This is a genomic window from Paenibacillus xylanexedens, assembly GCF_017874615.1.
Lineage (GTDB): Bacteria > Bacillota > Bacilli > Paenibacillales > Paenibacillaceae > Paenibacillus > Paenibacillus xylanexedens.
Genome location: NZ_JAGIKV010000034.1, coordinates 1 through 57671, shown reverse-complemented (window position 1 = coordinate 57671; position 57671 = coordinate 1). Strand labels below are relative to the sequence as shown.

At 47.5% G+C, this 57671-nt stretch carries 41 protein-coding genes (1 of these 41 running past the window's edge); 7 read left to right on the top strand and 34 right to left on the bottom strand.

Annotated features, from left to right (window positions below):
• The 15 genes from pcrA to uvrB form a co-directional block, all read right to left on the bottom strand.
• Positions 1 to 2318, bottom strand: the 5' portion of a protein-coding gene (pcrA, locus tag J2Z28_RS28710; protein WP_211085436.1) for a DNA helicase PcrA. 37 nt of this gene lie to the left of the window's left edge; 2318 of the gene's 2355 nt are visible here — the first part of the coding sequence; its start codon is at positions 2316 to 2318; its stop codon lies off the left edge, out of view.
• A 436-nt stretch (positions 2319 to 2754) separates the two neighbouring features.
• A complete protein-coding gene (gene pcrB / locus J2Z28_RS28705; RefSeq protein WP_211085435.1) occupies positions 2755 to 3450 on the bottom strand; it encodes a heptaprenylglyceryl phosphate synthase in 696 nt (231 codons plus the stop codon).
• A gap of 115 nt (positions 3451 to 3565) precedes the next feature.
• Positions 3566 to 4441 (bottom strand): phosphatidylinositol-specific phospholipase C/glycerophosphodiester phosphodiesterase family protein, encoded by an 876-nt coding sequence (locus tag J2Z28_RS28700; protein WP_211085434.1) that lies wholly within the window; start codon positions 4439 to 4441, stop codon positions 3566 to 3568.
• A gap of 475 nt (positions 4442 to 4916) precedes the next feature.
• A complete protein-coding gene (rfbD, locus tag J2Z28_RS28695; RefSeq protein ID WP_211085433.1) occupies positions 4917 to 5780 on the bottom strand; it encodes a dTDP-4-dehydrorhamnose reductase in 864 nt (287 codons plus the stop codon).
• The gene (gene rfbB / locus J2Z28_RS28690; RefSeq protein WP_211085432.1) at positions 5780 to 6802 is read right to left on the bottom strand and encodes a dTDP-glucose 4,6-dehydratase; all 1023 of its coding nucleotides are present in this window, start codon (positions 6800 to 6802) and stop codon (positions 5780 to 5782) included. The genes rfbD and rfbB overlap by 1 nt, the downstream gene beginning before the upstream one ends.
• Before the next feature lie 23 nt (positions 6803 to 6825).
• Positions 6826 to 7383, bottom strand: a complete 558-nt coding sequence (gene rfbC / locus J2Z28_RS28685; protein WP_211085431.1) for a dTDP-4-dehydrorhamnose 3,5-epimerase — start codon at positions 7381 to 7383, stop codon at positions 6826 to 6828.
• 22 nt (positions 7384 to 7405) lie between these two features.
• Positions 7406 to 8149 (bottom strand): sugar phosphate nucleotidyltransferase, encoded by a 744-nt coding sequence (locus tag J2Z28_RS28680; RefSeq protein WP_211085430.1) that lies wholly within the window; start codon positions 8147 to 8149, stop codon positions 7406 to 7408.
• Positions 8150 to 8305: 156 nt separating this feature from the next.
• Entirely contained in the window at positions 8306 to 9184 is an 879-nt protein-coding gene (galU, locus tag J2Z28_RS28675; RefSeq protein ID WP_211085429.1) for a UTP--glucose-1-phosphate uridylyltransferase GalU, read from the bottom strand.
• A gap of 254 nt (positions 9185 to 9438) precedes the next feature.
• The gene (locus J2Z28_RS28670; RefSeq protein ID WP_211085428.1) at positions 9439 to 13092 is read right to left on the bottom strand and encodes a DEAD/DEAH box helicase; all 3654 of its coding nucleotides are present in this window, start codon (positions 13090 to 13092) and stop codon (positions 9439 to 9441) included.
• Between the two features lie 105 nt (positions 13093 to 13197).
• Positions 13198 to 15711, bottom strand: a complete 2514-nt coding sequence (locus J2Z28_RS28665; RefSeq protein WP_211085427.1) for a U32 family peptidase — start codon at positions 15709 to 15711, stop codon at positions 13198 to 13200.
• 388 nt (positions 15712 to 16099) lie between these two features.
• Positions 16100 to 17995 (bottom strand): stalk domain-containing protein, encoded by a 1896-nt coding sequence (locus J2Z28_RS28660; protein WP_244988585.1) that lies wholly within the window; start codon positions 17993 to 17995, stop codon positions 16100 to 16102.
• Positions 17996 to 18038: 43 nt separating this feature from the next.
• Positions 18039 to 19208 carry a S1C family serine protease gene (locus J2Z28_RS28655; protein WP_244988584.1) on the bottom strand — a complete coding sequence of 390 codons (1170 nt, stop codon included), beginning with the start codon at positions 19206 to 19208 and terminating at the stop codon, positions 18039 to 18041.
• A gap of 462 nt (positions 19209 to 19670) precedes the next feature.
• Entirely contained in the window at positions 19671 to 19883 is a 213-nt protein-coding gene (locus tag J2Z28_RS28650) for a hypothetical protein (RefSeq protein WP_017692026.1), read from the bottom strand.
• Positions 19884 to 20221: 338 nt separating this feature from the next.
• Positions 20222 to 23080 carry an excinuclease ABC subunit UvrA gene (gene uvrA / locus J2Z28_RS28645; protein WP_211085425.1) on the bottom strand — a complete coding sequence of 953 codons (2859 nt, stop codon included), beginning with the start codon at positions 23078 to 23080 and terminating at the stop codon, positions 20222 to 20224.
• Between the two features lie 931 nt (positions 23081 to 24011).
• On the bottom strand, positions 24012 to 26003 hold the full coding sequence (gene uvrB / locus J2Z28_RS28640) for an excinuclease ABC subunit UvrB (RefSeq protein WP_211085424.1): 1992 nt from the start codon (positions 26001 to 26003) through the stop codon (positions 24012 to 24014).
• A 169-nt stretch (positions 26004 to 26172) separates the two neighbouring features.
• Here uvrB and J2Z28_RS28635 point away from each other — a divergent pair, with 169 nt between their 5' ends.
• On the top strand, positions 26173 to 26970 hold the full coding sequence (locus J2Z28_RS28635; protein ID WP_211085423.1) for a flagellar motor protein: 798 nt from the start codon (positions 26173 to 26175) through the stop codon (positions 26968 to 26970).
• Positions 26954 to 27796 carry a flagellar motor protein MotB gene (locus J2Z28_RS28630; RefSeq protein ID WP_211085422.1) on the top strand — a complete coding sequence of 281 codons (843 nt, stop codon included), beginning with the start codon at positions 26954 to 26956 and terminating at the stop codon, positions 27794 to 27796. Before J2Z28_RS28635 ends, J2Z28_RS28630 begins: the two co-directional genes overlap by 17 nt.
• A gap of 102 nt (positions 27797 to 27898) precedes the next feature.
• Here the strand turns inward: J2Z28_RS28630 and J2Z28_RS28625 are convergent, their stop codons facing one another.
• Genes J2Z28_RS28625 through J2Z28_RS28615 form a run of 3 tightly spaced genes read right to left on the bottom strand, consistent with a single transcriptional unit; the run spans position 27899 to position 31214 of the window.
• Positions 27899 to 29077, bottom strand: a complete 1179-nt coding sequence (locus J2Z28_RS28625) for an ABC transporter permease (protein ID WP_211085421.1) — start codon at positions 29075 to 29077, stop codon at positions 27899 to 27901.
• Positions 29070 to 30266: an ABC transporter permease gene (locus tag J2Z28_RS28620; RefSeq protein WP_211085420.1), complete on the bottom strand. Its 1197-nt coding sequence runs from the start codon at positions 30264 to 30266 to the stop codon at positions 29070 to 29072. The genes J2Z28_RS28625 and J2Z28_RS28620 overlap by 8 nt, the downstream gene beginning before the upstream one ends.
• Before the next feature lie 12 nt (positions 30267 to 30278).
• Complete coding sequence (locus J2Z28_RS28615) at positions 30279 to 31214, bottom strand: ABC transporter ATP-binding protein (protein ID WP_244988583.1); 936 nt, start codon at positions 31212 to 31214, stop codon at positions 30279 to 30281.
• 210 nt (positions 31215 to 31424) lie between these two features.
• Between J2Z28_RS28615 and J2Z28_RS28610 the strand changes: the two genes are divergently transcribed.
• Both J2Z28_RS28610 and J2Z28_RS28605 read left to right on the top strand, forming a co-directional pair.
• Positions 31425 to 32636 carry a sensor histidine kinase gene (locus tag J2Z28_RS28610; RefSeq protein WP_211085419.1) on the top strand — a complete coding sequence of 404 codons (1212 nt, stop codon included), beginning with the start codon at positions 31425 to 31427 and terminating at the stop codon, positions 32634 to 32636.
• Positions 32637 to 32656: 20 nt separating this feature from the next.
• Entirely contained in the window at positions 32657 to 33346 is a 690-nt protein-coding gene (locus J2Z28_RS28605; protein WP_211085418.1) for a response regulator transcription factor, read from the top strand.
• Positions 33347 to 33435: 89 nt separating this feature from the next.
• On the opposite strand, the gene J2Z28_RS28600 is transcribed toward J2Z28_RS28605, so the two are convergent.
• The 5 genes from J2Z28_RS28600 to ftsE form a co-directional block, all read right to left on the bottom strand.
• Entirely contained in the window at positions 33436 to 34764 is a 1329-nt protein-coding gene (locus J2Z28_RS28600; protein ID WP_211085417.1) for a PDZ domain-containing protein, read from the bottom strand.
• A 64-nt stretch (positions 34765 to 34828) separates the two neighbouring features.
• Positions 34829 to 36301 (bottom strand): S41 family peptidase, encoded by a 1473-nt coding sequence (locus tag J2Z28_RS28595; protein WP_211085416.1) that lies wholly within the window; start codon positions 36299 to 36301, stop codon positions 34829 to 34831.
• 134 nt (positions 36302 to 36435) lie between these two features.
• On the bottom strand, positions 36436 to 37719 hold the full coding sequence (locus tag J2Z28_RS28590) for a murein hydrolase activator EnvC family protein (protein ID WP_211085415.1): 1284 nt from the start codon (positions 37717 to 37719) through the stop codon (positions 36436 to 36438).
• Positions 37720 to 37906: 187 nt separating this feature from the next.
• Positions 37907 to 38824, bottom strand: a complete 918-nt coding sequence (gene ftsX / locus J2Z28_RS28585; protein WP_211085414.1) for a permease-like cell division protein FtsX — start codon at positions 38822 to 38824, stop codon at positions 37907 to 37909.
• Positions 38814 to 39500: a cell division ATP-binding protein FtsE gene (ftsE, locus tag J2Z28_RS28580; RefSeq protein WP_026081444.1), complete on the bottom strand. Its 687-nt coding sequence runs from the start codon at positions 39498 to 39500 to the stop codon at positions 38814 to 38816. Before ftsE ends, ftsX begins: the two co-directional genes overlap by 11 nt.
• 253 nt (positions 39501 to 39753) lie before the next feature.
• Here ftsE and J2Z28_RS28575 point away from each other — a divergent pair, with 253 nt between their 5' ends.
• Positions 39754 to 41187 (top strand): VanW family protein, encoded by a 1434-nt coding sequence (locus tag J2Z28_RS28575; RefSeq protein WP_211085413.1) that lies wholly within the window; start codon positions 39754 to 39756, stop codon positions 41185 to 41187.
• Between the two features lie 208 nt (positions 41188 to 41395).
• On the opposite strand, the gene J2Z28_RS28570 is transcribed toward J2Z28_RS28575, so the two are convergent.
• From J2Z28_RS28570 to J2Z28_RS28555, 4 genes are all read right to left on the bottom strand, one after another.
• Positions 41396 to 42949 (bottom strand): MDR family MFS transporter, encoded by a 1554-nt coding sequence (locus tag J2Z28_RS28570; protein ID WP_280530865.1) that lies wholly within the window; start codon positions 42947 to 42949, stop codon positions 41396 to 41398.
• 72 nt (positions 42950 to 43021) lie between these two features.
• Complete coding sequence (locus J2Z28_RS28565) at positions 43022 to 43705, bottom strand: hypothetical protein (protein WP_127551499.1); 684 nt, start codon at positions 43703 to 43705, stop codon at positions 43022 to 43024.
• A 34-nt stretch (positions 43706 to 43739) separates the two neighbouring features.
• Positions 43740 to 44468, bottom strand: coding sequence for a polymer-forming cytoskeletal protein (locus tag J2Z28_RS28560; RefSeq protein WP_211085411.1), 729 nt, complete (start codon positions 44466 to 44468; stop codon positions 43740 to 43742).
• Positions 44469 to 44482: 14 nt separating this feature from the next.
• Complete coding sequence (locus J2Z28_RS28555) at positions 44483 to 45106, bottom strand: YhbD family protein (RefSeq protein WP_211085410.1); 624 nt, start codon at positions 45104 to 45106, stop codon at positions 44483 to 44485.
• 274 nt (positions 45107 to 45380) lie between these two features.
• Here J2Z28_RS28555 and J2Z28_RS28550 point away from each other — a divergent pair, with 274 nt between their 5' ends.
• Positions 45381 to 46169 carry an alpha/beta hydrolase gene (locus J2Z28_RS28550; RefSeq protein ID WP_211085409.1) on the top strand — a complete coding sequence of 263 codons (789 nt, stop codon included), beginning with the start codon at positions 45381 to 45383 and terminating at the stop codon, positions 46167 to 46169.
• A gap of 222 nt (positions 46170 to 46391) precedes the next feature.
• Here J2Z28_RS28550 and argH read toward each other — a convergent pair whose 3' ends face one another.
• From argH to argC, 7 genes are all read right to left on the bottom strand, one after another.
• On the bottom strand, positions 46392 to 47795 hold the full coding sequence (gene argH / locus J2Z28_RS28545; protein ID WP_211085440.1) for an argininosuccinate lyase: 1404 nt from the start codon (positions 47793 to 47795) through the stop codon (positions 46392 to 46394).
• A 106-nt stretch (positions 47796 to 47901) separates the two neighbouring features.
• Complete coding sequence (locus J2Z28_RS28540; RefSeq protein ID WP_017692004.1) at positions 47902 to 49137, bottom strand: argininosuccinate synthase; 1236 nt, start codon at positions 49135 to 49137, stop codon at positions 47902 to 47904.
• Between the two features lie 93 nt (positions 49138 to 49230).
• Entirely contained in the window at positions 49231 to 50196 is a 966-nt protein-coding gene (gene argF / locus J2Z28_RS28535) for an ornithine carbamoyltransferase (RefSeq protein WP_211085408.1), read from the bottom strand.
• Between the two features lie 197 nt (positions 50197 to 50393).
• The gene (locus J2Z28_RS28530) at positions 50394 to 51647 is read right to left on the bottom strand and encodes an aspartate aminotransferase family protein (RefSeq protein WP_244988581.1); all 1254 of its coding nucleotides are present in this window, start codon (positions 51645 to 51647) and stop codon (positions 50394 to 50396) included.
• Positions 51648 to 52005: 358 nt separating this feature from the next.
• Positions 52006 to 52845 carry an acetylglutamate kinase gene (gene argB, locus J2Z28_RS28525; RefSeq protein WP_017692001.1) on the bottom strand — a complete coding sequence of 280 codons (840 nt, stop codon included), beginning with the start codon at positions 52843 to 52845 and terminating at the stop codon, positions 52006 to 52008.
• A gap of 336 nt (positions 52846 to 53181) precedes the next feature.
• Complete coding sequence (argJ, locus tag J2Z28_RS28520) at positions 53182 to 54420, bottom strand: bifunctional glutamate N-acetyltransferase/amino-acid acetyltransferase ArgJ (protein ID WP_211085407.1); 1239 nt, start codon at positions 54418 to 54420, stop codon at positions 53182 to 53184.
• Between the two features lie 129 nt (positions 54421 to 54549).
• Positions 54550 to 55599, bottom strand: a complete 1050-nt coding sequence (argC, locus tag J2Z28_RS28515; RefSeq protein ID WP_211085406.1) for an N-acetyl-gamma-glutamyl-phosphate reductase — start codon at positions 55597 to 55599, stop codon at positions 54550 to 54552.
• Between the two features lie 330 nt (positions 55600 to 55929).
• Between argC and cls the strand changes: the two genes are divergently transcribed.
• Entirely contained in the window at positions 55930 to 57378 is a 1449-nt protein-coding gene (gene cls / locus J2Z28_RS28510; protein ID WP_211085405.1) for a cardiolipin synthase, read from the top strand.
• Positions 57379 to 57671: the final 293 nt, after the last annotated feature.

Here is a 57671-nt window from a genome sequence, read left to right as displayed (position 1 = left end):
AAACGTTTCACGCCAACCGGAGCTGGGAATGCAATCTGCAATTCGGTATCATTACCTGTACCTTTGACCGCAACAATCGTGCCTGTCCCCCATTTGCCATGCTGTACTTTATCGCCTGCCTTGAATCCTGCTTCACCATTAGAAACGGCTGGCTTGGAAGCAGAGGATGGCGTAGAGTATGTTGGGCGGGTGACACTTGTGGTCACACGCGAAGTTGGCGTGGATGAGGTAGCAGATGAACCGCTCTTGCTTTGGTGATCAAAGAGCTTGGCGCCACCACCGAAGTTACTTCCTCCACTAGAGCCTAGTCCACGTCCACCATATGAGCCGCCTCCGCTATTGCCGCGGCGGTAGCGATCACGAGCCATCGAGGTGTCTTCCTTCAACTCATCCGGAATTTCATCCAGGAAGCGGGAAGGCGGGTTTGCTGTGGTACGTCCAAACAAGGTACGCATCTGGGCACAGGACAGGAACAGTTGCTCTTCCGCACGAGTAATCCCTACATAAGCAAGTCGGCGTTCTTCCTCCAGCTCTTCATTATCCATAAAGGCCCGGCTATGAGGGAAGACTCCTTCCTCCATACCCACGATAAAGACAACCGGGAACTCCAGACCTTTGGCACTGTGCATGGTCATCAGGGTAACAACGTCGCTCTGATCCTCTTCATCATCGTTCATGCTGTCGATGTCAGCAATCAATGCAAGATCGGTGAGGAACGAAACGAGCGTTTTGTCTTCATTATTTTTCTCAAATTCCATCGTTACTGACAGGAACTCTTCAATGTTCTCCAGCCGTGCACGGGATTCGAGTGTATTTTCATTTTGCATCTCGAGACGGTATTGGCTCATCTCAAGAATCTTCTCGGTCAGTTCAGTTACAGACAGATACTCTACCATCTGATGCAAAGCAGCGATCATGTCATAGAACTCCACCAGCGCATTTCGCGTACGGCCAGCAAAACCAAGATCATCTACGACCTGAAGTACACGGAAAATAGAAATTCCACGCTCTCCTGCCGCAGCCGCGAGCTTCGCTACCGTTGTATCACCAATGCTACGTTTCGGTACATTAATGATCCGGGTAAGACTGATATCATCATCGGGGTTGGATAACAGGCGCAAATACGCCAGAATGTCCTTGATCTCTTTACGATCATAGAACTTGATGCCGCCGACAATCTGATACGGAATATCAGACTTGATCAGAATTTCCTCTATAACCCGGGACTGGGCGTTGGTACGGTACAAAATAGCATGGTTCTGATAGGATTTGCCGTTCTTCACATTTTTACTAATCTCGGAGGTAACAAAATACCCCTCATCATGTTCGGAATCCGCACGGTACACCTTGATCTTCGAACCACCCTCTTTGTCCGTCCACAGTTTCTTCGGTTTACGCCCTGTATTCAGGCCAATCACTTCATTCGCTGCATTCAGAATATTGGACGTAGAACGATAGTTCTGCTCCAGCAAAATCGTACTTGCTTCAGGGTAATCTTTCTCAAAGTTCAGGATATTGCTGATATCCGCTCCGCGCCAGCGATAGATCGACTGGTCACTATCTCCCACAACGCAGATGTGGTGGTGACTGTCAGCGAGCATGCGGCACAGCATGTACTGCGCACGGTTCGTATCCTGATATTCATCGACGTGAATGTACTGGAATTTCTTTTGGTAAAAGTCGAGGACTTCCGGCACTTCCTTGAACAGCTGAATGGTCTGCATAATGAGATCGTCGAAATCAAGTGAGTTGTTGGCTCTTAACCGTTTCTGGTACATCTTATATACCTTCGCCACAATACCTTCAAAATAATCTCCCGACTGTTTCTCATATTGCTCCGGACTGATCAGTTCATTCTTGGCCGTGCTCATCATGGATTGAACTGCTTTGGGCTCGAATTTCTTGGTATCGATATTCTGATCTTTCATACAGCTGCGAATTACAGATAATTGGTCCGATGAGTCCAAAATACTGAAGTTGGAGGTAAAACCAATACGTTCAATGTCACGGCGCAAAATACGCACGCACATGGAGTGGAATGTGGATACCCAAATGTCACGGCCCTGGGAGCCACCTACGAGTTGAGATACCCGGTCTTGCATCTCACGAGCGGCTTTGTTCGTAAAGGTAATCGCTAAAATGCCCCACGGAGGTGCCTTCCGTGTTGCAATAAGGTAGGCAATCCGGTGTGTCAGCACCCGGGTCTTGCCAGAGCCCGCTCCGGCCATAATCAGCAGCGGGCCATCCGTCGCCTCGACGGCTTGCCGTTGAGGGGTGTTAAGCCGTGCAACGGCATCATGTATATTTACAGGTTGCATGCATGCATGCTCCTTTCGTTGGTTGGTCGGTATAAGTGATCTATCCATTACACTTGGACTTCGATTGCAGCAGCATCTTCCGATCGTCGTTATCCCCAGATTTTTTGATTCCCTTTATTAAAGGGAAATTTCGGTGATAAATACGAACACTTCGTTTCTTCAGATTGCTTCTGCACTCTCCGTTTCTGTGTAAACATAGTCCCTCTATACGAATTTCTTAGTAAAAAAAGAACAAAATCAGGTAATAGAAGTATGCTTAGGATTTAGCTTTCTTACAGAAAGCTTTTAACGAGCATTTCGTTTCTCCAGCTCACTTCTCTCCTCTTCGTTCTAGTGTAAACGACATTACGCTCATATAACTTCTTTAATTAGTAAGGTCAAAGTTCTATTTTAACAGATCATAAGGGGAAAATGGGGGAATGGTAAACTAAACCGATTAAATGGTTCCTTTTACAGCCAACACCGTCTCAAGTGCCTTAGTTAAATCGCTGTACACAATGTTACCTACCACGACAGTATCTGCCACCTGGGCAGCTTGCGAGGCTTTCTCCGAATCATCAATTCCGCCGCCGTAGATAAGGTGTGCCCGATCCAATTGTCTGTGTGTCTCACCAACAAGCTCCATATCTCCGAACGTTCCGCTGTACTCCATGTACACAATTGGAAGATTGAGCAGACGCTCCGCAGCCTGGGCATATGCCACCGCAGCTCCTGTCGTCAGATCCGTATCTGCGCCAGTCAACCGAGCTACCGTAGAGTTTGCATTAAGCACAATATAACCCTCGGCAATAAGCAGATCCCAAGGAATAAGATAACCATAACGCTCTATGGCTTGCTGGTGGTGCCCAATCATCCATTTGCTGTCCGTTGCATTCAGGACCATGGGGATCAAATATCCATCAAAGCCGGGAACAACAGCCTCCAGATCGGATACTTCAAGCACACATGGCACCTCATAACGACGTACACGGGACATCAGGTCTACCGTGTTATCATAAGTAATTCCAGAAGAGCCACCGACGATAATTGCATCGGTCCCCGACATGCAGACCAGATCAAGTTCTTCGTCCGTAATCTTCCGGTCCGGGTCAAGCTTAAATACATGTCTCCACTGCTTAATCATGTCTATCAACGAACATTCCTCCAGAGGTTCTTCTGCATCCTAGAAAGCTTGTAAACTAAGTCTAAGTCAGCAGACAGTGAGTGTCAATGTTCGTATAAAAAGGGGAACAGAAAAATACGGATTTTTACGGTTTCCAGGCAAAACGTGTATTCATCTCATCCAACTCCTGCTCCGTCAGCACATCCGAGTATACCCCGTACACGCCCCATTTCTCATAGTTAGCCACCTGTTCAGTGTCGTTGATAGTATGCACGTAGGTGACTGAGCCCGCACTATTCAGCTTGGCGACGAAATTCTGGTTTACTTTATATTCCGGCATAGTCACGGCATCAATATCATTCTTTTGCACAAAATCAACAACCTGAGCTTCTGTATCCTGTGTGGCATATAACGTATAGATAATGGAAGGGAATGCATAGACTTCTTTCACCGTTTCGAGCATCGGTTCGTTATAGATCTGTACAACCACCCGGTCCAGCACGGAGGGATCATGTTCTTCCGCTGCATCCACAAGGGATCTTAACACCTGCTGAATATCCTCATCCTTCTGTTCCTTGGTGTCAGTTACGATATACATATCCGGGTACTGGGCCAGTACATCTATAATGCCGTCGGCATCCATAGGCTGGTACATACCCAAAATAGGCGTATTCATGAATTCATCATGTGTCAACGCCCCGGCTTGTTTATCCTCCGGAAGCTCTTCGTCTTGTCCTAGCATTTTGCTCATATTAGCGGTCCATTCATGTCTGGCTACGGCTTTGCGATCCGAGGTCAACATAAAGTCGATCTCAAATACACGTGTGCCTTTCTCGTAATTGGCAATCATCGCTTCATAGGCGTTGGTATATGGTTGATCACGAATACTGCCCATCGCATGGGCGATTAATCTATAAGCGGTAAATCCGTCCCGTTGTTCCTTACTCTCGCTCTCATAGGCGAAAAAGAGTGTGCCCACGGTGACGATCAGTAGTATTAACACGGCGGCAATGCGTTTCATATCACATTCACATCCTCAGTACCTTTTTGTTAGCTAACTACCCGAATTGAGGAGGTGCAAAACAAAACAGCCGCCCGAGGCGGCTGTTAAATGGTGGGTGAAGGATTTGAATGAATTGTAAATTTTAGTAAAACTCTTCAGAACTGAGTTATCCTGCTTCCATATATCATCTTTGATTACAGAATGCAAATATGAATGCAAATATATCGTACATAGGCCCCGCTTGTAGCACAAGTTCAAAAAATTACACCCAATTAGTTCATTCAATAACACAATCTAGTCCATACTCATACTCATTTACTTTTGAATAGTTCTGTATGAAGAGCCATCATGCCTGATATTTATCCGGACTTCTACCTTACTTTATATGAGAAGACTTTTTATCTGCTCATCAATGTATATTACTCCGTTAACGAAAACTCCCGCTCACAAATAATCGAGCGAGAGTCAGATATTGTGTTACTAAGTTTAATCCTTATTTTGATGAAAAGCCAATAAAATCACGCAGTCCCTCCCGCCACGGACGGAGGCCAGACAAACCGTTGGTTCGAATGGATAGATGGTCCAACACTGAATTACGTGGCCTAGGCGCTGGTCTAGGAAACTGCTCTGTCGTACAAGGCTCCAATTGCGCTTGAATGGATAATCCTTTTAACTCTCGAGCTTCCTCAAAGATAGCCTGAGTGAATTCATACCATGTACAAGTCCCGCTATTGGAAGCATGATATATCCCATACTTTTCTGTACGCATAAGTTTTAGCAGGAATTCGCCCAAATCTACGGTATAAGTAGGTGACCCTTTTTGGTCATTGACCACCTGCAGTTTCGATTTTTCCTGCCCCAACTTCAGCATCGTTTTGACAAAATTATTCCCGTAAAGACCATAAACCCAAGAAGTACGCACAATAAACCATTTTGATGACAGTGACTGTACCAGTAATTCTCCTGCTCGTTTGGATTTGCCATACACGCTTTGCGGATTCGTATTATCATATTCCTGATAAGGGTTTTCCGAGTTGCCATCAAATACATAGTCGGTACTAATATAAATAAGCTTGGCTCCAGTTCTTTCTGCCACTACAGTAACATTGCGCGTTCCCACGGCATTCACTTTATACGCACCATCAATATCTGTCTGTGCTGCATCAACAGCCGTATATGCTGCACAATGTATGACCACTTCAGGATGAAATGAGGAAACGACTTCATTACACTGTTCCTGATTGGTAATATCCATTTGATCCCGATCACAAGCAAGAACAGAATGTCCCTCATTCTCCAAAAGAAGAACGACATCACGTCCCAACTGTCCATTTGATCCCGTAACCAATACCTTCATTACTTATCGTCTCCCAATCGAGATCCGTATTGCTTGGCGTAGTACTGTTGATACACTCCGGACTGAATGCGAGTCCACCATTCTTCGTTATTCAGATACCATTGAATGGTCTCCTTGATCCCGGTTTCAAATGTATACTTCGGTTGCCAGTTGAGTTCAGACATTGTTTTGGTCGGATCAATGCCGTATCTACGGTCATGACCAGGTCGGTCTTGCACGTATTTGATTAAGGATTCTGGTTTACCAAGCTGCTCCAAAATGGTATTAACAATGTGTACGTTGGTTCGTTCGTTATTGCCACCGATGTTGTATACCTCACCATTAATCCCCTGATGAATCACCAGGTCGATGGCGCTACAATGGTCTTCTACATAGAGCCAGTCTCTAATGTTTAATCCATCTCCGTATACAGGCAAAGCCTCATCTGCTAGAGCACGTGAAATCATCAGCGGGATTAGTTTTTCAGGAAACTGGTACGGACCATAATTGTTGGAACAACGCGTAATATTCATAGGCAGACCAAATGTTTCATGGTACGCTCTCACAAGTAGATCTCCACCAGCCTTGGATGCCGAATAAGGGCTGTTGGGTTGTAATGGAGTTTTTTCAGTGAATAGACCAGTTGGACCAAGTGAACCGTACACCTCATCCGTCGAAACCTGAACAAACTTGGAAATATTGTGTTTTTTAGCGGCTTCAAGCAGCGCTTGAGTACCATTCACATTCGTTCGCACGAAAACGTCTGGCTCCAGTATACTACGATCCACATGAGATTCTGCTGCGAAGTTGACTATCACATCTATGCCTTGACCGATTAGACGATCCATCTCGGCAGCATCTGTTATATCAGCTTTGACAAAGGTATGACGCTGATTACGTTCAAGGGATTTCAAGTTTTCCAAATTGCCCGCATACGTGAGTGCATCCACATTAATAATTTCATAATCAGGATGCTGATCCAGCATGTACATCACAAAATTACTTCCAATAAAACCGGCCCCGCCGGTAACGAGTAGTTTCATAATTTTGAAACCTCCTGTATCCTTCACGATCCAAAATCGAAGTTAATGTCTGCATCCTTAAGCAGTGGGTGCTTCTCGTCTTTCTCTGATAAAACCGGTTTGGATGTAGGCCAATCTATGCCAAGTACCGGATCACTCCATAATATGCCGCGATCATGCTCAGGGGAATAATATTCGTCCACTTTGTATATGACTTGGGTATTCGGAACCAATGTGCAAAAACCATGAGCAAAACCTTTAGGTACAAGCAACTGGCAGTGATTATATTCGCTAAGGATAAAACCCTGCCACTGACCAAACGTTGGAGAGCTATGACGGATATCGACAATGACGTCGTAAATTGCACCCGAGATGACACGAATCAGCTTGGTTTGTGCTTTGGGATTCAGCTGGTAGTGCAAACCACGCAATACTCCCTGCTGTGCGGACAAAGATTGATTATCCTGAACAAAGTCGTAGTGAATTCCGTTTTGTTTCATGATGTGTTCGTTGTAACTTTCCATAAAAAAACCCCGATGATCCCCATGCACCACTGGTTCAATTAAACAAGCGCCTGTCAGTTTCGAAGGAGTGATCTTCAATTGTTTTACCCTCCCTTCTCTTCTACAACTTTAACTTTCCAAATTCTTCACCAAAAACAATATCCTGCGCCAGTTCATTAGCCCGCGCTAATGAGGCATGAGTACCCGCATCGGTCCACCAACCCTGAAGTATATCGTAAGTTAAATTTCCACTTTCAATATATGCATTGTTGACATCCGTAATTTCTAACTCTCCCCGATCGGAGGGCTTTAATGTTCGGATTATATCAAAAACTTCATTATCAAACATATATATGCCTGTAACTGCATAATTGCTTTTAGGTATCTGAGGCTTTTCTTCAATAGATACAATACGATGACCATCAATCTCAGGCACCCCGAAACGGTGAGGATCAGAAACCTCTTGGATCAATATTTTAGCTCCGGATCTCTGCTCCCGGAATCTAGCTACATATTCAGTAATATTGTCTTCGAACACGTTATCTCCTAGTATGACAACGATCTGGTCATCACCTGCGAATTGTTCAGCCAATCCCAATGCTTGAGCGATTCCGCCGGCTTCATCCTGAACTCGATAGGTGAATGAGACGCCCATATCACTTCCGCTACCAAGCAGATTAACAACATCGCCCATGTGTTCTTTGCCGGTAATGACCATAATATCGGTAAGGCCAGCTTGTTTTAATTTATATGAGGCATGAAAAATCATCGGATACTTGCCCACAGGAAGCAAATGTTTATTAGTTACCTTAGTTAAAGGAAACAGGCGAGACCCGGTCCCACCCGCCAGGATAATAGCTTTCATATTATGAGACCCCCAAAAATATAGATAATAAATAATTTTATTAATTACTTAAGCAAAACAGTTATAACTAAATTTAGAACATTTCAAAAGGATGATTATGTTTCTAATTATTGGGTGCCCTGTTCTTAATGCGGTTTGACGTCAATTAGGTATCTGTTAGTTCAACGCCATTATCTTCTTCAGATATGCCAACAAATCCTCACGCAGATCCGGGCGCTGCAATGCGTAGTGAATCGATGTCTCAATGAAGCCTAACTTCTCGCCAACATCATGACGCAGTCCGTCAAAATGATATGCGAGAATCTGCCGCTGTTCATTCAATCGGGATAAGGCATCCGTGAGTTGGATTTCTCCCCCGACACCAGCAGATTGTTGACCCAGAATCTCGAAAATATCCGGTGTAAGAATGTAACGTCCCATAATAGCAAGGTTCGAAGGGGAATCTTCGGTCTTTGGTTTCTCAATTAAGCGGTGGGCCCGAAAGACACGATCATCGGTAGGGGTAAGCAACTCCCCGTCCACTATCCCATAGCGGGATACCTCGCTCCAATCAACAGGCTGTACACCAACGATTGGAGATTGCAGTTCATCGTAGACTTCGATCATCTGCTTCAGGCAGGGATGATCCGCTTCCACAATGTCATCCCCTAACAGGACGGCAAAAGGTTCGTTGCCGATAAACTTGCGGGCACACCAGATGGCGTGACCAAGTCCCTTCGGTTCCTTTTGACGGATATAATGGATATCCGCCATCTCGGAGGGTTTGCGTACTTCGTTTAGCAAGTCCCACTTCTGTTTGTGCGCTAGATTCTGCTCCAGCTCAAAAGAGTAGTCGAAGTGGTCTTCAATGGCCCGCTTCCCTTTACCTGTCACAATAATGATATCTTCAATGCCTGAAGCTACGGCTTCTTCAATAATGTACTGGATTGTTGGCTTGTCCACAATGGGCAGCATTTCCTTAGGCATCGCCTTGGTGGCAGGCAGAAACCGGGTACCCAGCCCTGCGGCTGGAATAATCGCTTTGCGAATACGCACACGAACCCACTCCTTTTGCTAAACAAGTTGAACTAAAGCATATTAACACTTACTACTCCGATGACAGAACAACCTTCCGATCGCTGTTATCCCCAGATTTTTCAATTCACTTTTACAAAGGTGAAAATATGGTGATAGCGTATGCTTCCGATGCAGCTTTTTTCTGCCCTCTACGTTTCTCGTGTAAATGATTAGTTCAACTTGTATAGATTCATATATTTAACGATTCTTATTGCTACGATGCTTGGACTTCATTATACCATCAACAATTCGCGGATATCCTGTTCGGATAAGGTCGTCGATCCCCCGTCTCCCGGTTCGATTACTTCGGCAATTAAGTCCTTCTTCCGCTGCTGGAGTTCCAAAATCTTCTCTTCGATTGTACCTTCGGTAACCAGACGGATGACTTGCACCACTTGTTTCTGTCCCATACGATGGGCTCGGCCAATGGCTTGTTCTTCCACCGCAGGATTCCACCACAGATCATATAATATAACGGTATCTGCACCCGTTAAGTTTAGCCCTGTCCCTCCAGCTTTCAGGGAGATTAAGAACAGTTCAGCTTCGCCCTCATTAAATCTGTGGCACATCTCAACCCGGCTCTGTGCAGGGGTCTGACCATCGAGATAGAAAAGATTCCTTCCCTGTGCCGCAAGGGTCTGACGAATCAGGTTCAACATGCTTGCAAATTGGGAGAAGATGAGAATTCGTTTCCCTGCAGCCAAACAATCCTCGACCGTTTCAAGCAACTGTTCCATTTTCCCGGAATCGCCTTGATATCCTTCGACAAAGAGGGCCGGATGACAACACAACTGACGCAAGCGGGTGATGCCTGCCAGAATTTTGATACGGTTCTTCTGGAATCCGTTATCCTCCATGTCCTTCGATGCTTCATCCTGAAGCTGGGAGAGGTATGCGGCGTACAGTTTCTTCTGTTCAACCGTAAGCTCTGACCGCTGTACCGTTTCAATTCGATCCGGCAATTCTTCCAGAACATCCTTCTTCAGGCGGCGGAGAATAAACGGACGCACCATCCGCGATATCCGTTCCGGAGGAAGGTCGCGGAATCTTCTGTAACTTGGAAATAACCCAGGGAATACCGCTTCAAAAATGGACCACAGTTCATCCAGCGAATTCTCTACAGGTGTTCCTGTGAGTGCAAAACGGCGCGGGGCTTGAATTTGTTTCACTGCCTGCGCGGTCTGGGAAGAAGCATTTTTGATTGCCTGAGCTTCATCCAGAATGAGCGTATGAAAGGTTCGGCCCAGGTAGGTATCCAAATCCCGTCTCAACAGAGGATACGACGTCACAATCACATCTGCCTCATCCATTCCAGAAAGCATATTGGCTCGCTCTTCTTTCTGACCGGCTGCGATCAGGACTTTCAGATGCGGGGCAAACCGTGCAAACTCATTAGCCCAGTTATAGGTTAGCGAGGCAGGCGCCACGACAAGTACCGGGGGATGAATGACCCTCGTTCGGATTGTCAGTCCATCCTGCTGCATCGTGGACCATAGGCCATCCGTATTCTCTGAATCCATCTTATCCAATGGGAGCCCAGTTTCGGAATCAATGTTGGAAGTCGCCAACGTTTCACCGCCCCGTAATGATCCGCTCTCCCGGTATTTATCAACGCCCGTATTGTCCATATTGTAGTCGGGCTTCTCCTGAAGAACCGCTGTGATATAGGCGATACTTTGCAACGTTTTGCCAAGTCCCATATCATCCGCCAGAATGCCGCCAAAACGATAATAAGCGAGGGTACGCAGCCACTGGTATCCGCTGTTCTGATAATCCCGCAGGATGGGGGTCAGTGATCCCGGCAATGTAAAATCCATCCGTTCGGGATCTCTGAGATCATCGAGGAAACGTTTCAGAGAGCCTCCCCACTTCACATGACCGGAAACTTCGTCCCTGCCTGGCAATTGTAACGCCCGAACAGCTGGCAGCCGGATATGGCTACTCTTGATGTCATCTGCTCCCAGCCCAAGTGAATCGGCCATGTGAGCGAAGCTATCTGCACCTTCATTTTCAAGTGAGAGAAAGACACCGCTCTTGAGACGGAAGTATGGTTTCTTTTCCACAATGCGGCGCATGAGTTCCTGAAGCTCCTGCTCGTCCACACCTTCCATCTCGAATGAAATCTCCAGCCAGTCCAGTCCTCTCCCCAAATCTGCTCGTACTTTCGGCGGTGTTGGATAGGATTGCACCATGGCCTTCACGGCGTTTGGCATATAGATGTCTACCTGCTTCTCAAGCTCAGGCAACAGATGATACATGACATCATAGATGGCATCTTCCCGTTCGCTCGCCCAGACACTACCATCACGTTCCAGGAAAGACCGATCGAGCCGTTCAATGAGATTCCGTTCTTTGTATCGATCACGCACCAAAATAACCTTTTTCTCTTCTTCATCGATCAAATACTCGGCAAGCGGATTAATAACCATGACCTCATAGTCGAATTCCAGACGCGCTGTAATACGTTCACGATAGAAGTCGATGTACAGCTTCGGTGAAAGTTCCGGTTCCGCGATCTGTTCACGCACCTGCGAATCAATGGACAGATGTCCGAGCGTACGCAGTTCTGGCACGACATGCTGTACGAATTCATCCACCTGCTGAGTCGAAATATCGATGCTTTCCTTGATTCCATACGACGTGAGTGCCCCACTCAAGTCCTCCAGACTTCGCATCTGCATCGGCTCCAACATATGCAACTGTCCTTCCACCACGGCGGCATCATAAGCAGGAAGAAGAATCAGCTCACGCAGTCCCGAAATTTCAAGCTGATATCCTTCATTCGCTCCCTGGGCGATCCGGTAAAATAAAGGAAGTACCCCCTCACCCAGTGTGAGTGGTCCATTGGCAAATCCTGTTCCCTCCATCCGACTGTCAGCCTGTAGTAGTAATTCCAGCAATGGCTTCCATACGAGCGGAGCAATCAATATATCCCGTCCGTCCGAAGCTCCCAGATAACCGGAGATGGATTGGCGATAGGCCTCCTCACTCTGTCTCATTCGAATAAGCATCGAGAGAATGGCCTGATCCTGCGGAGTGAAAACATGCATCAATGGATCATAGTGGAACAGTTTGGTAAATGACATGGGCTCGCCCTTCTCGATACAGTTCAGGAATTGCTTCACTTTCTGCACCACATACAGACGTTTGTTACCCACTTTCAATTCAAGAGCAAGTTTCCCACCACCCTTGTGAACCTGTATCAGCTTACATATAAACTGAACCTGCAATTCTTCCCGCAGGGAGGAACGGCTGACAGGGGCCGTGTATTTACGATCATTTCCATGCAGCGGTCTCCGATCCTTGGCAAACATGGACAGAATCTGATCCGCCGTACGGTAAGAAGGTTTATCTGCCGAGCGGCCCCCCCATCCCGAAGCTGAGCTTGGACGACCTGCTTGGGCAAAGTGAACGGGCGGACGCTCTGGAGCATCATTCAGTTGCTCTCGTCGTGAAGCAGACTGTGGTCGCTCCCATATGCTTTCTTCGACCAACGTCCCAACTCTGGACTTGGAACTTGAGTTAGAACTGTTTTTGGCTCCTTGGCCTGTAGCAGGTTGAGGAGGCTTCCCGGAAACAATCGTGGCATTACGCTCCTCCTGCTCACCCCATTCGTGAATAGCCAACAGGACAGCAGCGACATGTTTGCAATAGTCATAATGCCTGCCGTCACCCGGACAACTGCAACCTGCCACAATCTCACCTGATCCATCTATATCCACCGTGACCTGATAGCGCTCCGATCCCCGTACCTGTGCTTCATAATGAAGCTGATCCTTACTGACCACCAGATTGGTTACCCTGCCAGATTGGTTATAGTCTTCTCCGCGCTTGAATGCCGTGACCCCGCACAGCAATTTGATATCCATAATTGTGAATGGCGCCACGCTTCTTCGCCTCCTGTATCATGATGTAAAAAAACCCCAAGAGCTCCTTGAAGCAGAGTTTGGGGTTCCTTCATGCTTGTAACTGTTGTTGTACCATAAAACTGTTTATTTCACCAATTGACCACGTGTAACGCCCAGTTGGTTCGTTGCTTTAAGTGTTTTCCAAACTTGTGTACCACTGATCTCGCCGCGCAGTGCACGGTTATACAGATCAATTACTTCACGTACCTGCTCAGGTGTCTCTTCCAGGAACTCCACACGGTAACGGGATACACCCAGATCCATAAAGTTGGTCAGATACTCGGCACCTGACTGTTCCACTGCGTTGTATACCGTATTACGGCAACCTTCATCCACACGTACCGGGTGGGACATACCGATCCGGTCTTGCAGGGATGCACGCTGTTCCTCGCAAGGACGTCCACAGTTCGTAAAGTCCGTTCCTTCACTCATAAACGTACAGTACACACAGTGCTCGGTGTGGAACATCGGCAGATGCTGATGGATAACCACTTCGGTCTGACTTGTATGGGAGTGGCCCAGCAAATCAACCATTTGTTGAATGTTCAGGTCATAGGATGGGGTAATCCAGTCACATCCGGCTTCCAGGAACAATTCTACTGCTTTGTGATTGGCGATGTTCAATGAGAAGTCGCCGATCAATTCCGGGTGCTTCGCATCCGGGTTTTCCATCCGGTGACGCAGGTAGAAGTACAGTGCGCCTGTATTACGTACCAATACCGCATCCGGCTTCAGACGCAAGATGTTGTTGTGATATCCGTTCTCCCCAGGCATGTGAATACGCGGTGTTGCCAGCGCGATCTTGCGACCAGCGGCATGCACAGCTTCCACGGCTGCCGGGAACTGTTTGATAAACTCGAAGTCGGCATAGATCATACCGATTCCTGCTTCAATCGCTGCCTCCACTTGTGGCAGGCTACGGCAGAGTGCGGTCAGTTCTGCTTGACCGCGAGCGACTGGTGATGCCGGTTTAACCGAATCGCCGTACACATCTACCGCGCGTTTCACGTAGACGGGCGGTTTAGGACGCTCGCCCGCGAGTTGTTCTACAGCCTGACGACGAATGTTATTCAACTCACGCATCGGGATGATAACGTCACCGTGCAGATTGATGTCCATTCCTTCCAACTGGAACACGGTGCCTCCCAGACGACCGAACTGCTCTTCGAGCAATTCATGTGTCATTGGACGCTTCTGGGCGATGTCCAGTTCCATCTCGGAATCAATACGGACGGTCGTGCCTTTCTGCACGTCTGTCCACCATGTGCTAAGCGGCTGCCCCGGGCTGCCGATGACCTTCACCTTCACTGGGAATACACGGTACGGCTTCTCGGTCTCGAAGCTTTGACGCAGACGTTTGTCCAGCGCCGGGTCATTCGTTTTCCACACTTTGTCGCCAACTTTCACGCGGCGCAGATCTACGTCACTGCGGCCTGGCACAACGTCAACGATCCAGCCCTCTTCGGCTTCGCCTTCGAGTTTTACGCCTTTGCGACGCACATCGTATACCCGTCCGCCTTCTTCCTTCTGAGTCGGGTCTCCGGCGTCAAATACAATTCCGTCTCCACGTTTCACAGGTGCATCCAGTTTCAGGACCACACCATCGCGCAACACTTGATCTACACGACCGAGGTAGACACCACGGCTTTTCGGGAACGTTCCATCCACCAGTTCTTTGTTGTTTGTACCGCTCAGGAAACCATGTGTGAATCCACGGGAGAAGCTTTGCTGCAATTCGCGAACTTCTTCCTTGCTTGGCGGTGTGTTATCTCCATCAAAATAACGGTCAATCGCTTTACGATATTTGCTTACTACGTTTGCTACGTATTCTGGCGTTTTGAGACGTCCTTCAATTTTGAAAGAAGTTACTCCTGCTTCGATCAGTTCCGGCATCAGATCAATCGCTGCCAGATCCTTCGGAGACAACAGATAAGCTACATCACCCATCGGTTTGTGCACCCCATCCACCATCAGGTCATATGGAAGACGACAAGCTTGTGCGCACTCTCCGCGGTTCGCCGAACGTCCTCCCCACATTTCGGAAGTAAGACACTGCCCCGAGTAGGATACACACAGCGCACCATGAACAAATACTTCCATTGGAAGTTTTGCCTGCTCCCCGATCTTCTGGATCTGCTTCAGGTTGTTCTCCCGTCCCAGAACGACACGTTCCATATCAAACGGCTTCGTAAACTCGACCGCTTCCGGAGACGTAATCGTCATCTGTGTTGAACCGTGAATCGGGAAATCCGGTGATATCTCGCGGATCATCTTCACCAAACCCAAATCCTGAACAATTACAGCGTCCACACCTGCATCGACACAAGCGTCAATCAGTTCTTTGGCATCCGTCAATTCATTTTCAAAAATCAATATATTAAAGGTCAAAAAACCTTTTACCCCATAACTGTGCAAAAACGCCATTATCTCCGGCAGCTCGTCCATACGGAAATTGTTCGCCCGTGCCCGTGCATTAAACTTTTCGACTCCGAAGAAAATTGCATCTGCGCCATTAGCTACCGCCGAACGCATACAATCCCAGTCACCAGCCGGTGCCAGAAGTTCAACGTCTTCTCTTCGTATTGTTGCTGTTTTCATGTAGATCCTCCCCATAACCGGCTATCCGCCGGATTTCATCCCTTTATCCCTAAACGTCTGAACATACTAAGCCTAAGACTGCACCTTATCGGGTACACCTGCATTGTCACGGTATTACAATATCTATCTATTATGTCTGTATTGCCTGAACTCCAAGCTTACAGTCATTCCTATTCATCAGATCAGTAGTCATAACTCCTGAACTAGTATAGTGTACCACTTCTGCACCGACTCTTCTACGTTTTCCTGAAAAAACCGTTTACCATTTTCATTTCCATTAAGATTTGCACTAGACACTTCGATTACAGTACCAGTGTAAATATTTAATTTATCTTATACAGAAAACAAATAAACCGAAAGGTCTTTTGACCCTCCGGTTCCACTACAATTATTTAATAAAAGTAAATGAGTTCACTGCTTTCTCCAATGCAGCCGCCTGAACTTCTGTCTTGTTGGCATCATTCAGCCCACTTGTAATCGTATAGGTTGTTCCGTCCTTTTCAAACACGATCTGGCGACCCGCATATGGCACGCCTTTGTCCAGTTCATGATACGTGAAGGAAAATGCAGGCACACCCGCAAACGTCAGCTCCTCACTGCCAAGCAACTTGAAGTTCTTACGGGTTTTGGTAGCTTCTGCATAAGCTTCTCTCAATTGGCTGACCGTCATCTCGATTGACTTGTCTTCGCTCGCCGCAATGGAGAATTCTCCCCCAGTGAAGGTGTACACCACAGGTGAATATTCGAATCGATCACTATACGGTGTCCAGTAACGCGGAATATCTACACTGTATTTATAACGTTTGGACGTACGTGTAAGTGTCTTCGTTTTGTCTGTCAAATACGGATCTTCATCCAGCTGACCGAAATTATCGGCAACCGTATCAAAATCAATCTCCACACTCTTCATAATCCGTTCAAACCATGCCCGATCTGCACTTTGCTCCTCAGGGAACGTATACTCTGCATAATATCGATACCCATTCTTCTGCAAAAGAACATCGAACTCGGTCTGCCAGCCCCCGCCAAAGTTATAACGGAATTCATTCACCTCGGCAGTCTCTCCCGAGATATCCATCGTGTATGAGCCAATTGGCTCGTAACTCTCTGGTGTAAATGTCTCGCGCATCCACTTATCCAGTTGGCCACTCCAGTCTTTTACCGTAGTACCTGCCTTCGCCGATGTGACACGCCATTGCAGATATGCACCATCTTTGGCTTCATAGATCATCTGATTGTTATCCATCGACCAGCCGGCAGGAATCTTCAATTCAATGCCATAGTCATCATTCCACGCGGAGCGCATGCCATTATCTACAGTGGACAGATCCTTGATCGTTCGATCCGATTCCGCATAGGTTGGCTGGAATGAATTGAGTAGCGCTGCACGTTTGCCCAGATCTTTATAATTCAGGGCTTCGTAATCCGCGAGGTACACATCATATTGACGACCTTCGCTCAGATACTGACGCATCTCCCATAACATGCCGTCTACATCTTTCACGATAATCCGTGCATAAGGCGTTTTGCCTTTCGACACCGCTTCACGATCCAGCACCGTATCTCCCGATTGTTTGGCCTCTTGGACAAGTTGCTGCAACAAATCATCCGCATCCAAAGCCACATCCTGATCGCTGACATACACTTCAAGATAATAACTGTTGTCGGCAGCGCCAAAAGTCATCATGCGCTCCTGCTCACCGGTCTGGAAAACTATAAGGTCTGCCGGGTAGTTAATGGACCAACCGTAAAAACTGTTGCCAATTCTGGTTTTGCCTTCATCCGGATGAAGGCCATCCTCGTCATTCACCGAATCATCGGTTTGCAACAGACGAATGACCATTTCTCCGGAGCTGGTTGGAGCTAGTGTTGCTCCAATACCGGTAGCAACCGGACGAAGTGGAACCATAAGTACGCCATTCACCATCTTGGGAGCGGCACCCATCTCATGTTTTACACCATCCACCCAGGCAATTGAACTGCCAATCGTTAGAGTCACGGTGTGCGGGCCTTCCTTGATTTTGACAACATCATTTTTCTCCAGCCGGATTTCACTGCCAAATGCTTTCTTGAATACACCGACAGGTACCATCGTTACACCCTTGACCTTGTACGGTTTGGCTATGGCCTGCTTATCGCCGTTAATGTAGGCGCTCGTGCTGCCCGCTTTGACGCGTAGTTCACTTGTCGTCAGATCAGATGCCCATACAGGCAATGCCGCGCCAATGGTCAGCATCCCGGTTAATACACCTGTGCTTAGCACACGTATCCATGACTTTTTCATTCCGTTCTTTCGTCCTCTCTCCATCCGGGCTGATCGCCGGGTTTTATTGTTCTTCATCTGTAAGGAACGCTTCATCTTCCTCGTCTACGATGTCTGAGCGATCAGCAAGCACCAACGTGCGGGTGACGATATCGCCATCCGTTTGCATCAACAGCTTTACCTTTTGTCCAGGCAGATACTTTTTGAGCAACTCATTGATATCCACTACTGAAGAGACACGTGTGCCCGCGACACTGTAAAGGACATCGCCCTCTTTGATTTTGGCTTTCTTGGCTTCAGGAGACAGCACGCCCGTAATCGTTAAGGGATCATCTGTAGGCAGGCCCACAATCGCAGACCAGCTTTCTTCCAGCTGAAGTCCCAGACTTGCACGTTTTATTTTGCCATATTTAAAAAACTGATCGATGATATATTGAACGGTATCCACTGGAATCGAAAACCCCAAACTCTCTACGCCTACCGCAGAGAATTTCATCGAGTTGATCCCAACCACTTCACCCTTCAGGTTGACCAGCGGTCCCCCGCTATTTCCTGGGTTAATGGCCGTGTCGGTCTGAATCAACCGGTAGGTCGCCTCAACACCACGATTCAAGCCGCTAATTACCCCTACCGTTGCCGAGTTGCGCAAAGAAAAGGAAATCGGCGTACCCAAGGCAATTACCGTTTCTCCAACAGTAGTTTGTGAAGCTTTGGCAAAGCTCGCCGGTTTGAGTGATTTGGCATTGATTTTAATTAGAGCCAGATCACTTAGTGCATCACTGTATGTTTTCGTAATTTTGTATGTATTGCCATCAGTCGTTACGACCACGGGGTTCGTTAATCCGTCGACCACATGAGCATTCGTTACAATCCATCCGTTCGACCGGATAATGACACCTGTACCATGTGCAAGATTATAACGGTCGTCTGATGTTGCACCGTCCTGCACTTCGGTAGATTTCCCAATAATGCCTACGACCGAAGGAGATACCTTTTCGATCACTTTGGGAATGGCTTCACTTCCCTTGTACGTGTACGTTCCTGATTTGGCATCATATTGTCCACTTCCACCAACTGCCTTGAGCAGATCCTTGGTGTTCACATAGACTTGACCGTCTACCACTTTCGCTTGCATCGCCGCTTTGGATTCAGCTGCACCGGCCGTTGCCGCTACACTAATCGAGAGTACAGCAGCCATCAGTATGGCTATCCCCTTTTTACCCAACACGCTCATATTCTCACCTGACCCTCTCTATACATCCTTCTTGCGCGACTCGACATCGGATTCATCGCTGAATCTATTCTCTCTTTCTCTCATCTGCAATTCCGGTATCCCTCAATGTATCATACAGAATCTGGATATACAATTGTTTTAAGTCCTATTTTAGTAGAGAAGATAGAATCCTGTTCAATCGTTTCAGTATAAATGAAAAAAACACCCTCCATGTCTCTCTGGAAAGTGTTCGTCTGTACCTCTTTTAGAGGTTGTTCAAAAAGTCCGCTTTTGATTACGAAGGATGCCTAGTGGCATCATCAGCATCGAATATGGCATTCAACCGAAATGTCCGTTGCTCACGTAGTTCTCCCTACGCTCCGCTACTCCCTTTCTAGCTTCATCCCATCTTTTCGGTACTGAAAACCGATCTTTTTGAACATGCACTATTGGCTTAAATTACATTTAAATTCTGCGGCATTCCTACTGAGCAAACCAACCCGTTATCATCGCATAGTCTGTCATCAGAAATACCAGTAGGCTGACTACTGCAAATCCGATCGCAAACAGATTTTTCTTAGGTGCCCGAAGAAGCCGAACAACTCCGATGAAAATCAGGATCGTAAATAAGATGACAAAAATATCAAATGCATTAAAATTCGATGTACTCGCCGTGGCAGCTTCTGCAAACAGCATGGATAGACAGACCTCCTTACCATAGTTGAACAGCTAACGCATACCCTAATATCTTCCTCTATGTTATCTGTACCCTGCTTGTAATGCAAGCCCTATCATCCATAAAAATGAAAAAAAGACAATTTGGCCGAATATTCCTGTAACGCTCGTCATAATGCATATGTAAACACTTTCACGAAATAACCTTAGTCCGAAGGAAACACCGTGCATAATTCATAATGAAAAGCCCTTCTTCTCGGAAGCAGAGCACATCAGATCGTTATCCAACGTCTCTACCTTTTCGAAAAGAAGGGCCAATACTGCCACTTCATATTGATATAACTACTGGTTAGAGGACCTTAGTCCACCAATTGCAGTGCCTTGCTGCGCTCGGTATCCCGCTCCAGAACCGGCTTCAAGTACTTGCCTGTATAGGAAGCTTCCACTTTAACGATATCCTCAGGTGTTCCGGTTGCAACAATGGTACCTCCACCGCTACCACCTTCTGGACCCAGATCAACAACATAGTCTGCCGTTTTGATAACATCCAGGTTATGCTCGATCACTAACACCGATTCCCCGGAATCAACCAGACGGTGTAATACGTTCAGCAAACGGTCGATATCATCGACATGCAAACCGGTCGTCGGCTCATCGAGGATGTAGATGGTTTTCCCCGTACTACGGCGATAGAGCTCGGAAGCGAGCTTCACACGCTGGGCTTCACCACCAGACAATGTGGTTGCAGGTTGACCTAGGTTAATATAGCCCAGACCCACATCCATCAGTGTCTGCATTTTGCGATGGATCTTCGGAATGTTCTCAAAGAATTGGGTTGCATCTTCAACCGTCATCTCCAACACATCGGAAATATTTCTGTTTTTATATTTCACTTCAAGTGTTTCCCGGTTGTATCGTTTGCCTTTGCAGACTTCACAAGGGACATAAACGTCCGGCAAGAAGTGCATCTCGATTTTGATAATACCGTCTCCACGGCAGGCTTCACAACGTCCACCTTTGATATTAAAACTGAACCGGCCTTTCTTGTATCCACGTACCTTGGCTTCGTTCGTCTGAGCAAACAGATCCCGGATATCATCAAAGACACCGGTATACGTAGCCGGGTTGGAACGTGGTGTCCGCCCGATCGGTGATTGGTCAATATCGATAACTTTATCGATATGCTCCAAACCACGAATCTCTTTATGTTGACCCGGACGAACCCGAGCACGGTTCAGATCACGTGCCAGCGTTTTGTAGAGGATCTCATTAATCAGTGTGGATTTACCTGATCCGGACACACCCGTTACCGCAGTAAATACACCTACAGGAATCTTCACATTCAGATTCTTCAGGTTATTTTCTTTAGCTCCACGTACTTCCAACCAACGGTCTCCTACACTTCTACGTTCTGTACGAATCGGAATGAACTTGCGTCCACTCAGATATTGACCGGTTAAGGAGTTCTCATCGTTCATGATCTCCTCCGGTGTACCCTGTGACATGATGGTACCTCCGTGGATACCTGCACCTGGACCAATATCAATGATATAGTCGGCAGCCATCATCGTATCTTCATCATGTTCAACCACGATCAACGTGTTACCAATGTCTCGCATATGCGCAAGTGTTGAGATCAGACGGTCATTATCCCGTTGATGCAAGCCAATACTTGGCTCATCGAGAATATACAGCACACCCATCAGGCTGGAACCAATCTGTGTGGCCAGTCTGATCCGTTGGGCTTCCCCACCGGACAACGTTCCAGCAGCACGACTCAGTGTAAGGTAATCCAGACCTACGTTCACCAGGAAGCCAAGACGGCTGTTGATCTCTTTCAAAATCAGTTTGGCTATCGTCTGCTCTTTTTCCGTCAATTCCAATGTATCGAAGAATCGGCCAGCTTCACCAATGGACAAACTAGTCACATAGGCCATGTTGTGATCATTAATCGTAACCGCAAGACTCTCGCGTTTCAGACGCTGACCTTTACACGTACCACATGGCTTCGCACTCATGTAACCTTCAATAAATTCACGGATACCTTCAGATGCTGTATCACGATAACGACGCTCCAGGTTATTTACGATGCCTTCAAAGGTAACCAGCGCTTCCTTACGTTGTCCAAAATCATTCTCATAGCGGAAACGGATTTTCTCCGTACCTGTACCCTGTAACAACTTGTTCATCTGCTCAGCTGGCAGATCTTCGACAGGTACATTTTGCGGAATGTTGAAGTGCTCACATACTGACTTCAGGAACTGCGGATAATAGGTGGATGTACCACCTGTCCAAGCATCAAAAGCTCCATCTTCGATGGTCTTAGTCCGATCCGGTACCAGCAGATCAGGGTCAACGATCATTTTGACGCCTAACCCATCACAATCCGGGCAAGCCCCGAAAGGACTGTTAAATGAGAACATCCGTGGTGCAAGTTCTTCAATACTGAATCCACACACCGGGCAGGCAAAGTTGGAACTAAAGCGCAGCTCTTCTTCGCCCATAATGTCCACCAGGAGTTGTCCACCGGACAAATTAAGTGCTGTTTCAATAGAGTCGGCCAGACGCGCCTGTACATCATCCTTAACAACGATCCGGTCAACAACCACTTCAATCGTATGCTTTTTATTTTTCTCCAATTGAATATCTTCTGACAGATCACGCAATTCCCCGTTCACCCGTACACGGACAAAACCCTGCTTGGACACATCAGCAAACACACTTTTGTGCTCGCCCTTACGGCCCGAGATAATAGGTGCCAGTATTTGTAACCGGGTGCGCTCAGGGTATTGTATAATACGATCAACCATTTGTTCTACAGTTTGGGAGCTGATCTCCACGCCATGGTCCGGACAATGTGGATGGCCCACACGTGCAAATAACAGGCGCAGGTAATCATAAATTTCAGTCACAGTTCCTACTGTGGAACGTGGGTTACGACTTGTCGTTTTCTGATCTATTGAAATGGCAGGAGATAATCCTTCGATGGAATCAACATCCGGTTTCTCCATCTGTCCCAGAAACTGCCGTGCGTAAGCTGACAATGATTCTACATAACGCCGCTGTCCTTCGGCATAGATCGTGTCAAAAGCCAGCGAGGACTTGCCTGAGCCACTCAGGCCGGTCAATACAACAAAGCGGTCACGCGGGATGGTAATGTCGATATTTTTCAGGTTATGCGCTCGTGCGCCTTTAATGACAATGTTATCGCTCGCCAATAGTATTCATCCTCTCAAATTTATTAATCCAACCTTTATAAAGGCTTTTCGATCCCTCCCAAACCCTCCCTTCCAAGGGAGGGCCCCAGAGGGCGCAGCCCTCTGGACACCCGAAACAAGCGGTGCAACGGTGAGGGGTCGGGTCTTGCTATGTGAAGGGTTGTCGTGTGCCCGCGGTTTCGCATAAGATTCCGGCTATTGCCGGAATCTTATGCGACCGCTCTACTGCGAGGGGGCGCTCTCGGCTTCGCCTTGATCGCGGCTAGGTCGCCATTGCCTTCGGCTCGGCTCCAAGGTCAACACCGGGACGCTCTCGGCTTCGCCTTGATCGCGGCTAGGTCGCCATTGCCTTTGGCTCGGCTCCAAGGTCAAGAACGGGACGCTCTCGGCTTCGCCACGTTCGCGGCAGGTCGCCATTGCCTTCGGCTCGGCTCCAAGGTCAACACCGGGACGCTCTCGGCTTCGCCTTGGTCGCGACAGGTCGCCATTGCCTTCGGCTCGACTCCAAGGTCAACACCCGGACGCTCTCCGCTTCGCCTTGGTCGCGGTTAGGTCGCCATTGCCTTCGGCTCCGAGGTCAACACCCGGACGCTCTCCGCTTCGCCTTGGTCGCGACAGGTCGCCATTGCCTTTGGCTCGGCTCCAAGGTCAACACCGGGACGCTCTCGGCTTCGCCTTGATCGCGACAGGTCGCCATTGCCTTTGGCTCGGCTCCGAGGTCAACACTGGGGCACTCTCGACTCCCAATTGCTTTCCTATAAACCTTTTAACCAATTTCAACATTTCTATCAGTATAGACCTGAATTCAAGATTTCAACATCTCTTATTATCGGTAGATATCAACGATTTCCTTACTCAACAAGAGAACGGCCAATTGGCCGTTCTCTTGTTACAGATCCCTCTTTACTGGAGCATATGAATGAGCTGTATCTTATTCAGCGCGAAGTTCCAGCAACGCATCGCGAAGCTCGGCAGCACGCTCAAACTGCAGGTTTTTAGCTGCATCTTTCATCTCTACCTCTAGGCGCTGGATAAGCGCTTGGTGATCTTTCTTCGACATCTTCTCGGCAGCGCCTGTGAGATAGTCTTTCTTGGATTCGGCAACTTTGGTTGCCTCAATCACATCACGCACTTTTTTGCGAATCGTCTGTGGTGTAATGCCATGTTTCTCGTTGTACGCGATCTGAATCTCACGACGGCGTTCGGTTTCCTTAATCGCCTTGTCCATCGAATCGGTTACTTTATCACCGTATAGAATAACGCGACCCTCGCTGTTCCGTGCTGCACGACCAATCGTTTGGATTAGTGAACGCTCGGAACGCAGGAATCCTTCTTTATCGGCATCCAATATGGCTACCAAGGATACTTCGGGCAGATCCAGACCTTCCCGGAGCAAGTTGATTCCGATTAGCACATGGAAAACACCCAACCTTAAATCACGTAAAATCGCCATCCGTTCCAACGTTTTAATCTCGAAATGCAGGTAACGTACCTTGATTCCAATTTCTTTCAGATAATCCGTCAGGTCCTCAGACATCTTCTTCGTTAATGTTGTAATCAACACACGCTCGTCTTTGGCAATCCGGTCGTTAATCTCACCGATCAAGTCATCGATCTGCCCCTTCGTTGGACGCAGTTCAATAATTGGATCAAGCAGTCCGGTTGGACGGATAATCTGTTGCACCATCGTATCGGTATGCTCGATCTCATACGGGCCTGGTGTGGCCGATACATAGATGATCTGATCCATCTTGCCTTCGAACTCATCGAATTTGAGTGGACGATTATCCAGCGCTGACGGGAGACGGAAACCATGTTCAACCAATACTGTCTTCCGCGCCTGGTCACCATTGTACATCGCACGGATCTGTGGCAGAGTCACGTGAGACTCATCGACCACAATCAACATGTCATCCGGGAAGTAATCCATCAGTGTGTATGGGGTATCGCCGCGTTCGCGGAAAGTCAGCGGACCGGAATAGTTCTCAATCCCCGAACAGAATCCAACTTCCTTCATCATCTCGATATCGTACCGTGTGCGCTGCTCCAGTCGCTGAGCCTCCAGCAGTTTTCCCTGTTCACGCAACACTTCTAGACGCTCCTCTAGTTCACGCTCAATGTTCACCAGCGCAACCTTCATCGTCTCTTCTTGCGTTACGAAGTGAGACGCCGGGAAGATGGCAATATGTTCACGTTCGCCAATCAGTTCTCCGGTTAACACATCAATCTCCGTAATTTTCTCGATCTCATCACCAAACAATTCAACCCGAATTGCATGTTCACCCTTAGAGGCAGGGAAAATCTCAACAACATCCCCACGAACACGGAACGTACCCCGCACAAAGTTAATATCGTTCCGTTGATACTGGATCTCTACCAGACGAGACAAAATCTGATTGCGCGGTTTCTCCATGCCTACCCGAAGTGACAGCAACATGCTTGAATACGAGTGTGGTGAACCCAAACCATAAATGCAGGAAACACTCGCTACAATAATGACGTCCCTGCGCTCAAACAACGAACTTGTCGCTGCGTGCCGCAGTTTGTCGATCTCTTCATTAATACTTGAATCCTTCTCGATATACGTATCGGAGGACGGGATATATGCTTCTGGCTGAAAATAATCGTAATAACTGACGAAATACTCAACCATGTTATTAGGGAAAAAATCTTTGAACTCACTTGCAAGCTGCGCTGCCAACGTTTTGTTGTGTGCAATAATCAGCGTCGGACGTTGCAGTTGGGCTATCGTCTGGGCTATCGTAAACGTCTTACCCGTACCCGTTGCACCCAGCAGTGTCTGGTACCTCTTCCCCTCCTGAACACCCTTCACCAATTCTTTAATGGCTGCCGGCTGATCACCTTGGGGAGAAAACTCTGACTCGATTTCGAACGTTTTGTCGCTCATTATAATATCGCTCATTGCCGTATCTCACCCTATCGTCTAAAATAATAGTCACTATATATTGTCGAAGTTCCCCGAATTTTCATATGGGAAAACTTATAGTAATAGGAATATTTGTTCCCGTTTAATTATACCTCGTTCGTTTTAGTGATGCAAACGTGAAATGAAGATAGGAGTGGGTTAATTTATGGATATTGCGACACTTATCGGTATTATTGCCGGAATTGCCGCAGTCATTAGCGGTTTTTTGTGGGAAGGCGGCCAATTGTCCGGTCTCCTGCAAAAAACGGCTGCTTTAATTGTATTCGGTGGAACGATTGCTGCTGTGGTTGCCAGTTTCCCGGCGCACCGCCTTCGTACGATTCCAGCTGCCCTGCGTATGGCTTTTGGACGTAACAATAATGATTCAGGCTTGTGGGTTGAAGAACTGGTGGAGATGTCTTCAATCGCACGCCGCTCAGGTGTACTTGCATTGGAACGCAAGGTTATAGATCATCCGCATCCATTTTTGCAAGACGGTATTCAGATGGTTGTTGATGGTACCGATCAGGATGTGGTTCGCCAGATCCTGGAGATGGAGATTGACTCCATTGAACAAAAACATGAGGGTTATGCCAAAATATTCGAATCCGCTGGTGGGTACGCTCCAACCATGGGGATCATCGGAACCGTGATGGGACTTATTCAGGTACTTGGCAGTTTGACCGATCCAACCGGACTTGGACCTGCCATTGCTGTTGCCTTTACCGCAACCCTGTATGGGGTCGCCAGTGCCAATCTTATCTTTTTGCCCATTGCCTCCAAGATCAAATCCAGAGGTGCCGATGAAGTGCAGACCATGGAAATGCTTCTCGAAGGTGTACTTGCCATTCAGAACGGTGAGAATCCCCAGCTTGTACGCAAAAGACTGGAGTCCTTCACCCTCACGCATCGTCAGCATATACGCCCCCTAGCAAAGGAGGGATTGGATGAGTCGGCGCAGTAAACGGCGCGGAAAACGTGAAACTATCGATCATCGGGATCGCTGGATGATTACTTATGCCGATCTCATAACTCTGCTTTTAATCTTTTTTGTCATCATGTATGCCATGAGCAATCTGGATTCCGGTAAATATGACGTCGTTACTCAATCGTTACAAAATACATTCAATGCGTCCGACTCTATCCTTGAGCTTGGTGAGGGACTCGGTGAGAAACCCGGTCAAACGATTACAGAGACTCCACCATCCGACGTTCAGGGTGAAGATCCTTCAAAAGGTGAAGGAAACCCTCCCGATTCCGGGACTGCAACACCAGATGATGACAACAAGCCCCTCACAGAACGGGAAGAACAGTTCAGATCACAGGAACAGGAATTGCAAAATCTGTTCAATGTGATTACCCAATATATCGAGGATAATAAACTGGAAAATCAGATTTTTGTTGCGGACAAGCCACAAGGCCTGTCCATTACACTTAGTGACCGCTTCCTGTTTGATCAGGGACAGGCCGCACTAAAGGACGGTGCAGCACCAACACTCAGTAAACTTGCCAGCCTGTTCCGTGATCTAAATACCGTTGTCAGCATTGAGGGCCATACCGATAACGTTCCTGTGGGAGCAAACTCCGCCTATACCGATAACTGGCAGCTTTCCGGGGAACGCGCACTATCTGTATTACGATTCTTTCTGGATACAGAGAAGCTCAACCCTGACGGCTTCCAGTATGCCGGATATGCGGATACTCGCCCAACGGGTGACAACACCACAGCCGCCGGAAGACAAAAGAACCGTCGGGTTGAAATAACTGTCCTGCGTCAACTCCAACCTTAATCTTTAACATTTCACATAGTGCATCATTACTTATAAGCAAAAAAAGCACGCTCTAACTGAATTCAATTCAGCAGAGCGTGCTTTCTTTTATGTCGTATTACCTTATGCCTCTACTCCTGGCTGGCTAGGGCGTAGAATCGCAGAGCCAACAGTCAGCAAAATGGCAGCCATGCCAAACAAAATCAATAGTGGCAATGTGATATCCGACAATGTACCGCCAGCAGAGATCGTCTCCACTGCCTGAATCGTCCATTTCTGCGGAACAAAGTTGGCGAGCTTTTGCATATAGTCCGGCATCAACGAGATTGGCCAGAAACAACCACCAATCATACAAGTTGGCATAATAATAAGAGAATTCAGCATGTTGGCATTTTTGGGATTACAGATTAATCCTGCCACGGTACTTGCGATCCCCATGGAGACCAGCATGAATGCGGCCAAGATGATGAAATGAATGCCAAAAGGAATACCGGCATCATAATGCAGCAGCCATCTGCTGACTCCCAGAACCATCACAATCTGAATAATACCAATGACAAAGCTACCCAGGAAATTACCAAGCGCAATCTCATATGCACGGACGGGTGCCGTATATACTCTGGCCATCGTACGTTTCCTGCGATCTTCCATTATCACAGCCACTGCACTGGTCAGCAGCCCCATCATAAACATAACCGTAAATCCAGTCACATTGTTCAGGCCTGGCTTGGGATAGATCTGCAGATCGGTAACTTCACCAGCAACCTGATGTTTTCCTATCTCCTGTAAAAGCTGTTCAAATGGCTTCTGTATACTCGATAGTATATCTGTCTCACTTGAGACAGGACCTGCTGCCACCTTAACAGCTGAAGCAGATTGTAACAATCCGCTCGTCAAACCTTCAACTGCTGCCCGTAGGGTATAGGAACTTTCACTTATACGCAGTTCCACCAATTGAATTTCGGTTGGCTTTCCTTGTAGCAGATCCTCCGTATAATGTGCCGGAATGATGATCCCAGAACTTCCTTTTTGCTGAGCGATGGCTTCCTTCACTTCTGCTTCGTTTGTCATCGGTTTGAGCAGATACTCCTCTTTGCCAGCAAGTTCATGAATCATCCATGTCCCTGCCACCCCTCCATCCACATTCACATAGGGAATAACAGTACGTGTAATCTGCTCGCTTCCAAAAAGAGCAACCGCTCCTGTAATCACCAGGCAAGGCAGAAGCAGAAACGTAATGAAGCCCATTTTACGGCCAAGTGTACGTCTAATCATCAACCAGGCGATGTGTAGACTATTCATATCGGTATCCTGCCTTTCTATAGATCATCCCTGAGATGAACAGTAATACAGCGCATACCAAGCCTAACATTAGAATGTTATACAGAATCTCTGCTACAGGTGCATCCAGCATCATTCTCAGAAAACTCTGGAGCGCCCAGTGGTTAACCGTAAATTGGCTAAGCCGTTGTACAAAATCAATCGGAATGGGCATGAACCCACCGCTGATAAATGTCATGGCAACGATGATACCTTGTAAGGTTGCACTGGCCGATGCCGTGCTTTTGCATACCAATGCCACGATCACGCCAAGAGTCATGGAGGCCAATGTGATACATACACAAGTCAGCACAATATACCAAGGATGGGTTCCCCAATCCACACCGTAGAGCCAATATGTCATAAGGATGATCGTTGTTGCCTGTAAGAAAGCGAGCAGACTATTACCTGCAATTTTGCCAGCGAAAATAACTCCATTACCTATCGGCGCAGCCTGAAGGCGGATCAACGTTTTGTTATCACGCTCTCCAAAAAGGCTGGTACTGGTTGTCATGCCCGAATACAACATGAACATCGCCAGCATGGAAGCTGCATAGTATTGGGAGGCACTATACGCCGTACCTGTCTTACCGGGATTAGTGACAGCAATCGAGGTTGAATTCGCCATACCAGACTCCGAAGCAGAGGCTATGGCAGCAATTACTTCCGGACCGAGCACTTTGGTAATCGCCATCTGTCGGTTCCATTCATCCGTAAAACGTGTGAACAAAGTTTCACCCAAGGTATTAAGTGTGTTGTCCTTTCCTCGTATCCACTGTAACCTGGCCTCTTTCCCCATCATCACGTTCTGTCCAAAATCCGAAGGAATCATTACGGCAAAGTCCAGCTTGCCGGTACGCAGCGAATGCACGGCCTCTTCTTCTGTCGTAAAGTTCTGAACTTTAACCATCTCAGCTACCACTGGAGAGTTCACAAATGTATCCAGCGCTTGATTAACAGTATCTGAACCTTCGCCTGATTCGATATTCGAATGAATTATTCCCACACGTACAATGACTGGAATAACATCATCCGCCGTACCCATCGTACTGGAAAGTGCCGTACCCAATATAAAAATCAGTAACAACGGCAGAATGAACAGGTTCAACACTACAGATCGAATCTTAAGAATACGCCTTAATTCAAAGATGCAAATATGCCATATATTCATCTCTTGTTCCCCCTAGTCCCGAAGCGTACGCCCGGTCAGATTGAGGAATAACGTTTCCAGATCCGGCTCTTCGACCTTAAGCGACTGAATGGATACTTCATGTTTGCTGCAAATGAAGAGCAGATCCTGGAGATCCTGCTGTGCCGAAGGCAGCGTAATGGTCATTGTATTTTCTGAAACGTCTACCATCCGCACACGGGGGTGAAGTTTCAGTTCTTCCACGACGTCGGTACCGATACCGGAAGTGGAGAGCACTACTTTTTCCTCCGATGCTACCCGTTCTCTCAGCTCTGCTTCAGTCCCACAGGCAATGATTCGTCCCTGATCCATAATCGCAACCCGGTGACTAATCGCCGCCACTTCCTCCATGTAATGACTTGTATATATGATCGTTGAACCCATCTTGTTGAGTGTGCGTACCGATTCAAGAATATGATTCCGAGATTGCGGATCAATACCAACTGTAGGTTCATCCATAATAATGAGATCCGGGCGATGTGTAATCGCACATGCGATGTTTAACCTGCGTTTCATACCACCAGAGAAGGTCGAGGGGGCATCCTTTGCTTTATCCTGCAACCCTACAAATTCAAGAGACTCCTGCACTCTTTCCTTAAGCAATTTTCGACGCAGTCCATAGAGTCTGGCAAAAAAGATCACATTCTCCGCAGCAGACATGGTTTCGTATAAAGCCAGATCCTGTGGAACCAGTCCGATCTTGCGCTTTACTTCAAGTGGTCGCTCCTTGACCGATATCCCATCTAATCTGATTTCACCCTGATCCATATTCAGGAGCCCTGCAATCATGCTGATGGTGGTACTTTTTCCCGCTCCATTGGGACCAAGCAATCCAAAAATCTCGCCTTTGCCCACACTAAGGTTCAAATGATCTACGGACAGCCTGCTGCCGTATCGTTTTACTACATGATCCACTTCAAGTATGCTCATCTCTTTTACGCCCCTCTTCCGTTTCGGCTTCCGCCGCTAGATTTCATATTTGTATTGTAACGGATCGCACTCTGTAGCGAAGGTACAAAAAGTCATGAATCGAAGGTGACTTAAGTCATCTCCTGATTCGAATGCTGCTTATGGTATAATCAAGGGCGCATTACCAAGAGATTTTCTACTCCACTTTTATAAAAAGGATGTCACAACCATATGCCGATGCGGTTTCTGCAATACGGACTAATTATCGTTCCAGCAGTGCTGTACCTGTTGATGCTGCCCTTGGAAAATGAAGCCGTCTACACCCTGTATATCATCATCGCGCTTGGACTCTCCGTGTGGAAAGATTTTAACCGTTCAAGTATACAGCAGTGGCTATTGCTTCTGGCCGAAATACTCTGGAGCTGCTGGCTGATTGCTTCGTATGGACCATTTATGTTTTTCCTCTCTCTATCCGTGCTCTACGTGTATATATACAGACTGGAGGGAAGTCGGAGATGGTTGATGTTTGCAATTCAGCTTGTCGCTAACAATGTCGCTTTGCATTGGCATTATTCTGCCCCACAGGCACCGCAGCCAGGGTTAACCACACTAAATACAACCGCCACTACATTACTCTCCACAGAGACAACTGCGATGGTTCTTGGCAACCTGCTTCTGTTCATCACAGCGGCTCTGTCCTGGCAGGGATCAAGAACGGCGAATAGCCGCGGACAACTGGAACAAGTCTATGACGAACTTCGCAGCAAACATTACGAGCTACAAGAAACTCGTGCGCAGCTGCTGTTATTTACAAAGCAACTTGAAGGAGTGGCTCAGGCAGAGGAACGTACCCGTATCTCCAGACAGCTTCATGACGATATCGGGCATCGACTGATTCGCACCAAAATGATGTCGGAAGCCGCCCTGTTGACCCTTCCCCTGAATATGGAACAAGGAACGGAAATGGTGAGACAGATTCGCGATCAATTGGCCGATAGTATGGATGATATGCGCAGTACACTGCACAAACTGCAACCAAATTCCTATGCATCCGAAGCCTACGCCCTGGATCGTCTCCTAGAGGAAGTGGGCAGAGATACCGGCGTGAAGACAAATTATAAAGTTCATGGCCCATCCTATGTGCTGTATCCCAGCATACAAATCGTTTTGTTCAAAAATGCCAAAGAAGCCTTGACCAATGCCCTGCGACACGGAAATGCTTCTTCGATCACTGTGGAGCTGGTATTCGGGGATCAGGAAATCTGTATGAGCGTAAGTAATGATGGCAAAATCAATCCTCATTCTTCCAAGCGAACTGGTATAGGACAGGAAGGCATGCTTCTGCGCACACAAATGGTGGGAGGAACCATGGAGATCCAATCGGCTTATCCGTATACAGTGATTACACGCATTCCAATAACGAACCAGTTGAATATACTCTGAAAAAGGAAGTGAATGTTCTCATGTCCGAACGGAATGATGTAAACAACAAGAATGATTCAGCCCACCCTCAGCTTATCCGGCTGATTCTCGCCGACGATGACTATTTCATTCGCGAGAGCCTGAAAGTGCTGCTTGGACTGGGCTCCGACATTAGTGTTACAGGCACAGCCTCAAATGGACAGGAAGCGCTGGCACTGCTTGAAGCAGGCACACCTGCGGACGTGGTGTTGATGGATATTCGGATGCCGGAATGTGACGGAGTTGAAGGTACCCGACGCATCAAGGTACGTTTTCCTGAAATCCAGGTGCTCATGCTGACTACGTTTGATGACGATGAGTATATTATTCAGGCATTACAGAATGGAGCAAGCGGTTATTTGCTCAAAAATGTTCCCCCCGAGCGGATCATTCAAGGCATCAAGACCGTACATAACGGTGATATGTTAATCCATCCGGATATTGCCCGCAAATTGGCAGGCCTTCTTCGTCCTGCTGCGATTCCCCTGACACAGAACCCAATCGAAGCCTATGGACTGACACGTATGGAGCTGGCGGTTGCCGAGGCCATATCGGAGGGGTTATCCAATAAGGAAATTGCCGCCAAATTGTTCCTCAGTGAAGGCACGGTCAAAAACTATGTCACGGATATTCTCGGTAAGTTGAGCTTGCGTGATCGGACTCAAATCGCTATCTTTATGTTGAAAAAATAACAAAAAGGTATTTCCCTTGCCTGCGACGGCGCTCGGAAATACCTTTTTCATTGCTTGATTTATGCAACATACTTCATTACGTATACTAGTTACATCTCCACGGACCCTTTATCACTGGCCACCGGGGCTGGCGGTAACGCCAAGGGAGCTTCGTCCCTTTGTGGTTTTTTCAGACGGGCAAACAATTTGAGGTTGATGATATGGAACAACGTCAGTGGACGTAACCGAATCGCCCAAACCTCGTGATTGTCCGGTGCCATAATGACCCCAAGCTGATGATGCTCCCCTTCATAGATCGCCCGTTGCATGAACTTGCTTTCTCCCTGGTGATTACGTACCTCGAGCTTGCAAAAAGCCGGATTCATCCGCAGAGCGCGATGCAATTCTTCCGGCGAATGAACCAACTTACCATTCACCTTGTATAACGTCTCTCCTGCTTCAATCCCCAAATCTGCAGCAGGACTCTCCGGAATAACAGCCAACACCTTCAACCCATGCTGCGGATGAACAAATACCGGACTGCGATTTTGCTCTTCAAACGCGCTGTACCATACCAGAAATTCATGTCCAACAAATGCAATCAATGCAGCAATCACCATGAGTGGAGACCACCAAGCCGCAAGCAAACTGAACACGAGCAAGGTTGTCCCATAGAGCATCAACCGCTTGGATGTGATCTGCACCTTCTGTCCAGGAAGCATACTCTGCGTTATCTCACCAAATCCGAGCATGATGGGCAACGCAACCAGCATATAACTATGACCTGCATTCATCAGTGGATTCCATGCCAGCTCCGCGCCACCTCCTGTGACTGGAACAAGAATCAGTAGAGGAATGGCCCAGAACTGTTGCAGTTGATATCCCCCAACCAGTTTCCCGCGTTTTCCCTCGAAGAGAAGCGGTGATGCCATCGATACCCCCTGCATGCGTACCAACAGGGCTTCACCCATATGTAGAAGCGCCGCCAGGACAAGCAGTGCAGGCATATCCAGGGTACGTAGCGTTTCCGTTATACTACCCATCCAACCCGATGGTTGCCAGCCTGAAGCCAGATTCAAACCAAATTGCAACACACCCAGTAACCCGGCCGCATAAGCAAAGCACAGATACCGGATACGGAACAAAGATAGAATTAACGTTGCAGCCCATATGCATATTAGGCTTCCCAGTGTAAGATGTGCACCGAGGAATAGGGACACAATCGAGACGATGGTACCAATGAGTATGCCTCCAAGCACGGCACGAATCGTTTGTGTTATCGAGCTTTGCAAACGGACATGAAACAATTTACGCTCCTGCAATAACTGACGATGATAGATCAGCGCAATCAGGATCACCGCAATATAATAAAACGGCTGAATAAACAACTGCAACAAAGCTTCCCCTAATGTAGTTAACCACGGCCATACCCATTCCATTGTGGTCGGTCACCCCTCTCCTTCAGCCGGTTCAGAAAAAAAGAAGGCTGAAAATCAGCCTTCTTTATGGCTTCGACACTGCGGACGAATTATCCTTTGAGACATTTTCGATCGCGCGTTTCAGCTGTGCATCATATTGAGGATTGGCAATACGTTCAATCAGAGCCGCTTCCAGTGATTCAGCGGTTTTCTCGTCAATCTGGCCTGTAGCCTGAATGCCTTTTTGCTTCTGGAATGCCTTGACCGCTTCTTCCGTCTTCTGGTCGTAGTATCCATCCACACGATCCGGTTTGAAATCGAGTCCTCTCAGCATCGTCTGTGCACTTTTCACATCCGTGCTATTACTGTCATATTTCAGTGGTAACTTCTCTTTGTTAATCGGTGCCACCGAGAAATAATCCGGCTGGTCTACCGCAATATCCGGTTTGATTCCTTTTTCATGAATCCAGTCTCCGTTCGGAGTGAGCCACTTGGCAATAGTGATCTTCAGCAAGCTACCATCACCCATCTGCTTGTCATAACTCGTCTGTACGGTTCCTTTACCAAAGGAATTTTCTCCAATCAACTTGGCACCTGCTGACTGTTGTAATGCACCGGCCAAAATCTCCGACGCACTCGCACTGCCTTTGTTCATCAGGACTGTGACTGGATAAGCTTTGGCTGATCCATTGGACTTGCTTTGTTCCTTTTTGCCGTTCTTGTCTTCCACTTGCACAATAACCTTGCCTTTAGGAACAAACTGTTCAGCAATATCAATAACAACTTGTAATACACCGCCTGGGTCATTCCGTACGTCGATGACCAGACCTTTCATGTTCTGCTTCTCAAGCTTCGCCAACTCTTCCTTGAAGCGATCGCCTGTATTCAAAGAGAATTGAGTAATGGCAATAACACCAATTCCGCCATCCTCCATGTGAGCATATACGGTCTCCAGATCAATATCATCCCGTACAATCACAAATTCAATCAGTTCTGAAGATCCGGCACGTTTGACCTGTACCTTCGCTTCACTGCCCTTGGGACCTCTGATTTTGTTAACAGCCTTGTTCAGTTCCAAACCTTGCAAGGATTCGCCGTTGACCGACATAATCATGTCTTTCGCACGAATACCCGCTTTCTCGGCAGGAGATCCTTTGATTGGGGAAACAACAATGACATTGCCATCCTGAGAGGATACCTCTGCGCCAATACCGGTAAATGAACCTTCGATCGACTCTTCAAACTGAGCAGCCGTTTCCTGCCCCATATAGTTGGAGTACGGATCACCAAGCGATTCCATCATGCCGTTGATCGCACCGTCAATCAATTTGGTCTGATCCACGTCTTTATAATAGTTGCTGGAGATCAAATCCATCGCAGTTTCAATCTTCTTCAAATCGTTCTTCTGCTGTGTATTGCCGGTTACACTAGCCAGCAAACCTTCACCCGGTGTGGTCTGGTTTGCTATTCCCGGGTAAGTCATTAGTACCAGGGTTAGCAAACTACCACCCAGGAGACCCACAATGACAAGCAGTAGCGCCGATCTTTTCTTCATCATCCGTTTGTCACCGCCTTTAGTTTTGAAGCGTGTCCGATTCCATTGTTGCCAGAATCCATTCCCTGAACATGCCAGCTTATTATATGTCTAGCTTGTACGGAATATGTTTTTTCCATTCGGTGCTTAAACAAATTTTACAGATAGTTCATCGGATTGACAGGAGTCCCGTTTTCACGTACTTCGAAGTGCAAGTGCGGTCCCGTAGAATTACCGGTATTGCCTGATTCTGAGATCTTATCTCCACGTGAGACTGTATCGCCCTTACTAACACTCAAACTACTGTTATGAGCATATAAGGTCCATAATCCTCCACCATGATCGATAATTACGGCATTACCATAACCACTCATCCATTCAGCAACAATCACGACACCACCGGAGGCCGCTCGTACTGTCGTTCCTTGCGGAACAGCAAAGTCAACGCCAGCATGCAGTTTGCCCACTTCTCCGGTAATAGGATGTGTACGTGGACCAAACGAGGAGGAAATCCTTCCACCAGAGATAGGCATACTAAATACGCCATTGCCGCCTGAATATGAACTGGTTGAATCACTCGTGCTGCTATCCGAACTCACTCTGGTTGGTATCTTGGCTGCAGCTTTCGCCCGAGCTGCTGCCGCGGCTTTTGCTTTGGCTGCAGCTGCAGCCTGCTGTTCACGCAATTTATTTTTCTCTTGAAGAAGTGCCGAACGTTTGCTGGCAATCTGCATTAATACATCTTCCTGCTCTTGTGTCAGCTCTTCTGACTCTTCAATTTTAGCATCATATGAAGCGAGAAGCACTTGCTTTTCCGCTTCTTTTTCATTCAATTGGGACTTGCGCTGTTTCTTCTGTGCATACAGACTCTTGGCTTCCGCATATTGCACATCCAATTCTGCCTTTTTGTCCACGACCAGTTGCTTGTCCGCTTTGTGCTCATCCAGCAGATGCTGATCCTGATCCACAATCGTTTTGAGTGAATCCGCACGGGTCAGGAAGTCAGTGAAGCTAGTAGAGGACAACAATACATCCAGATAGGATACAGCACCGTCTGTGTACATCAGGCGTACACGTGACTCCAACAACTTTCCCCTTGCAACGATGCGTTCTTCTGCCGCTTGCAAATCTTTTTTCGTTGTACGGAGATCTTCCTCCGTGTTCTCGATCTGCAAGGATACACTGGCCAGTTCATCACTAACGACATTGATCTGTTCCATGACAACCTTCAGATAAGCGTTGGTTTTGTTCTTGTAATGCTGTGCTTCCTTTTTGTTGGAAGCCGCTTTTTTTTGCTCCTGCTTGGCAGAAGCCGCCTTGCTCTCCAGTTGCTGAATCTGTTGGTCAATATCGCTGATGCTACTCTTGGCATATCCGTCAGAAGGTTGAAGCGTCAAACTGGCCAACAACGTAAAGGCCAGCAGCGAAGCGGTTTTTTTCAAAATGATGATCCCCCATCCTATGATTTCACAAGAAAGCAACCTGCACAGGTGGTGAACAGCATGTTCTTTGCTTTCTTCAATCTTAAAAGACTCCGTCTTTCCTACATATCGTCAAACAGCGTCCATTAATGAACCTGCTTTACCATTCTTTTCGACATATTCTGCAATTCGATCGTTGAAAACAAAATTAAACGTTGAGTGATTTCCGAATGGACAGTGTACTTCCCAAAATACCTACCAGCACACCGAGTCCGATCAACAGTGTTCCAAACAGCACCCAGATTTCGCCGAGTGGAATCAAGTTAAGCATCTGCATGAAAACATCCTGACCAATCGTTTTCATCAACTGGCTGTACCCAACAAACAGAACACCAACCGTAATGACCGAGCCAATAAACCCAATGAGTGCACCTTCAATAAAGAAAGGCCAGCGAATAAAGGTATTGGTTGCGCCAACCAACTTCATAATACCGATCTCCCGGCGACGTGCCAGAATCGTTACGCGAATCGTATTCGAGATCAGGAACATGGACATGAGACCCAGTCCCCCGACAAAAATAAATCCGATGTTACGAACAAGTTTCGTAAATTTGAACAACACTTCCACCGTTTCCTTGCCGTAGTTCACTTTCATGATTGGCTTCTCCGGGTGTTTTTCGTTCAAAGCTTCGATTTTTTGCGCCACAAAATTGACCGTTTCCGGTTCAATGACCTCAACTTCAATGGTCTCCGGCAGTGGGTTGTTGTCCACATCGAAACCGCTAAGCACGTTATCTGCACTCTCTCCAAGACGCTCACGGAACTCCTTGAGTCCTTCTTCCTTGGAAACAAAACGAATCTCACTTACTTCAGGCATCGCGCTGATTTCTTGCTCCAGTGTGTTACGCAGGTTCTCGTCCACATTCAGTTCGAGGAACGTGCTGATCTCCACCTGGCTATCAACCTGATTCGCCATGGAATTCACATTGAGCACCAGTAGCATAAACACGCCAAGAATAAACAGCGACACAATGATGGACATGATGGAGGCTACAGACATCCAGCCGTTGCGGAATACGTTTTTGAATCCCTCCCGCAGATGGCGCAAGAGAGTACTAAAATTCATAACCGTATTCCCCTCTCATCTGATCCCGTACAATCCGTCCACTTTCGATAGCGATTACCCGTTTACGCATCGTATTCACGATATCTTTGTTGTGGGTCGCCATAACAATCGTTGTTCCCCGGAAATTAATCTCATCCAGCAGTTGCATAATGCCCCATGACGTCTCCGGATCAAGGTTACCTGTAGGCTCATCCGCGATAATAACCGAAGGGTTATTGACGATAGCCCGTGCAATGGCAATACGTTGCTGTTCTCCACCCGAGAGCTGTGAAGGTTCACGATTTGCTTTACTGCGCAGTCCCACCAAGTCGAGTACTTCCATCACTCGTTTCTTGATATGACGCTTCGGTGCTTCAATAACTTCCATGGCAAATGCCACATTCTCAAATGCTGTCATCCGTGGCAGCAGACGAAAATCCTGGAACACAACGCCGATGTTACGACGCACATAAGGAATCTTTCTTGGCTTCAACTTACCAATATTAAATCCGTTAATGGATATTTGTCCTTTGGTCGGAACTTCTTCTCTGTACATCAATTTCATAAATGTCGATTTACCTGCGCCGGACGGACCGACGATATAGACAAATTCATTGCGGTCGATCTTCACCGACACCCCTTGTAATGCGTGGGTCCCATTGGCGTAGGTCTTCCACACGTCCTGCATTTCTATCACATCATCACTTCCTGCTCGCATAGTTAGCCATTATCATTTCGACACATTCCCGGCATTTCCTTTAAAAAGACCTGAATTTCATCAGGAAAAATCCACTTCGATCCTATTTCGATGGTGAAGCATGGATTCATATGAAGTTTATTGTAACAAATTTGTTACCTATTGAGTACCCGAAAGTTTTCCTGCATTGGATCATATATATAGAAAGTGTTACAAAGTGCGGAACAACAGAAGTATAAAGGAGCGTACGGTTATGAAAAAAATACATTTGACGGTCATTGTTCTCTTCTCCATCCTCTTGATCGGCTCCGCGTCCTACGGATTGTTGTATATGTACGTGAATCAGCCTACCCTACCCAAAGACGTTCATGTTGGCGGTATGTCGGTGGAAGGGAAGAATCGCAAGAACGTTTTGCATGAATTGAATGAGCGGATTAAAAAGCTGGAGGCCTGGCCTGTCACCCTTGAAGTGACTGAACCTGACCCCAAGACGATGACGTATACCACGGCCCAGGTGGGGGTGAGTTACAACGTTAACAGCTTTGAGTCGGCGATACAGCAACTGGAGGAAGGTAACCTGTGGGAACGCGCTTATGCACGTTATCATTTTCCGAAAGAGTTCTCTCTCGATATGAACTACAACTCAAGACCACTTCAAGAACGTCTCAACCCTGCCTGGGAAAAAGAAACCTTCGGTACGCCTGCGGACGCTGTTCGCCGCATTACCGCAAGTGACAAAGTCCAGTATATCCCGGAAAAAGGCGTCCGCCGCATTGATTGGAATACACTCACAAGTCTCATTCAGACGAAGTTGCACAGGGATTTCAGTGTACTGAACCCGGATGAGAAACCCGCCCCATTGCTGATCCAGGTACCACTGTATACGCTGAAACCTGAAGTAACCCTTAATTCGCTACGCCAGGAAGGCATTGACCGAAAGATCATCCAGTTCTCCACGGGTCTGGGCAATAGTAGTGAAGGCCGGATACATAATGTCAGCGCAGCGGCGGAAGCGATTAACGGCATGATTTTGCCACCAGATGCCACATTCGATTATGAGAAGGTCGTCCGTCAAGCTGAAAAGGAGTATGGGTTTCGTGAGGCCCCGGTCATTGTCAATGGAAGACTCACCCCCGGAATTGGCGGGGGAATCTGTCAGGTATCCAGTACGGTGTATAACGCAGCGCTGTTGACGGGTCTCGATATTATTGAGCGTCGCAATCATTCCCTGCCAGTCAAATATTTGCCGAAAGGGCTGGATGCCACCTTTGCCTCGGGAGCCATCAACTTTCGCTTCAAGAATAATACTGGAAAATCCCTACTCATTCATGCAGAGGTAAAGAACCACCAATTGATGGTTAAATTTTTCGGTACCTTCCCGGAGAACGTCAGCTATGCCCTTGAATCTCGTACCATTGAAACATTAAGTGTTCCGGTGAAGTATGTGTCCAGTACGGTACTGCCTGATGGTGCACAGCAGGTGCTGCAAGACGGACAGCCTGGATATATTGTCGAGACGGTACGAACCAAGAGGCTAAACGGCAAAGTGGTCGAATCCAAAACGATTACACGGGACACGTACAAAGCTCAGAATCGCCTGATTGCCCGCTCCGGTCATAGCAGCCTACCTGACCCACAAGGGCCTTCTGTGGTCGAGGACGGGATTAGCGATACGAAGCAACCTTAGGCTCCTTTTCTGAAGCAGCCAAAAGAGTTCAATCCGTAATTCATGCATTCTAGGATAAACTGATCCTACGAAAACAAAAAGACACACTTCCCGTCCCTTTTAAGGATATGCGAGAAGTGTGTCTCTACATTTTCAAGATAAATTATTCGAGTTTTACCAAGCTAAGATTAGCTTTACTACCGTAACTTATGGTTTACTGCATTACGGTTTAGTGACCGCCAGTGTATTCGCCTTGCTCTTCGCCTACAACCATCTTCTCTTTTCCCATGAAGAAGGAAGCGACCAACGCGAGTGCAGCCGGAATTACAGCCCAGGCAAATAACTGTACGATGGAAGAAGACAGGGCATGTGTGATGGTATCCAGCACTTGAGGAGGAATCGCCTGTCTGAGTTCTGGTGAGAGCAACGCATGTGGATCGGTCAGATCCACTCCCTGCGGCACGCCACCCGCAGAAGCACCGCCTGCTTCCGCAGCTGAACCAGCGAGAGCATCATTCATTTTACGCGTAAATACCTGGCTCTGTACGATACCAAAGATCGTAATGCCCATCGTCATGCCGAGGGACCGCAAAAAGTTAAGTGTGGAGCTTGCTGCTCCGCGTCTTTGCGGTTCAAACGCGTTCATGGCTGCGTTGCTGAGTACCGAGAACGAGGCACCGACACCCAGACCAACCATCACCATGTAGATACGTATCGTCCAGAGGGAAGAATTCTCATCCAGCGTAGTCAGCAATCCAAGTCCAATGACAAGTAAAGCCAACGTAGGGATCATGATATTACGATACTTGATTTTGGTCATCAACACCCCGCCCAAGGATGCCGTCACAACAGACCCAAGCATCATGGGCAGCAGCACAAGACCGGAGTTGGTCGCTTTACCACCAAGTACCCCCTGTATGAAGATCGGAATGTACACGGATGCTGTAATGAACGCCGCACCACTGAACATACCAATAACGTTACTGGACCAGTAGACCCGGTTGCGGAACATGTTGAAGGAGATGATTGGTTCTTTGGCTTTTGTTTCTGCAAAAAGGAAGAGCAGCGCTAATGCTACAAATCCGGCAAACAAGCCAAGAATCTGCCACGAACCCCAGGCAAACGTTTTGCCGCCCAGTTCCAGACCAAAGATCAGGCACACAACAGCACCGATCAGCGTTACAGCACCCAGCCAGTCGATCTGTTGGGATTGATGCTGATGAGACTCTTTATAGAAGAAGGCAATAAACACAAATGCAATCAAGCCTAGCGGCAGGTTGATATAGAATACCCATTCCCATGTCGCATATTGAGTAATGTAAGCACCGAGCAGAGGTCCGAATACGCTGGAGAGGCCAAAGACGGCTCCAAACAATCCACCCAATTTACCACGTGATTCTGGTGCAACGACATCAAACATGATCGTAAAGGCAATCGGCACCAGGGCTCCCGCACCAATACCTTGAATCGCTCTGTACATCGTCAATTCCACAATAGACGTTGCCGTTCCGCACAGCGCTGAGCCAAGCATAAACACAATAATACCAAATACAAAAAACTTCTTCCGTCCATACATATCGGATAACTTACCGAAGATTGGCATCCCTGCCATCTCAGCCACCATGTAGGCGGAGGTCACCCAGACGAACTTGTCGAGCCCACCCAGCTTCCCGACAATATCCCCCATAGCTGTTGCCACGATGGTATTATCCATCGAAGCCATTAGTATGCTGAGCAGTAACCCTGCCAGCACCAATCCAATACTGTTTTTACGTGCAACCATTGTACTCAATCTCTCCATTCACGCTCTATTCATATGACTGCATTAGTATATCCGAAAAGAAGTCTGCGTTAATCAGTCCAAGGACCGATTGCTTTGCAGCAAAACTTCCGATTGCGGATGAATTTGCAGAGATGAACGGTATTCCACTGTACCAATCCGGCAGCCAGGACCGATTTTTATTTTATCGCCACGAACAATCTCGGCCTCCGTATTCTCTAATTCAATATCATCACCTTCGATAATCTGTGCTTTGAGAATTGACTTATTCCCCGTAAACAAGTCATTCAACCGGCCACTCTTCACCGAGATGATGGAACCGCCCATTTCCTTGACCTCGGATGGACCCATGATTTTGAGCGTCATGTGTTCAGCGCTGAGCATGCCCGCTATCGTCAAACGGCCGTTCAGCTTGATATTTTCCGCCTGACAATCCCCTGACAGATGAAGTTCACCGACCACTTTTATATGTTCAGCTTTGGCATGCAGGCCAGATGCCTGGATTCCATCCTCACCATCGTTGCTGGTCTCTCGCTCTGTTAGAGTCAGGGTTCCGGTAATTTTAATATCTGTGGATTCAAGCGATCCGTATATGACCGATGTACCCGTACATTTGAATCGATCACAAGATAGATTGTCGTTAAAGGACGCGTCCCCTACGACCTTGATCTTGCCGTACACGCCACCAGAAGAACTGCCATCACCAACGATGCTGATATCCATTTTTTTGTCCAATGAACGCCCAGGATTGTTATTCATGTCGATCCCGTCCCTTTCTCTCCATATCCAAACTTTAAATTCGCTGACTGCTGCCCACCTTGGCATCCTGATCTACCTCAAGTTCACCTGAATACTCAACCATTCTGATGTTACAGCCGCGACCAATAAAAATGTTACTCCCCCGAACAATGTCAGCTTCGGTATCTTCCAGCACAATCTCATCACCCTCAATTAAGGATGTCTTAAATGAAGGGGTCCCGCCCAGACCAATACTTTTCCAAAAGCCATTCTGTTGTTCCTTGCGACGAATATCGATACGCTCTCCGCCAATCTCTTTAGCCGAAGAAGATGTATGCAGCCTGATCTCCACCGTTCCTGCATTCAGAAAGCCGCTGATTTTAATATTGCCTCGTACATTCAGGGACTCGCATTGCACATCCCCTTCAACATCGATCACGCCGCCAATATCAATTCGTTCCCCATCCACTCTTCCACGTACGGTACACTTTCCGTTTACTTCAAGCTCAGGGCTATGGAGATCTCCGTTAATCGTCGTCAAACCATCCACCCGAACACGAGAACTGGTCAGAGGTCCATTTAACGTGCACATGCCGTTAATCGCTGCACTCTCGGAGGTCAAAGCGCCGTGCATCTTCAATGTCCCATTCACTTCCATAGAGGTACAGTCCAGGTTACCGTTCACCTTAGCCATGCCATCAATAGATACACGGTGAAAATTCCCGCCTGCCGTCTGACTTATGCCCGCCACATTCAGATCATTCCGCTTATTCCGCTCTTCCATAGATGATCCTCTCCTTATCCCAATTTGAGTTTTAATTCTTCCATAAATGTTCCCATCGGCTGCCTAAGAACCACTTTCACACCATTGTCAAAATAAAACTCTGTTCCTGCTGTTACCAGCATGAATGAAGGAACACCCATCTTACGAATAAGCACGAGTTCGCTGGGTTTGCCTGTAAAACGATAATAATGTTCGGACATCACTTCGATCAGCAACGCACCCTCTTGCCGAGTAATATCTCCGCTCATTAACAGCTTATCAAGGACGTAGAGCATCATAATCTGCTCCAAAGCATACAGCGGTTGTTCTCGACCTGCTTCTTTTAACAGATCTAGCGAGATCTGTGAAACAATGTTTCGCTCTATTAGTTGCTGTGCAGACATTTCTACTTCACCCAACGTAGGTGAGAAAACGTCTGCCAGCTCATCCAGCGATAATCCGTCTTTCATATTGAGAATCTTGTCAATGCGCAGTAAAATCTGTTGTTTTGGAAAAAAAGTCTCTTGTCCGGTGTAGGACGACTTCCGAATGAACCATTCTTCGGGAATGAGATTTTTCCGCTTCCAGCGGTATAACTGGCCGTATGAGATTCCTGTCAGGTCCAGCAATTCTTTCTTGGAGATCAAATCATCCGTCATATATGGTCCCCCCTTTTATTGAAATGAGTGTAACATAACATTGTTACGTTGTAAACTACATTGAAAAATCGATGATCCGATTACAGACTTCCATTTTAATCACTGGTGTGAAATTCTTTGTTTTCTACTGTAGATCTTGTTATTGCAATGGAAGAGCAATGCGTATAACCTGTTACATATAAACACTTTGGAGGCCTAGCCATCCGATTTCCATCCCATCGTCTCATGTCAGAACACGTGGTTAACGAACTTATGAAAGGGGTTTCTTATACTCATGGCACTTATTAAATGTGATTTTTACTCGGATACGCTCGGGCTTAGCACCAGCATGCATGTCATTCTGCCGCAACAAACCCACAATCAGATCGGTATGGAGAATGTGACTGGCAAAGGGTTGCACCCAACCCTGTACCTGTTACACGGTCTGTCTGATGATGATTCCATTTGGCTGCGTCGCACATCGATCGAACGTTATGTAGCAAACCTCGGGATCGCCGTTGTTATGCCACAGGTTCACCGCAGCTTCTATACAGATATGGTAGAAGGCGGACGTTATTGGAGCTTTATCAGTGAAGAACTCCCGGCACTTGCTCGTTCTTTCTTCCCACTATCAGATCAACGGGAGGACAATTTCGTTGCCGGATTATCCATGGGTGGCTATGGGGCGTTCAAGCTGGCCCTTCGTAAACCAGATCAATATGCTGCTGCTGCCAGTTTGTCTGGAGCACTCGATATGTCTGCACATATGGATAGAAATGCATCCTCAGCATTACAACAGACGGAGTTACAGCGGATTTTCGGACCTGAGGTGGCAGGTACAGAGAACGATCTGATCCATCTACTTAAAGAGAGTCAAGCCAGCCAAGGGCCACAGCCCCTGCTCTATCAGTGCTGCGGAACGGAAGATTTCCTGTATGAGGATAATCAAACCTTCCGTCAAGCCTGTGAACAGACGAACTTCGAACTGACATACCAAGAAGAGCCTGGTGAACATGAATGGGGCTACTGGGATGCCAAGATCCAAGATGTATTGAAATGGTTGCCTTTGCCCAAGCACGATTAGTAGAGCATTGTAAAGTAACTTGTAATGAAGCGACTGCGTCTAATTAGACGGGTGCCCTGATACTTCGATGAGAGTATAACCTTGCGGTCACTGCTGGGTTGAATATATCCAGATCACTTCGTTGTCGCTATAAAACACAAAAAAGCAGGCCGTTGAGAACAAAGTTCTCTGGCCTGCTTTTTGTATATTGTACGTTCATATTTCGTTAGGATATCCGTGGTATTAACCGCGGTTCGTAATCCATTGCTCGGTAATCTCCAATACCTTCTCACTGCGTCCAATGGCTTCTGCGACTTGACCCGCAGCTGTTCCGCCGTAAACATTACGAGCGTTCACTACCGCTTCCGGTTGAAGCACGTCATAGATCCGGTCATCGAACAGTGGTGAGAACTGACGGAATTCTTCAATCGTCAGATCCAGCAAATACTTGCTGTTCTGGATGCAGTACAGCACCGTTTTACCAATCACTTCATGCGCCTGACGGAAAGGCAAGCCTTCGCCTACGAGGAAGTCGGCAATATCCGTAGCGTTGGAGAAATCCTGGTTGACTGCTTGACGCATCCGATCCTTGTTCACTGTCATTGTCGCGATCATTGGAGCAAACAGTTGCAGTGCACCCTCCAGCGTTGCTACCGTGTCGAACATGCCTTCTTTGTCTTCCTGCATGTCCTTGTTGTATGCCAGCGGAAGAGATTTCAGTACCGTCAGCAAACCGATCAGGTTGCCATACACACGTCCTGTTTTACCACGAACGAGTTCAGGAACGTCCGGATTTTTCTTCTGAGGCATGATGCTACTGCCTGTGCAGAACGCATCGTCCAGTTCAACGAAACCAAACTCCGTGCTGCTCCACAATACCAGTTCTTCACTAAGACGGGACAAGTGAGTCATGATCAGCGATGCGGCTGCCAGGAACTCGACGATAAAGTCACGGTCGCTTACTGCGTCCAGACTGTTCTCGTACACGCCATCGAAGCCCAGTTGTTCCGCCACAAAATGACGATCAATCGGGAATGTTGTGCCTGCAAGAGCACCTGCACCCAAAGGCAGGATGTTAATGCGTTTGTAGCTGTCCATCAGACGCTCCGCATCCCGTTGGAACATGGAGACATATGCCATTAGGTGATGGGCGAACAGAATAGGCTGTGCCCGTTGAAGATGCGTATAACCCGGTACAATTGTATCGAGGTTATCTTTTGCTTGTCCAATCAATGCTTCCTGCAAGGAATGCAGCATGCCTACAAATCCAACTACGCGCTCACGCAGGTACAAGTGCATATCCGTTGCAACTTGGTCGTTCCGGCTGCGGCCTGTATGTAATTTACCGCCTACAGGACCAATCGTCTCGATCAGGTTTTTCTCAATATTCATGTGGATGTCTTCGTCCGATACGGAGAATTCCACTTCGCCCGCACGGATTTTGTGCAAAACGGTGATCAGACCCTCTTTGATCGTCTCTACATCTTCCGCCGGAAGAATGCCGCATTTGCCCAGCATCGTTACATGGGCCAGACTGCCCTGAATATCTTCCTCAGCCAAAGCTTTGTCAAAATTGATCGATGCCGTATATTCTTCAACCAAATGATTGGTTTGTTTTGTAAAACGTCCTCCCCACAGCTTGCTCACGGTGAGTACTCCCCTTTCGCTCATGGACAAAGCCGCTCCTGCCAGATGTGCAAGAACGGCCTGCCTTGTCATTTATATTGATATAGCTCTATGATGCAGGTTGAAATTAGTTTTTGTTTTGCTCCACGCCGGAGTTTACTTTCAAACGCAGTGCATTCAGGCGGATAAAGCCTGTTGCATCACCTTGATCGTAGGCTTGCGTTGGATCAGCTTCCATCGTTGCGATGTCCGGATTGTAGAGGCTGACAGGACTTTTCACACCTGCGCCGATGATGTTGCCTTTGTACAGTTTCACACGAACCGTACCTGTTACGTTTTTCTGGCTTTCAGTCACCAGCGCTTGCAGCGCCAGACGTTCCGGTGCGAACCAGAAGCCGTTGTAAACGAGTGTGCTGTAACGTGTGATCAGGCTATCACGCAGGTTCATCACTTCACGGTCCATCGTGATGGACTCCATTTTGCGATGTGCGGTGAACAGGATTGTTCCACCTGGTGTTTCGTACACGCCACGGCTCTTCATACCAACAAAACGGTTCTCAACCATATCTACACGGCCAATACCATGTTTGCCACCCAGCTCGTTCAGTTGCTCCATCACTTGCAGCGGGCTCAGGCGCTCACCGTTCAGTGCAACACAGTCGCCTTGTTCGAACTCCAGCTCAACATATTCCGCTTGATCTGGTGCATCTTCAGGTGCACTGCTCAGCAGGAACATGTCTTTGTTCTCGTCCGCACTTGGATCGAACCAAGGATCTTCGAGCACACCGCTCTCATAGCTGATATGCAGCAGGTTACGGTCTGTTGAGTACGGTTTAGCCGCAGATGCCGTTACCGGAATGCCATGTTTTTCAGCGTAAGCAATCATCTCGGCACGTCCCGGGAATTGGTTACGGAATTCTTCCAGGCGCCAAGGTGCAATTACGTTAATGTCTGGTGTCAGTGCAGCCGCGTTCAGTTCGAAGCGAACTTGGTCATTACCTTTACCTGTAGCGCCGTGAGCGATGGCTGTAGCACCTTCTGCACGAGCGATATCCACCATGCGTTTAGCGATCAGTGGACGAGCGATACTTGTACCAAGCAGGTATTGTCCTTCATAAAGGGCACCAGCTTGGAACATTGGATAGATGAAATCTTTTGCGAATTCATCGCGCAGATCGTCAATGTATACTTTGGAAGCGCCTGTTGCCAGTGCTTTTTCCTCCAAACCATCCAGTTCATCCTTTTGTCCGATATCCGCTGTGAATGCGATAATCTCTGCATCATACGTTTCTTTCAACCATTTCAAAATTACAGATGTATCCAACCCGCCTGAATATGCGAGTACAATTTTTTCCTTAGCCATGTGTGATGGTCCTCCCCAAGATCAGTTGCTATAAACTTTTATCTATCATCGCGAAATCTGCGCCTAAAATCAACCCATAAAGGCAAATAGCATCTATTCGCTCATTAACGCAGCCATTAATGCTTTCTGTGCATGCAAGCGATTCTCCGCCTGATCAAAGATCAGAGAGTTCGGTCCGTCAATTACACCAGCACTTACTTCTTCGCCGCGGTGTGCTGGCAGACAATGCAAGAACATGTAGTCCGGCTTCGCGCCTTTCATCAGTTCCTCGTCCACTTGATATGCCGCAAATGCCTGCTCCCGAATCTTCTGCTCTTCTTCAAAGCCCATGCTCGCCCATACATCCGTATACACGATATCTGCATCTTTCGCAGCTTCCTGTGCACTGTACGTTACAGTCACTTCAGAACCGCTCTCCTGTGCGATAATGCGTGCCTGCTCCACAACTGCGCTATCCGGCTCATAACCTTCTGGCGTTGCTACAGCAACATGCATTCCCATCTTCGCTGCTCCGAGCATCAGGGAGTGTGCCATGTTGTTGCCATCTCCGATGTAGGCCATTTTCAGATCTGCCAGCTTGCCTTTGTGTTCCAGCACCGTTTGGAAGTCGGCCAGTACCTGACAAGGATGTGCCGCATCGCTCAGGCCATTAATGACTGGAACATCCGCATGCTCTGCCAGTTCAGTTACATTATGGTGTCCAAAGGTACGTATCATAATGCCGTCCAGGTAACGTGACAATACTTTGGCTGTATCATGTGTTGTTTCCCCGCGACCCAGCTGGATATCATTTTTGCTCAGGAAAAGTGCGTGTCCGCCCAATTGGAACATACCCACTTCAAAGGATACACGCGTACGTGTGGATGATTTTTCAAAAATAAGTCCGATCGTTTTGCCTTTCAACGGTTGAAAAGGTACACCGCTTTTTTGTTTGCCTTTAATCTCAATTGCGAGATCAAGCAGATAACGAATCTCCTCTGCCGTGTAGTCCGTGAACTCGATAAAATCCCGGCCTCTCAGATCAATCTTCTGAATCTTTTCCGTCTGTTGTGCTGTCATGTATAATGTCCTCCTTATTTCCGGTTCCCTGCACCCGCATGGGCAGAAGAGAGCAACGTTGACACTTTGTCTGGATGCTTCTCAAGTTTATTCATTTCCACCTTCTGCAAGTTCACCACGCGGCTACAGGGATTCATCATCTCGTTCTGCTTCGAGGCCGGTAATGGCCCCGAGACAGAAAGGTTCTCATTTTTATATTAGGCTTTCGCCGCTACGTGTTCTTCGATCAATGTGGCTACCAGCGATACTGCCTCGTCGATCTCTTCTTTGCTCACATACAGGTTCGGAAGCAAACGGATCACATTTGGTCCTGCAGAGACAAACAAAATCCCGCGTTTTTGCCCAGCAAGTACAATATCCCCTACCGGCTCAGCACATTCTATGCCGACCAACAATCCCAAGCCACGAACTTCTTTTACAAAGGAATTACCCGCCAAACGATTCCGCAGGGAGCTCATCAGATATTCACCCATCTCCGCTGCACGCTCTGGCAAGCGATCTTCCAGCATCGTTTCGATTGTTGCGATTACAACGGATGAAGCTAGTGGTGTTCCACCAAATGTTGTCGCATGGCTACCTGGCGTGAATGCATCCCGCAAGAAGCCTTTACCCAACATCGCGCCTACAGGGAAACCACTGCCGATACCTTTGGCAACGGTGAACACGTCTGGCTCAATACCATAATGTTCGTGCGCAAACAGTTTGCCTGTACGTCCCATTCCGGTTTGTACTTCATCGACAATCAATAGTAGCCCATGCTCGTCACACAGTTTCCGTACATGTTTGACGAATTCTGGTTCAACTGGATATACACCACCCTCGGCCTGAACCATCTCCAGCATAATAGCTGCTGTGTTGGGTCCAATTGCCGCTTCAAGTGCAGGGATATCATGCAAAGGTACGGTTACAAATCCGGCTGGCAATGGTAAAAATCCTTCTTTCACCTTATCCTGTCCGGTTGCTGTCAGTGTAGCGAGTGTCCGTCCATGGAAGGACTGGGCGAATGTGATCACTTCATAGCGATCTGTGCCTTTCACTTTCTGGTGATAACGACGCGCTACTTTAATAGCCGCTTCATTCGCTTCGGCACCACTGTTACAAAAGAAAACCGCGTCAGCGCATGTGTTGGCTGTCAGCAATGCTGCTGCTTTTTCCTGGCCCGGAATCTGGAATAGGTTGGATACATGCCACAGCTCATCAATCTGAGCTTTAAGCTTGGCTCCAACTTTCTCCGGTGCATGGCCCAGGCTAGTTACAGCGAGACCGCACATGAAATCGAGATACCGGTTGCCTTGGTCATCCCACAACCAGCTGCCTTTACCTTTGACCAGACTGATTGGATAACGTGCATACGTTTGGAAAAGCGAGCTTTCCGTCTGTGCCGCTGCACCTATTGCTGTTGCGCCCGCTACCGCTGTGCCAGAACCTGGCTGTTCGTTGCCTTTTGCCATGACCATATCACTCCTTATTGGTTGGTGCACGCCTAAGGTGAATAAAACATAACACTAGATCACTTCGATTGCAGTCTATCTTCCGAACGTGTGCATACTTCCACTTCGATGACAGAACAACCTTCCGATCGCTGTTATCCCCAGATTTCTTTGATTAATTGTTTAAAGGTGGAAATCCGGGGATAAAGGCGCACGCTTCGCTTCTTCAGGTTATTTCTGTCCTCTCCGTTCTTGCGTCTTTTCTTCAGATCTGCTCTGCACTCTTCCGTTATCGCGTTATGCCCAGATTCACAAAAAAGCCGTGCACATATTTTTTTATTTAATATAAGACTATTAAGACCCTAGCGTATCGAGCAAATTATTGCATACGGATGATTCTTGTTCCGATGATTTCTCCGCCGAGCACACGGCTCAGGATTTGGGGTTCGCTGCCGTCTACGATGACGACCTCACGTACTTGGCCATGGATACATGCGATAGCTGCACGCACTTTGGGAATCATGCCGCCATAGATTTCTCCGGTCTGGATCATGTCCTCAATCTCTTGTACAGATACGGATGGCAGTACTTTTTTCTCGCCGCCTACGTTCTTCATGATGCCTGGAACGTCGGTCACGACAATCATCCGGCTTACGCCGAGATGAGACGCCACTGCACCTGCAGCTGTATCTGCGTTAATGTTGTAGCGTTGTCCTGTTGCATCTACGCCAACTGGTGCGATAACCGGCATGTAACCCATGTTCACGATACCTTGAATAATCTCTGCGTTCACACCAGTGACATCGCCTACCCAACCGATCTCTGCGTGGTTTGTAACAGGTTTAGCCTGAATCAGACCTCCATCGACGCCGGACAAGCCTAGTGCACGACCGCCCACACGTTGAATCAAACGCACGATCTGTTTGTTGATACTGCCTGCAAGCACCATCTCCACTACGTCCAGCACAGGTTCAGTCGTTTTGCGCAGGCCATTAACGAATTCGGTTTCGATACCAAGCTTCGCCAGGTTATCCGAGATCGCAGGACCTCCGCCATGCACGATGACCGGCTGCGTGCCCTGAGACTGCAGATCACGCAGATCCGCAAAGAAAGACTCGGGCAATGCTGCCAGCGTGCTGCCTCCACATTTCATGACAAACATCTGTTTCTCTGTGCTCGCTTCCGTTGCGGTACTCTCGTTTGGCATTGTTGAATTCATGAGGGCAAGCTCCTTTCATAGTGAAAATTACATTCAAAAAAATATAACACTTTTATAAGGTGACAAAGGTTGGTAGGAGTCCATTCCGAATTCGGATTGTTCTTTCGATCGCTGTTGTCTCCAGGTTTCTTGAATTATCCCTATATAGGGGAATAACCGGAGACAAAGGCGACCGCTCCGCTTCTGCAGAATCAATTCCGTCTTCTCCATTACTATCGCTATATGTCCAACACCAAACAACAAGTTTAAATTTTATTGATAATTTTTGAAACATCTCACGAAACAGCTTCACAATAGAAGACAGCTGTTTCGCAAAACCTTTATCCCAAAGTCTTATTACGTGCGGTATGCGGCGTTAATTCGGACGTAGTCATACGTCAGGTCACAGCCCCAGGCTGTTGCTGTTCCTTCGCCGTGGTGCAAATCCACCACGATGCGAACTGTATCAGTCTGCAAATAGGCCAATGCCGCTTCTTCGTCAAACACGACTGGGCGAGACTGCGCGAGTACGGAGATATCTCCCAAACGAATATCCACCGTATCCGGGTTCACCGGTTGTCCTGCACGCCCTACGGCTGCAATAATCCGTCCCCAGTTGGCGTCTGCGCCAAACATGGCTGATTTCACAAGACTCGAACCGATGACCGTTTTCGCGATTGCTTGCGCGGACTCATCACTTACTGCTCCTGTAACTTCTACCTCAACCAGTTTGGTTGCTCCTTCACCATCGCGAGCAATGGCTTTGGCTAGCACTTGGCAAACATAGGTGAAGCCGGCTGCAAAAGCGTCCCAATCTGGATGCTCTGTGGTCAGCTCTTCATTGCCTGCATAACCACTGGACATAGCTACCAGCATGTCGTTTGTACTTGTATCCCCATCGACAGTAATCATATTAAATGTATGATTGGTTGCCTGGCGCAGCAAGCGTTGCAACGCTTCTGCACCAATGACCGCGTCAGAGGTCATGAAAGCGAGCATTGTCGCCATATTCGGATGAATCATACCCGAGCCTTTGGCGGCTCCCGCAATCGTAACCGTCTTACCGTTAACTATAACGGAGACGCAAGCTTCCTTTTTTACCAAATCCGTTGTCAGAATCGCTTGTGAAAATTGTTCCGCCTCATTAGACTCCTTACCCATATGTGCTGGAAGACCAGTGATACCTGAATGTACAGCATCCATTTTGAGCAATTCACCAATGACACCTGTGGATGCCACAGCCACGTCCTCTTCTGCCACACCCAACTCACGCGCAGCAGCCGAACGCATCGCATAAGCATCTTCTTCCCCTTGTTGCCCTGTGCATGCATTAGCATTACCACTGTTAACGATAACAGCCTGAAGGCGTCCATTGCTCAAGCTTTCGCGCGTTACTTTGAGTGGTGCTGCTTGAAACACGTTCGTTGTGTATACAGCAACAGCTGTAGCCGGTACATCACAGCGGATCGCTCCAATGTCATTTCGAGATGTCTTTTTCAATCCGCAGTGAAGTCCACCAGCAGTGAATCCCCCAGGGGTTACAATTGTTCCGTTCTCAACCACGGTAAAAGTCTGTTGCTCCACATTCGTTCCCATATCATATCCCCCGTATGCGTTCAGCTATATGCTGATGATCGCCTGCTTAACCTGATCCGTTCTCCCTAAGTGACTCCGAGAATGCACTCTTACACTCCATATGCCAATGCACCTCTTGAATTCCATCTCTTATGGATATACCGGTGTCATGTTCAGCCCGAGGTTCTCCTCCCATCCCATCATCAGGTTCATATTTTGAATCGCTTGCCCGGATGCACCCTTCACCAGGTTGTCGATAACCGAAATAATCGTTAAACGACCTGTGCGAGGATCCACCGCAAATCCGATATCACAATAGTTGGATCCGTACACTTCTTTGGTAGAAGGCCAGATGCCCGGTTCACGTACACGTACAAAAGGTCTGTTCTCATAATATTTGCGGTACAAATCTACGATCTCCCGGTCGCTGTGCTCCCCAACGAGGTTTGCATACATCGTACTCATGATTCCACGTGTCATTGGCACCAGATGTGTTGTGAAGGTAACCGTAACAGACGTTCCCGTTATACTGCCAAGCACTTGTTCGATCTCGGGAATATGTTGATGTTTATTCAGTTTATAGGCTTTGAGATTCTCATTCATCTCTGCATAATGATTTGTCAGACTTGTTCCACGTCCCGCTCCGGATACACCTGATTTAGCATCAATTATAATAGTAGAAGGATCAATCCAGCCTGCCTCTACAGCAGGGATCAGTCCAAGAAGTGTAGCCGTTGGATAACAGCCTGGGTTGGATATAAAATTCTGTCCCTTCACTTCTTCGCCATACACCTCAGCCATGCCGTATACCGCTTGTTCCAGCAAATCAGCTGAAGGCGCCGGATGTTTGTACCACTCTTCGTACACCGTTCCATCCTTAAGTCTGAAATCGCCAGACAGGTCAATCACCTTAAGTCCTGCTGCCAGCAGGCTTGGTACGAGCTTGGCACTTACGCCGGACGGGGTCGCTGTGAATACCAGATCCGCACGACTCGCAATTTCAGCCGGATCTACACCGTCGAGTGGCCTGTGAATCACGCCCGTCAAATGCGGAAATCCATCTGCGATGGAATCACCACTGCTCGATGATGAGATCACCGATGTGATTTCAACCAACGGATGGTTCTGGAAAAAACGAATCAGCTCCACCCCGCCGTAGCCGGTGGAACCGACGATTGCTACTTTTAATTTGTTATTCACTCTCGCTCCCCCAATCTCGATGTATGCGCTACTTGTGCTGTGCCCTCGCCTGAAAGATACTTGAACACAGCAATTCCGTCGCTTATATGCATATTTGTGTATTATTATACGACTCTGGTTATATAAATACAACACTCTATCATCAATTTCACATGGATTTCCATCTAATCCGAACATATCTTTTTTAACATCCGGGACGAATAGGTATACATCTGTTAAAATACGTATTAGTAGGAAACATTACAATCAGGGTCTCATTCATAACTAACCTGCTAGTCAAGGACATATGAATAGATTCATGATGGTCATTATGAGACGTGGGGGACTATAGTGCATATCGAATCCATTTTACTTATTGTGCTCCTGGGCCTAAATATTATTTTCGCTGCAGCAGTCGTTTTCTTCGAACGGAAGGACGCCAGTGCTTCCTGGGCTTGGCTGCTCGTTTTGAACTTTATTCCGGTGTTTGGTTTTTTACTTTATCTTTTAACCGGTCAAAACTTGACCCGATACCGGCTTTTCCAGTGGAAAGAACGTAAGAAGCTCGGGCTAGAGGAACGTATTGAAGCCCAGCTCACGCAGTTGCACGATAATCGCACGCCTTTCCGCAACCAAGCAACCGAGACTAGCCAGGACATGATCTATATGAATCTGAAGCAGAACGGTGCTCTGGTGACGGAAGATAATGCGGTCGAGATCATTACGGATGGAACAGATAAATTTCAGCGGCTCTTGGACGATATCGAAGCGGCTCAGGATCACGTGCACGTACAATACTACATTTATAGAAGCGACCGTCTGGGCAAAAGAATTCGGGATGCACTCATCCGCAAAGCGCGGGAAGGCATCAAAGTTCGTTTGCTGTATGACGCGCTCGGATCACGGCGGGTATCAAAACGCTTTTTCAAAGAATTGCGCGAAGCAGGCGGTTTGGTTGAAGTCTTTTTCCCATCCAAATTCAGTCTGATCAACTTGCGTATGAACTACCGGAACCACCGTAAGATTGTCATCATCGATGGTAACCTTGGCTACACGGGCGGGTTTAATGTCGGAGATGAGTATCTCGGCTTAAACTCGAAATTCGGTTACTGGCGCGACACACACCTGCGTATTCAAGGAAATGCTGTTCATGCGCTGCAGACCCGTTTCCTTCTGGATTGGAATGAAGCGTCCAAGCAACACGACACACCTTATGTTCCGGCGCATTTCCCTCATATCGAGGGTACAGGAAAGATTGCCATGCAGATTGTCTCCAGTGGACCGGATGCAGAGACCGAGCATATCAAGAACAGTTATCTCAAGATGATTAATGGTGCCAAACATTCGATTCTGATTCAAACGCCTTATTTTATCCCGGATGCCAGTGTATTCGAAGCTATTCGTCTCGCGTGTCTATCCGGTATAGATGTTCGCATCATGATTCCAAATAAACCTGACCATGCCTTTGTATATTGGGCTACGTTATCTTATATTGGTGAGTTGCTGAAGGTTGGCGCCAAAGTATTTATATATGATAATGGCTTCATTCATGCCAAAACACTTATCATTGACAGTTTGGTTGCATCCGTGGGAACCGCCAATATTGACTACCGTAGTTTCCGGCTGAACTTTGAGGTTAATGCTTTTATGTATGATGAAACGATTGCGACAGCACTTGTACAAACCTTTGAGCACGACTTGCATGTATCGCGTGAAATGACGCTCGATGAATACCAAAAACGCAGTCTGATTATCCGATTTAAAGAAGCCATTTCCCGACTGTTGTCTCCGATTCTGTAGTGGTGGCACTCCGATGACAGAACATCCCTCCGATCGCTGTTATCCCCAGATTTTTTTTGATTCCCTATCCTTAAGGGGAAAATCCGGGGATAAAGGCGAACGCTCCACTTCTTCAGGATATTTCTGTCCTCTCCGTTATCCTGTAAATGTTAAGTTGAACTTCTAATATAGAAAAGCAGGTACTCCCTATCCGTTATCTTGGTCATAGCCCCGTCAAGTAGACAATAAAAAAAGAGAAATTCCATTAAGCGGCGACTTTTTCCCGGAATTCAATTGGGGAGAGGTCGCCGAGT

Excerpts from the sequence above, each read along its gene's own strand:
- J2Z28_RS28550 (WP_211085409.1), top strand. The coding sequence starts at position 45,381 with ATGGCACTTATTAAATGTGATTTTTACTCGGATACGCTCGGGCTTAGC.
- J2Z28_RS28575 (WP_211085413.1), top strand. The coding sequence starts at position 39,754 with ATGAAAAAAATACATTTGACGGTCATTGTTCTCTTCTCCATCCTCTTG.
- J2Z28_RS28680 (WP_211085430.1), bottom strand. The coding sequence starts at position 8,149 with ATGAAAGCTATTATCCTGGCGGGTGGGACCGGGTCTCGCCTGTTTCCT.
- J2Z28_RS28655 (WP_244988584.1), bottom strand. The coding sequence starts at position 19,208 with ATGAGCGTGTTGGGTAAAAAGGGGATAGCCATACTGATGGCTGCTGTA.
- J2Z28_RS28650 (WP_017692026.1), bottom strand. The coding sequence starts at position 19,883 with ATGCTGTTTGCAGAAGCTGCCACGGCGAGTACATCGAATTTTAATGCA.
- J2Z28_RS28620 (WP_211085420.1), bottom strand. The coding sequence starts at position 30,266 with ATGAATATATGGCATATTTGCATCTTTGAATTAAGGCGTATTCTTAAG.
- argJ (WP_211085407.1), bottom strand. The coding sequence starts at position 54,420 with ATGGGAACGAATGTGGAGCAACAGACTTTTACCGTGGTTGAGAACGGA.
- J2Z28_RS28605 (WP_211085418.1), top strand. The coding sequence starts at position 32,657 with ATGTCCGAACGGAATGATGTAAACAACAAGAATGATTCAGCCCACCCT.
- argB (WP_017692001.1), bottom strand. The coding sequence starts at position 52,845 with ATGAATTCAACAATGCCAAACGAGAGTACCGCAACGGAAGCGAGCACA.
- J2Z28_RS28610 (WP_211085419.1), top strand. The coding sequence starts at position 31,425 with ATGCCGATGCGGTTTCTGCAATACGGACTAATTATCGTTCCAGCAGTG.
- J2Z28_RS28570 (WP_280530865.1), bottom strand. The coding sequence starts at position 42,949 with ATGGTTGCACGTAAAAACAGTATTGGATTGGTGCTGGCAGGGTTACTG.
- J2Z28_RS28530 (WP_244988581.1), bottom strand. The coding sequence starts at position 51,647 with ATGGCAAAAGGCAACGAACAGCCAGGTTCTGGCACAGCGGTAGCGGGC.
- J2Z28_RS28615 (WP_244988583.1), bottom strand. The coding sequence starts at position 31,214 with ATGAGCATACTTGAAGTGGATCATGTAGTAAAACGATACGGCAGCAGG.
- J2Z28_RS28560 (WP_211085411.1), bottom strand. The coding sequence starts at position 44,468 with ATGGAAGAGCGGAATAAGCGGAATGATCTGAATGTGGCGGGCATAAGT.
- rfbD (WP_211085433.1), bottom strand. The coding sequence starts at position 5,780 with ATGAAGGTATTGGTTACGGGATCAAATGGACAGTTGGGACGTGATGTC.
- J2Z28_RS28595 (WP_211085416.1), bottom strand. The coding sequence starts at position 36,301 with ATGATGAAGAAAAGATCGGCGCTACTGCTTGTCATTGTGGGTCTCCTG.
- J2Z28_RS28600 (WP_211085417.1), bottom strand. The coding sequence starts at position 34,764 with ATGGAATGGGTATGGCCGTGGTTAACTACATTAGGGGAAGCTTTGTTG.
- rfbB (WP_211085432.1), bottom strand. The coding sequence starts at position 6,802 with ATGAAACTACTCGTTACCGGCGGGGCCGGTTTTATTGGAAGTAATTTT.
- argF (WP_211085408.1), bottom strand. The coding sequence starts at position 50,196 with ATGACAGCACAACAGACGGAAAAGATTCAGAAGATTGATCTGAGAGGC.
- J2Z28_RS28700 (WP_211085434.1), bottom strand. The coding sequence starts at position 4,441 with ATGAAACGCATTGCCGCCGTGTTAATACTACTGATCGTCACCGTGGGC.
- J2Z28_RS28635 (WP_211085423.1), top strand. The coding sequence starts at position 26,173 with ATGGATATTGCGACACTTATCGGTATTATTGCCGGAATTGCCGCAGTC.
- J2Z28_RS28630 (WP_211085422.1), top strand. The coding sequence starts at position 26,954 with ATGAGTCGGCGCAGTAAACGGCGCGGAAAACGTGAAACTATCGATCAT.
- uvrB (WP_211085424.1), bottom strand. The coding sequence starts at position 26,003 with ATGAGCGATATTATAATGAGCGACAAAACGTTCGAAATCGAGTCAGAG.
- J2Z28_RS28625 (WP_211085421.1), bottom strand. The coding sequence starts at position 29,077 with ATGAATAGTCTACACATCGCCTGGTTGATGATTAGACGTACACTTGGC.
- J2Z28_RS28565 (WP_127551499.1), bottom strand. The coding sequence starts at position 43,705 with ATGAATAACAATCCTGGGCGTTCATTGGACAAAAAAATGGATATCAGC.
- J2Z28_RS28555 (WP_211085410.1), bottom strand. The coding sequence starts at position 45,106 with ATGACGGATGATTTGATCTCCAAGAAAGAATTGCTGGACCTGACAGGA.
- J2Z28_RS28660 (WP_244988585.1), bottom strand. The coding sequence starts at position 17,995 with ATGAAAAAGTCATGGATACGTGTGCTAAGCACAGGTGTATTAACCGGG.
- J2Z28_RS28665 (WP_211085427.1), bottom strand. The coding sequence starts at position 15,711 with ATGAAAACAGCAACAATACGAAGAGAAGACGTTGAACTTCTGGCACCG.
- J2Z28_RS28540 (WP_017692004.1), bottom strand. The coding sequence starts at position 49,137 with ATGGCTAAGGAAAAAATTGTACTCGCATATTCAGGCGGGTTGGATACA.
- ftsX (WP_211085414.1), bottom strand. The coding sequence starts at position 38,824 with ATGAATTTTAGTACTCTCTTGCGCCATCTGCGGGAGGGATTCAAAAAC.